Origin of the sequence: Spirilliplanes yamanashiensis (assembly GCF_016863475.1) — a bacterium.
Classification (GTDB): Bacteria; Actinomycetota; Actinomycetes; order Mycobacteriales; family Micromonosporaceae; genus Spirilliplanes; species Spirilliplanes yamanashiensis.
Window position 1 is genome coordinate 1 of the sequence record NZ_BOOY01000004.1, and the last position, 57671, is coordinate 57671.

45 protein-coding genes, 2 tRNA genes and 2 pseudogenes (1 of these 49 running past the window's edge) are annotated in these 57671 nt (G+C 74.6%); 31 read left to right on the forward strand and 18 right to left on the reverse strand.

What is annotated here, in order from left to right; all coding sequences use genetic code 11:
* Nucleotides 1–341: 341 nt before the first annotated feature.
* The 4 genes and pseudogenes from Sya03_RS31820 to gatB all read left to right on the forward strand — a co-directional run.
* Nucleotides 342–2195 (forward strand): annotated as a pseudogene (locus Sya03_RS31820) (putative bifunctional diguanylate cyclase/phosphodiesterase); the annotation flags it as partial.
* A gap of 1381 nt (nt 2196–3576) precedes the next feature.
* Nucleotides 3577–3879 carry an Asp-tRNA(Asn)/Glu-tRNA(Gln) amidotransferase subunit GatC gene (gatC, locus tag Sya03_RS03580; RefSeq protein WP_203936699.1) on the forward strand — a complete coding sequence of 101 codons (303 nt, stop codon included), beginning with the start codon at nt 3577–3579 and terminating at the stop codon, nt 3877–3879.
* A 2-nt stretch (nt 3880–3881) separates the two neighbouring features.
* Nucleotides 3882–5357, forward strand: a complete 1476-nt coding sequence (gatA, locus tag Sya03_RS03585; RefSeq protein ID WP_203936700.1) for an Asp-tRNA(Asn)/Glu-tRNA(Gln) amidotransferase subunit GatA — start codon at nt 3882–3884, stop codon at nt 5355–5357.
* A gap of 17 nt (nt 5358–5374) precedes the next feature.
* Entirely contained in the window at nt 5375–6868 is a 1494-nt protein-coding gene (gene gatB, locus Sya03_RS03590; RefSeq protein WP_203936701.1) for an Asp-tRNA(Asn)/Glu-tRNA(Gln) amidotransferase subunit GatB, read from the forward strand.
* A 360-nt stretch (nt 6869–7228) separates the two neighbouring features.
* Here the strand turns inward: gatB and Sya03_RS03595 are convergent, their stop codons facing one another.
* From Sya03_RS03595 to Sya03_RS03605, 3 genes are all read right to left on the reverse strand, one after another.
* Nucleotides 7229–9874, reverse strand: coding sequence for a putative bifunctional diguanylate cyclase/phosphodiesterase (locus tag Sya03_RS03595; RefSeq protein ID WP_239107090.1), 2646 nt, complete (start codon nt 9872–9874; stop codon nt 7229–7231).
* Nucleotides 9875–10016: 142 nt separating this feature from the next.
* Complete coding sequence (locus Sya03_RS03600; RefSeq protein WP_203936702.1) at nt 10017–10292, reverse strand: MoaD/ThiS family protein; 276 nt, start codon at nt 10290–10292, stop codon at nt 10017–10019.
* Nucleotides 10292–11377 (reverse strand): WD40/YVTN/BNR-like repeat-containing protein, encoded by a 1086-nt coding sequence (locus tag Sya03_RS03605; protein WP_203936703.1) that lies wholly within the window; start codon nt 11375–11377, stop codon nt 10292–10294. The genes Sya03_RS03600 and Sya03_RS03605 overlap by 1 nt, the downstream gene beginning before the upstream one ends.
* 116 nt (nt 11378–11493) lie before the next feature.
* On the opposite strand from Sya03_RS03605, the gene Sya03_RS03610 reads away from it, so the two are divergent.
* Entirely contained in the window at nt 11494–11901 is a 408-nt protein-coding gene (locus tag Sya03_RS03610; protein ID WP_203936704.1) for a PH domain-containing protein, read from the forward strand.
* Here Sya03_RS03610 and Sya03_RS03615 read toward each other — a convergent pair.
* A pseudogene (locus tag Sya03_RS03615) lies at nt 11895–12819 on the reverse strand (2-hydroxyacid dehydrogenase). The gene Sya03_RS03610 and the pseudogene Sya03_RS03615 sit on opposite strands and share 7 nt — an antisense overlap.
* Before the next feature lie 80 nt (nt 12820–12899).
* On the opposite strand from Sya03_RS03615, the gene Sya03_RS03620 reads away from it, so the two are divergent.
* Together Sya03_RS03620 and Sya03_RS03625 are read left to right on the forward strand one after the other, a co-directional pair.
* Entirely contained in the window at nt 12900–14030 is a 1131-nt protein-coding gene (locus Sya03_RS03620) for a PQQ-dependent sugar dehydrogenase (RefSeq protein ID WP_203936814.1), read from the forward strand.
* A gap of 44 nt (nt 14031–14074) precedes the next feature.
* The gene (locus Sya03_RS03625) at nt 14075–15715 is read left to right on the forward strand and encodes a metallophosphoesterase family protein (protein WP_203936705.1); all 1641 of its coding nucleotides are present in this window, start codon (nt 14075–14077) and stop codon (nt 15713–15715) included.
* A gap of 108 nt (nt 15716–15823) precedes the next feature.
* Here the strand turns inward: Sya03_RS03625 and ilvD are convergent, their stop codons facing one another.
* Nucleotides 15824–17671 (reverse strand): dihydroxy-acid dehydratase, encoded by a 1848-nt coding sequence (gene ilvD / locus Sya03_RS03630; RefSeq protein ID WP_203936706.1) that lies wholly within the window; start codon nt 17669–17671, stop codon nt 15824–15826.
* Nucleotides 17672–17795: 124 nt separating this feature from the next.
* Here ilvD and Sya03_RS03635 point away from each other — a divergent pair, with 124 nt between their 5' ends.
* From Sya03_RS03635 to mpgS, 5 genes are all read left to right on the forward strand, one after another.
* Nucleotides 17796–20204: a putative bifunctional diguanylate cyclase/phosphodiesterase gene (locus Sya03_RS03635; protein ID WP_370872119.1), complete on the forward strand. Its 2409-nt coding sequence runs from the start codon at nt 17796–17798 to the stop codon at nt 20202–20204.
* A gap of 222 nt (nt 20205–20426) precedes the next feature.
* Nucleotides 20427–22232, forward strand: a complete 1806-nt coding sequence (locus tag Sya03_RS03640) for an acetolactate synthase large subunit (protein WP_203936707.1) — start codon at nt 20427–20429, stop codon at nt 22230–22232.
* An 11-nt stretch (nt 22233–22243) separates the two neighbouring features.
* Nucleotides 22244–22759, forward strand: a complete 516-nt coding sequence (gene ilvN / locus Sya03_RS03645; protein WP_203936708.1) for an acetolactate synthase small subunit — start codon at nt 22244–22246, stop codon at nt 22757–22759.
* A 26-nt stretch (nt 22760–22785) separates the two neighbouring features.
* Entirely contained in the window at nt 22786–23799 is a 1014-nt protein-coding gene (gene ilvC / locus Sya03_RS03650) for a ketol-acid reductoisomerase (protein WP_203936709.1), read from the forward strand.
* Nucleotides 23800–23975: 176 nt separating this feature from the next.
* The gene (gene mpgS, locus Sya03_RS03655; protein WP_203936710.1) at nt 23976–25268 is read left to right on the forward strand and encodes a mannosyl-3-phosphoglycerate synthase; all 1293 of its coding nucleotides are present in this window, start codon (nt 23976–23978) and stop codon (nt 25266–25268) included.
* 7 nt (nt 25269–25275) lie between these two features.
* Here the strand turns inward: mpgS and Sya03_RS03660 are convergent, their stop codons facing one another.
* Nucleotides 25276–25854: a hypothetical protein gene (locus tag Sya03_RS03660; RefSeq protein ID WP_203936711.1), complete on the reverse strand. Its 579-nt coding sequence runs from the start codon at nt 25852–25854 to the stop codon at nt 25276–25278.
* A gap of 501 nt (nt 25855–26355) precedes the next feature.
* Between Sya03_RS03660 and serA the strand changes: the two genes are divergently transcribed.
* From serA to Sya03_RS03675, 3 genes are all read left to right on the forward strand, one after another.
* Nucleotides 26356–27954, forward strand: a complete 1599-nt coding sequence (serA, locus tag Sya03_RS03665) for a phosphoglycerate dehydrogenase (protein ID WP_203936712.1) — start codon at nt 26356–26358, stop codon at nt 27952–27954.
* A 299-nt stretch (nt 27955–28253) separates the two neighbouring features.
* Nucleotides 28254–29291, forward strand: coding sequence for a 3-isopropylmalate dehydrogenase (locus Sya03_RS03670; protein WP_203936713.1), 1038 nt, complete (start codon nt 28254–28256; stop codon nt 29289–29291).
* 131 nt (nt 29292–29422) lie between these two features.
* Nucleotides 29423–30517 (forward strand): branched-chain amino acid aminotransferase, encoded by a 1095-nt coding sequence (locus Sya03_RS03675; RefSeq protein ID WP_203936714.1) that lies wholly within the window; start codon nt 29423–29425, stop codon nt 30515–30517.
* Between the two features lie 153 nt (nt 30518–30670).
* Here the strand turns inward: Sya03_RS03675 and Sya03_RS03680 are convergent, their stop codons facing one another.
* From Sya03_RS03680 to Sya03_RS03690, 3 genes are read right to left on the reverse strand one after another with little or no spacing between them, the layout of a single operon-like run.
* Nucleotides 30671–31426, reverse strand: a complete 756-nt coding sequence (locus tag Sya03_RS03680; RefSeq protein ID WP_203936715.1) for a tyrosine-protein phosphatase — start codon at nt 31424–31426, stop codon at nt 30671–30673.
* A 21-nt stretch (nt 31427–31447) separates the two neighbouring features.
* The gene (locus Sya03_RS03685) at nt 31448–33184 is read right to left on the reverse strand and encodes a serine/threonine-protein kinase (RefSeq protein ID WP_203936716.1); all 1737 of its coding nucleotides are present in this window, start codon (nt 33182–33184) and stop codon (nt 31448–31450) included.
* Between the two features lie 30 nt (nt 33185–33214).
* The gene (locus Sya03_RS03690; RefSeq protein WP_203936717.1) at nt 33215–33385 is read right to left on the reverse strand and encodes a hypothetical protein; all 171 of its coding nucleotides are present in this window, start codon (nt 33383–33385) and stop codon (nt 33215–33217) included.
* Between the two features lie 212 nt (nt 33386–33597).
* On the opposite strand from Sya03_RS03690, the gene cimA reads away from it, so the two are divergent.
* Genes cimA through Sya03_RS03710 form a run of 4 tightly spaced genes read left to right on the forward strand, consistent with a single transcriptional unit; the run spans nt 33598 to nt 36912 of the window.
* On the forward strand, nt 33598–35220 hold the full coding sequence (cimA, locus tag Sya03_RS03695; RefSeq protein ID WP_203936718.1) for a citramalate synthase: 1623 nt from the start codon (nt 33598–33600) through the stop codon (nt 35218–35220).
* Nucleotides 35199–35819: a hypothetical protein gene (locus Sya03_RS03700; protein WP_203936719.1), complete on the forward strand. Its 621-nt coding sequence runs from the start codon at nt 35199–35201 to the stop codon at nt 35817–35819. The genes cimA and Sya03_RS03700 overlap by 22 nt, the downstream gene beginning before the upstream one ends.
* Nucleotides 35819–36106 carry a hypothetical protein gene (locus tag Sya03_RS03705; protein WP_203936720.1) on the forward strand — a complete coding sequence of 96 codons (288 nt, stop codon included), beginning with the start codon at nt 35819–35821 and terminating at the stop codon, nt 36104–36106. The genes Sya03_RS03700 and Sya03_RS03705 overlap by 1 nt, the downstream gene beginning before the upstream one ends.
* Entirely contained in the window at nt 36103–36912 is an 810-nt protein-coding gene (locus Sya03_RS03710) for a hypothetical protein (protein WP_203936721.1), read from the forward strand. Before Sya03_RS03705 ends, Sya03_RS03710 begins: the two co-directional genes overlap by 4 nt.
* Here the strand turns inward: Sya03_RS03710 and Sya03_RS03715 are convergent.
* The 4 genes from Sya03_RS03715 to Sya03_RS03730 form a co-directional block, all read right to left on the reverse strand.
* Entirely contained in the window at nt 36899–37876 is a 978-nt protein-coding gene (locus Sya03_RS03715) for an endonuclease/exonuclease/phosphatase family protein (protein WP_203936722.1), read from the reverse strand. The genes Sya03_RS03710 and Sya03_RS03715 overlap by 14 nt on opposite strands.
* 36 nt (nt 37877–37912) lie before the next feature.
* Complete coding sequence (locus Sya03_RS03720; RefSeq protein ID WP_239107091.1) at nt 37913–39394, reverse strand: hypothetical protein; 1482 nt, start codon at nt 39392–39394, stop codon at nt 37913–37915.
* A 163-nt stretch (nt 39395–39557) separates the two neighbouring features.
* The gene (locus tag Sya03_RS03725) at nt 39558–40898 is read right to left on the reverse strand and encodes a M16 family metallopeptidase (protein WP_203936723.1); all 1341 of its coding nucleotides are present in this window, start codon (nt 40896–40898) and stop codon (nt 39558–39560) included.
* Nucleotides 40895–42196, reverse strand: a complete 1302-nt coding sequence (locus Sya03_RS03730) for a M16 family metallopeptidase (RefSeq protein ID WP_203936817.1) — start codon at nt 42194–42196, stop codon at nt 40895–40897. Before Sya03_RS03730 ends, Sya03_RS03725 begins: the two co-directional genes overlap by 4 nt.
* Before the next feature lie 82 nt (nt 42197–42278).
* Here Sya03_RS03730 and Sya03_RS03735 point away from each other — a divergent pair, with 82 nt between their 5' ends.
* From Sya03_RS03735 to arfB, 7 genes are read left to right on the forward strand one after another with little or no spacing between them, the layout of a single operon-like run.
* The gene (locus Sya03_RS03735) at nt 42279–43328 is read left to right on the forward strand and encodes an AAA family ATPase (RefSeq protein ID WP_203936724.1); all 1050 of its coding nucleotides are present in this window, start codon (nt 42279–42281) and stop codon (nt 43326–43328) included.
* A complete protein-coding gene (locus Sya03_RS03740) occupies nt 43325–44302 on the forward strand; it encodes a DUF58 domain-containing protein (protein WP_203936725.1) in 978 nt (325 codons plus the stop codon). The genes Sya03_RS03735 and Sya03_RS03740 overlap by 4 nt, the downstream gene beginning before the upstream one ends.
* Nucleotides 44299–45273, forward strand: a complete 975-nt coding sequence (locus tag Sya03_RS03745) for a VWA domain-containing protein (protein ID WP_203936726.1) — start codon at nt 44299–44301, stop codon at nt 45271–45273. The genes Sya03_RS03740 and Sya03_RS03745 overlap by 4 nt, the downstream gene beginning before the upstream one ends.
* A gap of 16 nt (nt 45274–45289) precedes the next feature.
* The gene (locus tag Sya03_RS03750; protein ID WP_203936727.1) at nt 45290–46186 is read left to right on the forward strand and encodes a S1C family serine protease; all 897 of its coding nucleotides are present in this window, start codon (nt 45290–45292) and stop codon (nt 46184–46186) included.
* A gap of 9 nt (nt 46187–46195) precedes the next feature.
* Nucleotides 46196–46870 carry a response regulator gene (locus tag Sya03_RS03755; RefSeq protein ID WP_203936728.1) on the forward strand — a complete coding sequence of 225 codons (675 nt, stop codon included), beginning with the start codon at nt 46196–46198 and terminating at the stop codon, nt 46868–46870.
* The gene (locus Sya03_RS03760) at nt 46867–48072 is read left to right on the forward strand and encodes a sensor histidine kinase (RefSeq protein ID WP_203936729.1); all 1206 of its coding nucleotides are present in this window, start codon (nt 46867–46869) and stop codon (nt 48070–48072) included. Before Sya03_RS03755 ends, Sya03_RS03760 begins: the two co-directional genes overlap by 4 nt.
* 14 nt (nt 48073–48086) lie before the next feature.
* Nucleotides 48087–48509, forward strand: coding sequence for an alternative ribosome rescue aminoacyl-tRNA hydrolase ArfB (arfB, locus tag Sya03_RS03765; RefSeq protein WP_203936730.1), 423 nt, complete (start codon nt 48087–48089; stop codon nt 48507–48509).
* Here the strand turns inward: arfB and Sya03_RS03770 are convergent.
* A complete protein-coding gene (locus Sya03_RS03770; RefSeq protein WP_203936731.1) occupies nt 48506–50440 on the reverse strand; it encodes a S8 family serine peptidase in 1935 nt (644 codons plus the stop codon). The genes arfB and Sya03_RS03770 overlap by 4 nt on opposite strands.
* Before the next feature lie 135 nt (nt 50441–50575).
* Nucleotides 50576–51436, reverse strand: a complete 861-nt coding sequence (locus Sya03_RS03775) for a 3-methyladenine DNA glycosylase (protein WP_203936732.1) — start codon at nt 51434–51436, stop codon at nt 50576–50578.
* Nucleotides 51437–51474: 38 nt separating this feature from the next.
* Here Sya03_RS03775 and Sya03_RS03780 point away from each other — a divergent pair, with 38 nt between their 5' ends.
* Nucleotides 51475–52272, forward strand: a complete 798-nt coding sequence (locus Sya03_RS03780) for a fumarylacetoacetate hydrolase family protein (protein ID WP_203936733.1) — start codon at nt 51475–51477, stop codon at nt 52270–52272.
* On the opposite strand, the gene Sya03_RS03785 is transcribed toward Sya03_RS03780, so the two are convergent.
* On the reverse strand, nt 52259–53095 hold the full coding sequence (locus Sya03_RS03785; protein ID WP_203936734.1) for a TetR/AcrR family transcriptional regulator C-terminal domain-containing protein: 837 nt from the start codon (nt 53093–53095) through the stop codon (nt 52259–52261). The genes Sya03_RS03780 and Sya03_RS03785 overlap by 14 nt on opposite strands.
* A 33-nt stretch (nt 53096–53128) precedes the next feature.
* Between Sya03_RS03785 and Sya03_RS03790 the strand changes: the two genes are divergently transcribed.
* The 3 genes from Sya03_RS03790 to Sya03_RS03800 all read left to right on the forward strand — a co-directional run bounded on the left by Sya03_RS03790 (nt 53129) and on the right by Sya03_RS03800 (nt 54284).
* Nucleotides 53129–53938: an NAD(P)H-binding protein gene (locus tag Sya03_RS03790; protein ID WP_203936735.1), complete on the forward strand. Its 810-nt coding sequence runs from the start codon at nt 53129–53131 to the stop codon at nt 53936–53938.
* Nucleotides 53939–54029: 91 nt separating this feature from the next.
* Nucleotides 54030–54101 (forward strand) — tRNA-Gln (locus tag Sya03_RS03795).
* Nucleotides 54102–54211: 110 nt separating this feature from the next.
* Nucleotides 54212–54284 (forward strand) — tRNA-Glu (locus tag Sya03_RS03800).
* Between the two features lie 552 nt (nt 54285–54836).
* On the opposite strand, the gene Sya03_RS03805 is transcribed toward Sya03_RS03800, so the two are convergent.
* Together Sya03_RS03805 and Sya03_RS03810 are read right to left on the reverse strand one after the other, a co-directional pair.
* Entirely contained in the window at nt 54837–55496 is a 660-nt protein-coding gene (locus tag Sya03_RS03805; RefSeq protein ID WP_203936736.1) for a hypothetical protein, read from the reverse strand.
* 11 nt (nt 55497–55507) lie between these two features.
* Nucleotides 55508–56194, reverse strand: coding sequence for an IclR family transcriptional regulator (locus Sya03_RS03810; RefSeq protein ID WP_203936737.1), 687 nt, complete (start codon nt 56192–56194; stop codon nt 55508–55510).
* A 49-nt stretch (nt 56195–56243) separates the two neighbouring features.
* On the opposite strand from Sya03_RS03810, the gene leuC reads away from it, so the two are divergent.
* On the forward strand, nt 56244–57671 hold the 5' portion of the coding sequence (gene leuC / locus Sya03_RS03815; protein ID WP_203936738.1) for a 3-isopropylmalate dehydratase large subunit. Its footprint extends 27 nt past the window's final position; the window shows 1428 of its 1455 coding nt (coding positions 1–1428); its start codon is at nt 56244–56246; the stop codon falls past the right edge of the window.

Sequence of the window (57671 nt, forward strand, 5' to 3'; positions counted from 1 at the left end):
CGGGCTCATCGGCCTCGGGCTCATCGGCCTCGGGCTCATCGGCCTCGGGCTCATCGGCCTCGGGCTCATCGGCCTCGGGCTCATCGGCCTCGAGTTCGTCTGGCTCGGGTTCGTCTGGCTCGGGCTCGTCCGCATCGGGCTCGCGGGCCGGGCTGCCGGCCCGGCCGGCGCGTCAGCGGGCCCGCGACCGGGTCGACCCGGTCGACGCGCGGGAGCGCCGGGCCGCGCGCCGTCGCCGCCTCCGCGGCATCCTCCACTTCGGACTCGTCACCGCCCTGGTCGCCGCGGCCGTGCCGTGGTGGGCGGGCTGGCCCGTCAAGCTGCCTGCCGCGTTCTGGGTGATGGCCGCGCTCGCCGTCGCCGTCGACGCCCGCCCGCACCCGACCACCCGCCGCCGCGCCGGCTCGGTCGTGCTGCCGTCGGTGTGCTTCACGTTCGCCGTCGTGCTGGCGTGGGGATTCCTGCCCGCACTGGCCGTGCAGGCCGTCACGGTCGCGATCGCCGGCGCCCGCTCACCGCACCCGGCCCGGCGCACCACCCACCTCCTGCTCCAGTACGCCGCCGCCCTCGGCGCCGCGGCCGCCGTCGCCCAGGCGGGCGGGCTGCGCCTGCCGCTGGAGACGGTGCGCTGGACGGACGCGCTGCTCGTGCTCGCGGCGGCTGTGGCGTGGACCGTCACGCGCACCGCCATGGCGATGGTGCTCGCCCGGCTGGTCGCCGAGGTGCCGCGCGACCCCGCCGACGGCGGACGCGCGCGCGTCGAGCTGCCGACCACCGGCGCGATGCTGCTGCTCGGCGCCGTCCTGCCCGCGGTGGCGGCGGCGAGCGCGGCGCTCGTTCCCCTGGTGCTGGTGCCCCTGTTCGCCGTGGACCGGATGGCGCGCAGCACCCGCGACCACGCCCGTTCCGCCCGCACCGACGTGCTCACCGGCCTGCCGAACCGCCGCGCGCTGCTCGCCGCGAAGCACCGCCTGGCCCGGTCCCGCCGCGGCGCCCTGCTGCTGTTCGACCTGGACCGCTTCAAGGACGTCAACGACGCCCTCGGCCAGCCCGGCGGCGACCGCCTGCTCGCCGCGGTCGCGGACCGCCTCAGCGCGGCCGTCGCCCCGCACGACGTGGTGGCCCGCCTCGGCGGCGACGAGTTCGCCGTGCTCGCCACCCGCGTCGACGACGCCGCGGACGCCCGCCGCCTCGCCCTGCACCTCGCCTCCGTCCTGGACGAGCCGATCGTCGTCGACGGCCTCCCCGTCGACGTCAGCGCTGCCGTCGGCGTCGCCCTGCACCCGGCGCACGGCGACGACGTCGCGGCCCTGCTGCAGCACGCCGAGATCGCCATGTACGAGGCGAAGCACCGCGGCGAGCCCTGCGCCGTGTACGCCCCCGGCGCCGACGGCACCCCGCACCGGCTCGCCCTGCTCGCGGACCTGCGCGCGGCCCTGCAGGGCGACACCGGAGCCGGCACCGTCGCCCTCTGGTACCAGCCGCAGGTCGCCATCGCCACCGGCGAGGTCCTCGGCGTGGAGGCGCTGCTGCGCTGGCACCACCCCGTGCGCGGCATGGTCGACCCGGAGGAGATCCTCCGCGTCGCCGAGCCCACCGCCGTCATGCGTCTGCTCACCGCCAAGGTGCTGACGGACGCCGTGGCCCAGACGGCCCGGTGGCGCGCCGCCGGCCACCTCATCCGCGTGTCCGTCAACGTCAGCGTCCGCGACCTGCACACCGGCGACCTCGCCCGCCAGGTCGAGGACCTGCTCGACCGCCACGACATCCCGGCCGCCCTCCTGCAGATCGAGTTGACCGAGAGCGCCCTGCTGCCGGACGCCCGCCAGGTGCTGGCCACGATCCGCCGCCTGCACCAGCTCGGCGTCGCCATCTCCCTGGACGACTTCGGCACCGGCTGGTCCTCCCTGCAACACCTGCGCCGCCTCCCGCTCGCCGAGGTCAAGATCGACCGTTCCTTCGTCCTGGGCATGACCGCCAACGCCGAGGACGCCGCCATCGTCCGCTCCGTCGTGGAACTCGCCGCCGCCCTGAACCTGCGCGTCGTCGCCGAGGGCGTCGAGGACGAGCGCACGTGGCGCGCCCTGCACGCCGCCGGCTGCCACAGCGCCCAGGGCTGGTTCTACGCCCGCCCGATGCCGGCGGACGAGTTCGCGACCTGGCTCAGCCGCTACCGCCCCGTCGGCCCCACCCCGACCGCTGTGCCCGGCTCGGCCGCCAACGGCGAGGTGGGCACCGCGAAGGCCGGCGCCCCGCAGGCCGCGACGTCGGTGGGCACGGTGACACTGCCGCTGCCGGCGCGCCCGCCGGCCGTCGTGAACGACGACGCCGCGATTCCGACGGCCGGCGGGCGGAGCGCCCATGCCCTCGCGCCCGGCGACGCAGCAGCCGAGGACGTGGCCGCAGCCGGACCGGCCAAGCCCACACCGGCCAAGCCCGCACCCGCCAAGCCGGTGCAGGGCAAGCCCCCCGCTGTCCCCAGGCCCGCAGCGGGCCCGGTGATCGCCCGGCCGGTGACCTCGACCAGCTCCGGGCCCCAACCGTCAGGCCCAGCCGGCCCGGCGCCGCAGCCGGTCGCAGGTCCGGCCCAGCCGGTGGCCGCGACGACGGTGCCCGAGGCGCCCGACCCGATCGCCCCGCCGCCCGCGGCTCCGCAGCCGGTCACCCCGCCGATCCCGGCGCCGGTGGCGGTCCCGTCCCAGTCGGCTCCCGTGCCCGGCGAACCGACCGCGGCGCCGACCACAGGGATCCTGGACCCGGTAGCGACCGGCTCGCCGGAAGAGTCCGCCCAGCAGGCCGAGGCCGCCATGACGCCGGTGCCGCCGCAGGCCACGTCGCCGCTCGGCCCGTCGCCTGACGCTCCTGCACCGGTCCGGCAGGAGACGTCTGCCGGGGCGGGCAAGACGGCGGGCCGGCGGCCGACGGCCGTGGGCGTCGCCTCGGTGCCGCAGACCGGCCGGCCCGCCGGAAATCCGGGCACCGGGCTGATGGACGTCCCGCTGCCGGGGATGCCCGAGCCGGTCGCGCTGCCGCCGACCGTGCCCGTGCCGGGCCAGGGCGGATCGCAGCCGCCCGCCGCGAATCCCGCGGAGGCGCCCGCCGACGAGCCCGAGGCGCTCATGCTGCCGCCGTTCATGCCGCTCCCAACCTCCGCGAAGAAGCCATCCGCCACGGACCCGACCGCCGCTCCCGGCGGGTCCGCGGTGGACGCTACGGGCCCGAGAAAGGCCTGACCAGGACGCAGTTGCGGGAGGGCCCGACATCAAGGATGTCGGGCCCTCCCGCGTCTTCGAGCCGCGGAAGACCTTGGCCCGCGGGCCCGGGTCGGGCACCGTTGTCGTGGGCGCCGGAGATCCGGACGCGGCAACCAGCGTTCGAGCTACGGGGGCGGCCGACCGGGTGGGTGACCGCGGGCGGGGGACGGCCGGGGAGTCGGCGATCCGGCCGGGCCGGCGGGCAAATAGACTCGTCGGGTTCGCCCGGCGGGCATTCCGGCCGGGGCGGACGCCCGGCGCCGGGCGCACCGGCACGGACGCTGACGCGATTCGACGATTGAACGAGGACGAGGGGGCACCGATGGCCGCCATCTCCCGCGACGAGGTAGCGCACCTGGCGCGGCTGTCGCGGCTCGCCGTGACGGAGGACGAGCTGGACCGGTTCGCCGGTCAGCTGGACGTCATCCTGCAGGCGGTCGCCCGGGTGGGCGAGGCCGGTGCGGGCGACGACATCCCGCCGACGTCGCACTCGGTGCCGCTGACGAACGTGTTCCGCGACGACGTCGTGCAGCCGAGCCTGGCGCAGGCCGACGTGCTGGCCGGGGCGCCGGACGCCGCCGAGGGGCGCTTCCGCGTACCGCGGATCCTGGACGAGGAGGCCTGACCGTGACCGACGTGACCAGCCTGACCGCGGCGCAGATCGCGGGCCTCGTCGCGAGCGGCGAGGCGTCCGCCGCCGAGGTGACCCGCGCCCACCTGGACCGCATCGCGGCCGTGGACGACCGGGTGCACGCCTTCCTGCACGTCGACACCCAGGGCGCCGTGCAGGCCGCCGAGGCGGTCGACCGCCGGCGGGCCGCCGGTGAGGAGCTCGGACCGCTCGCGGGCGTGCCGATCGCCGTCAAGGACGTGCTGACCACGCGCGGGGTGCCGACCACCGCCGCGTCCAAGATCCTCGAGGGCTGGCGCCCGCCGTACGACTCGACGGTCGTCGAGCGGCTGCGCGCGGCCGGCACGGTGATGCTCGGCAAGACCAACATGGACGAGTTCGCGATGGGCTCCTCCACGGAGTACTCGGCGTACGGGCCGACGAACAACCCGTGGGACCTCGGGCGCATCCCGGGCGGCTCCGGCGGCGGCAGCGCGGCCGCGCTCGCCGCGTACGAGGCGCCGCTGGCGATCGGCACCGACACCGGCGGCTCCATCCGGCAGCCGGGCGCGGTGACGGGCACGGTGGGCGCGAAGCCGACGTACGGCGGCACGTCCCGCTACGGCCTGATCGCGTTCTCCTCGTCGCTGGACACCCCCGGCCCGTGCGCCCGCACGGTGGAGGACACGGCGCTGCTGCACAGCGTCATCGCCGGGCACGACCCGCGCGACTCGACGTCCATCCCGCAGCCCGTGCCGGACGTCGTCGCGGCGGCCCGGCTGGGCGCGACCGGCGACCTGACGGGCGTGAGGCTCGGCATCGTCTCGGAGTTCAACGGCGAGGGCGCCGAGCCGGGCGTGATGGCGGCGTTCCGCGAGTCGATCGAGGCCCTGACCAAGCTGGGCGCCGAGGTCGTCGAGGTGTCCTGCCCGAACTTCCAGTACGCGCTGCCGGCGTACTACCTGATCGCGCCGAGCGAGGCGTCGTCCAACCTGGCCCGCTTCGACGGTGTCCGGTACGGGCTGCGTGCCGGCGACGACGGGCAGCGCTCGCTCGAGGAGGTCATGTCGATGACCCGCGAGGCGGGCTTCGGCGCCGAGGTAAAGCGCCGCATCATCATCGGCACCTACGCGCTGTCCAGCGGCTACTACGACGCCTACTACGGCCAGGCGCAGAAGGTCCGCACGCTCATCACACGCGACTTCGAGTCGGCGTTCGAGCGGGTGGACGTGCTGGTGTCGCCGACGACGCCGTTCGTGGCGTTCCCGTTCGGGTCGCGCACCGCCGACCCGTACCAGATGTACCTGTCGGACCTCTACACGATCCCGACCAACCTGTACGGCGGCCCGGCCATCTCGGTGCCGTGCGGGCTGTCCGAGGGGCTGCCCGTCGGTTTCCAGATCATGGCCCCGACGATGGCCGACGACCGGATGTACCGGGTCGGCGCGGCCCTCGAGTCCGCGGTCGGCACGTTCACCCCGCCGGCCCTCTGAGCGCGCAGGAGCTTTCGATGACAACGTTCGCGCTGCCGTCCTACGACGAAGCGACCAGCCGCTACGAGCCGGTGATCGGCCTCGAGACGCACGTCGAGCTGGGCACGAACACGAAGATGTTCTGCGGCTGCCCGACGGAGTTCGGCGCCGAGCCGAACACGCAGGTCTGCCCGGTCTGCCTCGCGCTGCCCGGGGCGCTGCCGGTGGCCAACCGTGCCGCGATCGAGGCGACGATCCGCATCGGCCTCGCGCTCAACTGCTCGATCGCGGAGTGGTGCCGGTTCGCCCGGAAGAACTACTTCTACCCGGACATGCCGAAGAACTTCCAGACGAGCCAGTACGACGAGCCGCTGTGCGTCGACGGGTACGTGGACGTCGAGGTCGACGGCGAGACCGTGCGCATCGGCATCGAGCGGGTGCACCTCGAGGAGGACACCGGCAAGACGTTGCACGTCGGCGGCGCGACGGGCCGCATTCACGGCGCCACCGAGTCGCTCGTCGACTACAACCGGGCCGGCATCCCGCTCGTCGAGATCGTCACGAAGCCGGTCCCCGGCATCGGGGCGAAGGCGCCCGAGGTGGCCAAAGCGTACGTGGCCGAGCTGCGGGACATCCTGCGCTCGCTGAACGTCTCCGACGTGCGCATGGAGCAGGGTTCGCTGCGGTGCGACGTCAACACGTCGCTCAACCTGCCCGGCGCCGAGTGGGGCACCCGCACCGAGACGAAGAACGTCAACTCGCTGCGGTCGGTGGAGCGCGCCGTCCGGTCGGAGATCATCCGGCAGGCGGGCCTGCTCGACGCGGGCGGTTCGATCCTGCAGGAGACCCGGCACTTCCAGGAGGACACCGGCGACACCCGGCCGGGCCGCTCCAAGGAGACCGCGACGGACTACCGGTACTTCCCGGAGCCCGACCTGGTGCCGATGGCGCCCGACCCGGCGTGGGTCGCCGAGCTGAAGGCCGCGCTGCCGGAGCTGCCGCGGGTGAAGCGGGCGCGGCTGCGCGAGGAGTGGGGCGTGTCCGAGCTGGACATGCAGTCGATCGTGAACGCGGGCGCGGTGGAGCTGATCGAGCAGACCATCGCGGCCGGCGCGTCGGCGGCGGGCGCCCGCAAGTGGTGGCTCGGCGAGCTGGCCCGGCGGGCGAACGAGTCGGGGCAGGAGCTGTCCATGGTCGGCGCCACGCCGGCCCAGGTGGCGGAGCTGCAGGGGCTCGTCGACGCCGGCAAGATCAACGACAAGCTGGCGCGGTCGGTGCTCGAGGGCGTGCTGGCCGGCGAAGGTGACCCGGCGGCGGTCATGGCCGCCCGCGGCCTGGAGGTCGTCTCCGACACGGGCGCGCTCACCGCGGCCGTGGACGACGCGATCGCCGCCAACCCGGACATCGCCGCGAAGATCCGCGACGGCAAGGTGGCGGCGGCGGGCGCGCTGGTCGGCGCTGTCATGAAGGCCACGCGCGGGCAGGCGGACGCCAAGACGGTCCGCGACCTCATCCTCGAACGCCTGAGCTGAGCCGTCGATCCCGTGCCGTGGCCACCCGGCCACGGCACGGGATGCCCGCCCGGCGGGCGGGCGGAGTCGGGGCGGGCACCGGCGAGGCCGCAGCGGACGCCAGTCGCCGCTTTCATCACAGTGACGAGGTGGGTGGCCGGCGCGGAAAGGCTGCCGAGAGGCGAGCAGGTGCATCCACTTCCTCGCAGGACGCCGCCCACGTCCTCGCCCACTTCAGACCGCGGGCGGCCTGAGGCGCGCTCGACCGCGGCAGTTCCACGCCGCGTCTCGCTCGATCACCGGCACCGAGGGGCGTTCGCCGCTCAAAGGCTGCGTGGGCAACGAGCACCCCGGACCCCCGGATCGACGACCCGAGCGGCCTCAGTTGCTCGTCGTGCGGTGTTCCTCCAGGTAGGCCTCGACCCGTTCCGCCGGCGACGGCGGTGACAGCGCGAACCCCTGGCCGAACGGGCACCCCGCATCGCGGGCGCGGTCGACCTGCTCCTGCGTCTCCAGGCCCTCGGCCACGATCTCCAGGCCGAGCCGGCGGCCCAGGCTGACGACGACGTCGATGACGGCCTGGCCGCCCAGCGGGGTGGCCGGGCCGGTGCCGCGGGCCAGGGAGCGGTCGAGCTTCAGCATGTCGACGGGCAGGCGGCGCAGGTGGGCGAGGGACGCCTGGCCGGCGCCGAAGTCGTCGAGGGCGGCGCGGACGCCGAGGTTGCGCAGGGCGGCGAGGGCGGCGACGACGGCGGGGACGTCCTCGGCGACCCAGGTCTCGGCGACCTCCACGACGAGCTTCTCCGGGTTGATGCCGTGGGCGACCAGGGCGGCGCCGACGCGGGTGGGGAAGGCGGGGGCGAGGAGTTCGCGCGGGGCCACGTTGACGGACATCGACAGTTCGGGGTCGAGGACCTGCCAGCGGGCCAGCTGGCGGCAGGCGGCGTCGATGACCCACTCGCCGATGTCGCCGGCGACGCCGACGGAGGCGGCGATGGGGAGCAGTTCGGCGGGCATGATCGTGCCGAGGGTGGGGTGGCGCCAGCGCAGCAGGGCCTCGACGGCGACGGTGTGGCCGTCGCGCAGGCTCTGGACGGGCTGGTAGACGAGGTCGAGTTCGCCGCGGGAGGCGGCGCCGGTGATCTCGCGTTCGAGGTCCATGCGGCGGTTCAGCTGGGCCTCGAGGTCGGTGTCGTACCACTCGACGCGGTCGCGGCCGAGTTGTTCGGCGCGTTTGCGGGCGAGGTCGGCCTGGCGCAGGACGTCGTCGACGCCGGAGCCGGCGGAGACCTCGGCGAGGCCGACGCTGGCGTGCAGCGGGACGATCGTGCCGGGCATCATGTACGGCGCCGTGAGGTCGGTGATGATGCGGGTGCCGAGGGCGTAGGCGAGGACGGCGCCGTCGGCGGTGAGGACGGCGAACTCGTCGCCGCCGAGGCGGGCGGCCACGTCGTGTTCGCCCATGAGAGAGCGCAGGCGGCGGCCGACCTCGACGAGGACGGCGTCGCCGACCTGGCGGCCGCGGGCGTCGTTGATCTCGGCGACGCCGTGCAGGTCGATGACGAGCAGGGCGCCGGGGCGGCCGGGGGCGGCGCGGCGTTCCTCCAGGTCGCGCATGAGGGCGCGGCGGTTGGCCAGGCCGGTCAGCTGGTCGGTGTAGGACAGGGTGTGCAGGGCGCGTTCCAGGTGCTTGCGTTCGCCGACGTCGCGGACGTGCACGACGAGCGCCGCCACCTCGGGGACGCCGCGCTGGTCGCTGATGGTCGACTCGGTGTCGCGCCAGATGCCGAAGCCGTCGCACAGCCGGGCGGCGACCAGGGCGGGCGGGCCGGCGTGCTGGTGGCCGGCGAGGACGTCGTCGAGGACGGCGCGGACGTCGGCGGCGTCGTCGGGGTGGATGAGGTCGACGAAGGCGCGGCCGACCACGTCGGCGTCGGCGAGGCCGAACAGGCGGGCCGCGGCGGGGGACTGCCACTGGACGGTGAGCCGCTCGTCGATCACCAGGGTCAGGTCGGTGGCGCCGGCGACCAGCGAGCGGAAGTGGGCCTCCTGGCCGGCGAGCTTGCCCGCGTACCGGCGGATGTCCGCGACGGCGAGCAGCTCGCGCATCGTCAGGATGCTGACCATGGCGATGCCCAGCACGATGGACGTCGGGTCGAACTCGCCGACCGTGACCAGGTGGTAGATGGCGGCCAGCACGCCCACCGCGGCGGGCAGCGCGAGGAGCGGGTAGCCCGCCAGGTGCTTCTCGGTCTCCGGCTCCGGCGGGTACGCCGGCAGCGGTTCGAGCCGGGTGGCGCCGTCCACCGCCAGGCCCAGGCCGGCCACGATCGGCAGGGCCGCCAGCACGAGCGCGGGGCCGGTGACCTGGTGCGCGAGCAGCGTCGTCTGCACGTACAGGCCGAGGACGACGGCGACGGTGCCGGCGCCGCAGCGGATCGCGGCCCGGCGGTGCGCCGCGGCGCGCAGCACCGTCACGACGATGATCGCGACGCCCGCGGCGGCGCACAGCGCGGCAGCCAGGGCGGCGCGCGGGGTCTCGCCGAGCGGGGGTGCCAGCCACGCCGCGAAGCCCAGGCTGACGCCCAGGCCGAGCCCGTCGAAGCCGCGCCGCAGGCGCACGGCGATGCTGGTGGCGGCGCCCGGCAGCAGCACGGTGCCGATGCAGAACAGCAGGGCGGACACGCCGGTGCCGACGCACGCCAGCACGGGGCGGGTGGCGGCCGAGGCGGTCACGGTGGAGGCGAGGGTGGCGCCGGTGGCCAGCGCGCCCATGCCGATGAAGCCCGCGCCGCGGCAGGCGGTGAACGAGCTGTCCCGGTGGTGGATGGCCAGGGCGGTGCGGACCAGCACGCTCGTCGCCCACGCGGCGACCAGGCCGACGCCGACCGCGACGACGGCGATGCCGGGCAGCGGGCCTGCGGCGCCGATGACGAGCACCACGGCCCCGACCAGCGGCACACCGAGGTGCCCGGCACGCGAGGTGCGCAGCCACCGCAGGGTTCGTACCAGGAGCGACGTTGCCACTGCCGGCGATCCTTCGACATGGGGGATGGTCGGGATGGATCAGGTGTCACGGTCTCGGGAGTCGTCACACCCACATCGGGAAACGACCGTCCCCCGAAAAGGTTACGGAGGAGTAGTCCGTCGCACGAGTCGGGGGCGGCGGCTATCCTCCCGCGACCGACGGCAGCACCTGGACCTCGGCCGACGCGGCGACGGGGGTGTCGAGCCCGCCGGTGCGCCGGCAGTCCTCGCCGTCCACGTAGACGTTGACGTAGCGGCGCAGCGCCCCGGTCTCGTCGCGCAGCCGGCGTTCCAGCCGGGGCCACCGCGCGGCGACCTCGTCGAGGACGCCGCCCAGCGTGCCGCCGGCCTCGACGGGCAGCCGGGACTCGCCGCCCGTCTCAGCCCGCAGGGCGCCCGGGACCAGCACCGTCGCCATCAGATGGTCACCGCCCGGACGCACAGCACGTCGGGCAGGTGCTCGGCGACGGGCGCCCACGACTCGCCCTCGTCGGCGCTGGCCCACACCTCGCCGGACCGGGTGCCGAAGTAGACGCCCGCCGGGTCGGCGTCGTCGGCGCACATCGCGTCACGCAGCACCACCGGGTAGTACGGCTGCTCGGGCAGGCCCGCCGACTGCGGCGTCCAGTGCTCGCCGGCGTCGGTGGAGCGGAACACCCGGCACTTCAGGTCGACGGGGTGCCGCTCGCCGTCGGCGGTCAGCGGGAACCCCCAGATGACGCCGGGCCGGCGCGGGTGCGCCACGATCGGGAAGCCGAAGTCGCTGGGCAGGGTGCCGGCGATCGACTGCCACGTCTCGCCCGCGTCGTCGGAGCGGTAGACGCCGTGGTGGTTCTGCGCGTAGAGGCGGCGGGGGTCGGCGGCGTCGCGGGCCACCTTGTGCACGCACTGGCCGAACTCCGGCCACGGGTCGGGCAGGAAGTAGGCCTTGATGCCGGTGTTCGTGGGCCGCCAGGTGGCCCCGCCGTCCGCCGTCTGGTAGACCCCGCCGGTCGACATCGCGACGACGACGCGGGCCGGGTCCTGCGGGTCGGGCAGGACGGTGTGGATGGCCTGGCCGCCGTAGCCCTCGCCCCACTCGGGCCGGTGCGGGTGGTCCCACAGGCTGCGGACCAGCTCGTACGTGCGGCCGCCGTCGGCGGAGCGGAACAGCGCGGACGGCTGGGTGCCCGCCCACACCACGCCCGGCTCGGCGTCGGTCGCCGGGGCGATCTGCCAGACCCGCTGCACCGCGGCGCCGGCGTCGGCCGGGAACGCCAGCGGCGCCGAGTCGGGCTCCTGCCAGGTGGCGCCCAGGTCGTCGCTGACCGCGACGCTGGGGCCCCAGTGGGAGCTGTCGACGCCCGCCAGCAGCCGCGGGGCGCCGCCGCGGCGGTCGACCGCCACCGCGTACACCGCCTGCATCGCGAAGTGGGCCGGGCCGACCTGCCAGGATCGGCGGTCGTCCGCCGCCTGCGCCAGGAACAGCCCCTTCTGCGTACCGATCGCCAGCAGCACCGCCACCGCGCACCTCCCGTCGAGAGCCTCCGGGGAACCGGATCGGCGGACAGTATGACCCCCGTCACCGACAAAAGTGCCGCCCCCGGGGGCATCGGGGAGGCTGGTGGGAGAATGGGCGGGTGAGCCGCCCGTCGTACCTGCGTTTCCGCCAGCCCGGCGCGATCTTCGTCGCCGCCGCCCTCGCCACCGTCGGCGCGCTGCCGCTCGCCGGGCAGAGCTGGTACCTGGCGCCGGTGATCCTGGTGCCGCTGCTGGTCGCGGTGTGGGCGTGGCGGTCCGGCACCGACATCGGCCGGGACGCGCTGCGCGTGCGGGCGCTGTTCGGCCAGCGGCTGGTGCCGTGGAAGCAGGTCGCCGAGCTGGTGCCGGACGCCAAGAGCCGCGTCTCGGCGCACCTGACCGACGGCAACCTGCTGCGGCTGCCCGGCGTGTACGCCCGCGACCTGCCGGTCATCGTGGCCGCCGCGACCGGCACCCCGCTCGAGCGCCCCGCGGCCGCCGAGGCGGACGCCCCCGACGCTCAGTAGCCGTCGGCGACCTCGTTGGCCAACGGCTCGCCGGCCGCGTACCGCCGCAGTTGCTCCCCGGCGAGCCGGTAGCCGCGCGGCAGCAGCCCGCGGACCGCGCCCCCGACGTGCGGGGTGATCAGCACGTTCGGCAGGTTCCACAGCGGGTGGCCGGCGGGCAGCGGCTCCGGGTCGGTGACGTCGAGGGCGGCGGCCAGCCGCCCGGAGGCGGTCTCGGCCAGCAGCGCGGCCGTGTCGACGACCGGGCCGCGGGCCGCGTTGACCAGCAGCGCGCCGTCGGGCAGCGCGGCCAGGAACGCGGCGTCGACCAGGCCGCGGGTGGCGTCGGTGAGCGGCACCACGAGGATCACGACCTGGGCGGACGGCAGCAGCCCCGGCAGCTCGCCGACGCCGTGCACGCCCTCGGCGGGCCGCGCCGTGCGCGCCACCCGGGTCAGCTCGACGTCGAAGGGGGCCAGCTTCGCCGCGATCGCCGCCCCGATCGACCCGGCCCCCACCAGCAGCACCCGCTTGCCGGTCAGCTCGTCCGTCGGGGTCTGGTCGGTGATCCACTCGCCGCGCTGCTGGGCGCGCGCGCGAACGCGGGGAAGCGGCGCAGCGCGGCCAGCGTGGCGGTGAGCACCCACTCGCTGGTGGAGGCGTCGTGCACGCCGCGCCCGTCGCACAGGCGTACCCCCGCCGGGACCCGGCCCGCCCACGCGTCGGCGCCGGCGGACAGCAGCTGGACCACCCGCAGCCCGGGCATGCGGCCGAGCAGGTCGGCGCCGCGGCCGACCGTGCCGAACGGCGGCACCCAGAACTCGACGTCGGCCGGATCCGACGGCAGCGGGAGGGGCGCTCGCACACCTCGAGGGTCACGTCCCGCGGCAGCGGGCCGATCAGCTCGCGGCCGGGCTCGTGCGCGATCCACACCTTCACCCGCCCGACCCTAGCTGTCCACAGGCCCGGAACCACTCAGCTGCCGCGGCTACCCTGTCCGGGTGAGGGTGATCAGGGCGATGTGCGGGGCCGTGCTGGCGGGTGTGCTGGCGGTGGCGTCCGGCTGCGCGTTCGGTCCGCCCGACGCGCAGGAGACCGGCGGCACGCCGCCGCGGTTCCCCACCCCGTCGGCCCAGCCGGACTCCGGCGCCGAGCAGGAGGTCGTCGCCACCGTGCTGGCGAAGGGCCTGGCCACCCCGTGGGGCCTGGCGTTCCTGCCGAACGGCGCGGCCCTGGTCACCGAGCGCGACAGCGGCCGCATCCTGCAGCTCGGGCCCGAGTCCGACACCGAGGGGCTCAAGGTCACCGAGATCCAGAAGCTGACCGAGCCGGTGCCCGAGGGTGAGGGCGGCCTGATGGGCATCGCCGTCTCCCCGACGTACGAGACCGACAACACCGTCTTCGTCTACTACTCCACGGCCACCGACAACCGCGTCGCCAGCCTCGTGCTGAAGCAGAAGCCGAAGCCGATCCTCACCGGCATCCCGCACTCGGCGATCCACAACGGCGGCCGCATCGCGTTCGGCCCCGACGGCTTCCTCTACGTCGCCACCGGCGACGGCTCGCAGCGCGCCCTCGCCCAGGACCCGAAGAGCCTCGCCGGCAAGATCCTGCGCGTCACCACCGCCGGCAAGCCGGCGCCGGGCAACCCGGTGAGGAACTCCCCGGTCTGGTCCCTCGGCCACCGCAACGTGCAGGGCCTCGCCTGGGACGAGGCCGGCCGGCTCTACGCCTCCGAGTTCGGCCAGAACACGTTCGACGAGATGAACGTCGTCCAGCCCGGCAAGAACTACGGCTGGCCGCTGGTCGAGGGCACGGGCGCCGACCCGAAGTACGTCAACCCGCTGGTCACCTGGCCCACCGCCGACGCGTCGTGCTCCGGCGTCGCCGTGCTCGACGACCTCGTCGTCACCGCCTGCCTGCGCGGCGAGCGCCTCTGGGCGCTGCAGCTGACCGGCAACGGCACCCTGCTCGGCCAGCCGCAGCCGCTGCTGGTCGGCGAGTTCGGCCGGCTGCGCAGCATCGTCGCCGCCCCGGACGGCTCGCTCTGGGTGACCACCTCGAACAAGGACGGCCGCGGCGAGCCGAAGCCCGACGACGATCGGGTCATCCGGCTGGTGTTCTCCGGCGGCGGAGCCGGCGTCACCTGATCATCGTGTTTGGCGACCGGCGAGCTCGGGCAGGTGAGCGACAGATGAGCGACAACCGGACCGGGCTGCGTGCGCGCCTGTCGACACTGCTGCGGCACCGCTGGACCCGGCGCACCGGGGTCGCGCTCGCCGTGCTGACCGTCGCACTCAGCGGCGTCGTCGTCGGCGTGCTGCTCGGCGGCCGCACCACCGTCGACGTCGGCCCGTTCCGCGCCCAGCTCGCGGCCACGCCGGCGCTCGGCGGCGAGACCGAGATCAACATCCCGCCGCTGGGCTCGCTGCACCTCGACAGCCACGACGGGCCCGTCCACCTCCAGGTCCAGCTCGGCGAGCTCGACCAGGGCCGCACCGAGGCGCTCATCGACAACCCCGGCGGCATCGCCGCCGCCAGCCAGAGCGCCGTCGGCGACGTCCGCAGCGGCATCACCCGGCTCGCGCTGCGCTCCCTCGGCGCCGCCGTCGCCGGCGCGCTGCTGCTCGCCGTGCTCGTCTTCCGCCGCAACTGGGCGCGCATCGCCTGGTCCGGCGGCCTCGCCCTGGCCACCTCCGCCGGCACGCTCGGCGTCGCGGCCCTCACCGTCCGCGCCGACTCGATCGAGGAGCCACGGTACGAGGGCCTGCTGGTCAACGCCCCCGCCGTCGTCGGCGACGCCCGCAAGATCGCCGACAACTACGGCCGGTACGCCGACCAGCTCCAGGCGCTCGTCGGCAACGTCGGGCGCATCTACACCGCCGTGTCGACCCTGCCCGTGTACGAGCCCGCCCCCAACACCACCCGGGTCCTGCACATCTCCGACATGCACCTCAGCCCCACCGCCTGGCCGGTGCTGCAGACGGTCGTGAAGCAGTTCGGCATCAACGTCGTCATCGACACCGGCGACATCGTCGACTGGGGCAGCGCGGCCGAGGCGTCATACGTGGACGGGATCCGCCAGCTCGGCGTCCCGTACGTGTACGTCCGCGGCAACCACGACTCCATGGCGACCGCCGCCGCCGTCGACCGCCAGCCCGACACCACCGTCCTCGACGGCACCGTCGCCACCGTCAACGGCCTCACCATCGCCGGCATCGGCGACCCCCGCTTCACCCCCGACAAGACCAACGAGCCCGCCCCCGGCGGCGCCGCCGAGACCGACCCCGCATCATCGCCGGAGACCCGCAGCGGCGCCGCCCTCGCCGCCACCATCCGCGCCTCCGCCGAACCGGTTGACATCGCCCTCATCCACGACCCCGCCGCCGCCCAGGCCCTCGACGGCGTCGTGCCCGTCGTCCTCGCCGGCCACACCCACAAGCGCGAGGTGCGGATGCTCGACCCGCTGCCGGGCGCCACCGCGACCCGGCTCATGGTCCAGGGGTCCACCGGCGGCGCGGGTCTGCGCGGGCTGGAGGGCGAGCAGCCGCTGCCGCTGGCCATGTCGGTGCTGTACTTCGACGAGAACCAGGTGCTCAAGGCCTACGACGACATCCAGGTCGGCGGCACCGGGCAGGCGCAGGTCACCCTCGAACGCAAGGTGGTCGAGGACCCGGCCCGCGAGGCGTCGCCGACGACCCCGCTGACGACCCAGCCGTCGGCCCCGAACGGCTCGGCCTCTGGCGGCCCGGCCCCGGACGGCGCCCAGCCGGGCGGCTCGGCCCGCTCGTCGGCGGAGCCGGGCTCGGGCGCGGCGCCACGCCCGACCGGCTGAGGCCACACCCTCGCGCGACCCGGCACGCGCGGCCCCACCGGCACCAGCCGGCGACCGCCGGCCCGCCGGCGCCTCACGCGAGGCGCCGGGGGCCACTCCGAGAGAGCGCTACTCCGGCACCCGCCGGTACGCGCCGTCGCTCGCCGACGTCGCCATCGACGCGTACGCCCGCAGGGCCGCGGACACCGGCCGCTGGCGGTCCACCGGCGTGTACGGCTTCGGCCGGCGCTCCTCCTCGTGCCGGCGCTGGGCCAGCTCCTCGTCGCCGACGTTGAGGTGGATGCTGCGGCCCGGGATGTCGATGGTGATCTCGTCGCCGGTGCGGACCAGGGCGATCAGCCCGCCACCCGCCGCCTCGGGGGAGACGTGGCCGATGGACAGGCCGGAGGTGCCGCCGGAGAAGCGGCCGTCGGTGATGAGCGCGCACGCCTTGCCCAGGCCCCGGCCCTTGAGGAACGAGGTCGGGTAGAGCATCTCCTGCATGCCGGGGCCGCCGCGCGGGCCCTCGTACCGGATGACGACGACGTCGCCGGCGACGACCTGCTTGCCGAGGATGCCGGTGACGGCGTCGTCCTGGGACTCGAAGACGCGGGCGGGGCCGGTGAACTTCCAGACCTCCTCGGGCACGCCGGCGGTCTTCACGACGCAGCCGTCGGGGGCGAGGTTGCCGAAGAGGATGGCCAGGCCGCCGTCGGCGGTGTAGGCGTGCTCGACGGAGCGGATGCAGCCGGCGGCCGCGTCGGTGTCGAGGCTGGCCCAGCGGTTGGTTGTGGAGAACGGCTCGACGGTGCGCACCCCGCCGGGGGCGGCGTGGAACAGTTCGAGCGCCTCGGCGGACGGCGAGCCGCCCCGGATGTCCCACTCGGCGAGCCAGGAGTCCAGGTCGGGGGAGTGCACGGACCGCACGCCGCGCTTCAGCGCGCCGCCGCGGTCGAGCTCGCCGAGCAGGGCGGGGATGCCGCCGGCCCGGTGGACGTCCTCCATGTGGTACTTCGGGCTGTTCGGGGCGACCTTGGCCAGGCAGGGCACGCGGCGGCTGACGGCGTCGATGTCGACCACGCCGAAGTCGACGTCGGCCTCGCGGGCGGCGGCGAGCAGGTGCAGCACCGTGTTGGTGGAGCCGCCCATGGCCACGTCGAGGGCGACGGCGTTCTCGAACGCGTCGCGGGAGGCGATGGCGCGGGGCAGGACGGAGGTGTCGTCGCGCTCGTAGTACGCCCGGGCCAGGTCGACGACGAGGGCGCCGGCCCGCTCGAACAGCGCCTTGCGGGCGGCGTGGGTGGCCAGCGTCGAGCCGTTGCCGGGCAGGGACAGCCCGATGGCCTCGGTGAGGCAGTTCATGGAGTTGGCGGTGAACATGCCGGAGCAGGAGCCGCAGGTGGGGCAGGCGGACCGCTCGATGACGCCGAGCTGCTCGTCGGTGACGGCGTCGTTGGACGCGGCGACCATGGCGTCGACCAGGTCGAGCTTCTCGTGCACGACGCCCTCGATGGCGACCGTCTTGCCGGCCTCCATGGGGCCGCCGGAGACGAACACGGTGGGGATGTTGAGCCGCAGCGCGGCCAGCAGCATGCCCGGCGTGATCTTGTCGCAGTTCGAGATGCAGACCAGGGCGTCGGCGCAGTGCGCGTTGACCATGTACTCGACGGCGTCGGCGATGAGCTCGCGGCTGGGCAGCGAGTAGAGCATGCCGCCGTGGCCCATGGCGATGCCGTCGTCGACCGCGATCGTGTTGAACTCGCGTCCGATGCCGCCGGCCTCGAACACCGCATCCGCCACCAGAGCGCCCATGTTCCGCAGGTGGACGTGTCCGGGTACGAACTGGGTGAAGCTGTTGGCGATGGCGACGATCGGCTTGCCGAAGTCGTCGTCGGTCATGCCGGTGGCGCGCCACAGGGCGCGGGCGCCGGCCATGGTGCGGCCATGGGTGGAGGTACGCGAGCGCAGCTCAGGCATCCCACCAGTGTGGCACCGTCAGGGGCGGTACCGCCCGCGCAGCCCCGGACCCGGTCCAGAAGACGGGACGGTTGCACGATCGTCCGACTCCCCGAAAGGGTGATCGGTACGGCAGAGTGTGACCGTGCACTCTCCGTCCGGTGTGGAGTGGGCCGCCCTGGCGAGCCTGCTCGTCGCGGTGCCCGCCGTCGCGTTGCTCGCCTTCTCCGGCCGGCGGCACACGGGAGCGGCCCGGCGGGCGCATCTGATCCTGGCCGCGGGCGGCGCCGTGGTCGTCGGGGCGGCCCTGGCGGGCCTGCTCAGCGCGGTGCTGGCGCACTCGGCCGCGCCGGGCGACCGGCTGCACGACAACGCGCTGGGCTCGGCCGTCGCGGTGGCGATGGCGCTGGGCACGGCCACCCTGTTCGCGGGCACGCTGCTGCTGCCGGGCGCGTCGGAGACGACGGCGGCGGCGCTGCGGCACCTGCTCGACGGCCTGGTCATCGCGGCCGCGGCCTGGTTCGTGGGCTGGGTGCTGGTGGTGGGGCCGACCCGGCTGCTGGGCGACCGCACCCCGTACGGCTGCCTGCCCCTGCTGCTGCCGCTCGGGGTGGCGGTGGTGGCGGGCGGGCTGACCACCGTGCTGACCATGCGCGCGCACCGGCCGCGGCACATCACGGTGCAGGTGGGGGCCGGGGTGACGCTGGTGGCGGTCGCGGCGACGGCGCTGGCGGGCGGCATCTGCCAGGCGTGGACCGTGGCGATCCTGCTCAGCGCGGTCCTGCTGCCGATCGGCCTGACCGCGGTGGCGGCGGCGGTGCGCGACGCGGACCGCCCGGTGGCGGCGACCAGCGACGTGACCCGGCGCGGCACCGGCTACGCGTTCGTGCCGATGATCGCGATGGTGGTCGCGGCCGGCTACCACGTGTCGGCGGGCGGCCAGTTCCAGGGCATGGGGGTGGCCGCCGCCTGCGTCGAGGGCCTGGTGCTGGTGGCCCGGCAGTACCTGGCGCTGGGCGACGTGCGCCGGTACGCCGACCGGCTGCGCGAGCGGGAGGCGCACTTCCGCGAGCTGGCGCACACCGACCCGCTGACCGGGCTGGCGAACCGGCGCGGCCTGCTGCGGGCGCTGCGCGAGCAGGACGCCGGCGACGGCCCGCGCGCCCTGGTCGCCACCGACCTGGACGGCTTCAAGAACGTCAACGACACCCGCGGCCACGACGTCGGCGACGAGGTGCTCGCCGAGGTGGGCCGCCGGCTGCGCGGCAACCTGCGGCCGGACGGCGTGGCGGCGCGGCTGGGCGGCGACGAGTTCGCGGTGCTCATCCCGGCGGGGGCCGACCAGGCGAGGGCGGCCGCGGCGACGCTGCTGGAGCTGCTGTCGCGGCCGTACGAGCTGAGCACCGGCACGGTCTTCCTCTCGGCAAGCATCGGCGTGGCGGCCGAGGAGGAGCGCGGCGACGCCACCGCCCTGATGCGCGACGCCGACCTGGCGCTGCGCGCGGCGAAGCAGCGCGGCAAGAACCGGGTGGAGCCCTACGACGCCCGCTACGACTCCTCGCTGCGCCGCCGCAGCATCCTGGAGCACGAGCTGCGCGGCGCGATCGGGCGCGACGAGTTCCGGCTGGTGTTCCAGCCGGTGGTGACGGTGCCGACGATGCGCCCGGTGGGCGGCGAGGCGCTGCTGCGCTGGCGGCACCCGGAGCTGGGCGCGGTGCGCCCGGACGAGTTCATCCCGGTGGCGGAGGAGAGCGGCCAGATCTGCGAGATCGGCGCCTGGGTGCTGGACCAGGCGTGCCGGCAGCTCGCGGGCTGGCTGGCGGCGGGCCACGACGTGTGGGTGTCGGTGAACGTGTCGCCGCGCGAGCTGCACAACGCCGACTACGCGGAGCGCGTCGCCGAGGTGCTGCGCCGGCACGAGGTCCCGCCGCAGCGCATCGTGCTGGAGGTGACGGAGCACGCGGTCGCCACCGACCTGGCGGAGCTGATCCGGCGGCTGACCGCCCTGCGCGAGACGGGCGTGCGGATCGCCCTGGACGACTTCGGCGCGGGCTACTCGTCGCTGGGGCAGCTGCGCAACCTGCCCGTCGACATCCTGAAGATCGACCACGCGCTGGTGGCGGAGCCGGAGTCGCGCACGGGCACCGCGGCGCCCCTGGTCGACGTGGTGGTGCGCCTCGGGCACCGGCTGGGCCTGGAGGTGATCGCCGAGGGCATCGGCACGCCGGGGCAGCGCGCGGTGGTGGAGGAGGCCGGCTGCCGGCTGGGCCAGGGCTCGCTGTTCGGGTGGGGCGTGCCGCCGGAGCACTTCGAGGCGCAGCTGCGCACCGCGTCGTCGTCGGCGGCGCGGCTGGTGCCGGTGCCGCCGCGGCAGCGCCCGGCCGTTCCCGCGGGGCGCACGGCGCGCAGCCAGTTCGTCATGATCGCGCCCGGGGTGCGCCAGCTCAGGGCCCTGCTGCCGACCGATCCGGGCTTCGTCGACGAGGCCGGCGACGAGCCGCCGGCTCAGGATGTGAGATCAGTTGACTCGCCGGATGAGATGCGTCAGGCTTAGCCGCATGTCGCACCACCACTCGTCGTCGAACCAGGCTGTTCACGTCGCCCCCTCGACCCGAGTACTTCTCTAGAGCGCGCTCACTCCCCGCGTGGGAGGGAGCGCGCTAGGCCCCGTGCATCCGCACGAGGGCCGTTTTTATTGGGCAGCGACAGCCGGCCGCGCAGGCCGCAGCAGCAGAATCAGCAGCATGAGCACCACCGACCCGAAGGCTGAATCGTCATGACGAGACCCACGCCAGAGACCATCGCCCACCGCGCGACCCCTGCCGCCGCGCCGGCCGTAGCGGCTCCCGTCACCGTGTCGGGCGCGGCCTCGCTCGTGAAGTCGCTCGAGGCGCTCGGTGTCGAGGTCGCGTTCGGCATCCCCGGCGGTGCGATCCTGCCGGCGTACGACCCGCTGTTCGACTCGAAGGTCCGGCACATCCTGGTCCGCCACGAGCAGGGCGCCGGCCACGCCGCCACCGGCTACGCGCAGGCCACCGGCCGGGTCGGCGTCTGCATCGCCACCTCGGGTCCGGGCGCCACGAACCTGGTGACGCCCATCGCGGACGCGTACATGGACTCGGTGCCGATCGTCGCGATCACCGGCCAGGTCCCGCGGCCGTCGATCGGCACGGACGCCTTCCAGGAGGCGGACATCCAGGGCATCACGCTGCCGATCACCAAGCACAACTTCCTGGTCCAGACGCCGGAGGAGATCCCGCAGATCCTGGCGCAGGCGTTCCACCTGGCGTCGACGGGCCGCCCCGGCCCGGTCCTGGTCGACATCCCGAAGGACGTGCTGCAGGCGCAGACGACGTTCACCTGGCCGCCGACGCTGGACATGCCCGGCTACCGGCCGACGCTGCACCCGCACGGCAAGCAGATCCGCGAAGCGGCCCGGCTGATCGCCGGCGCGAAGCGGCCCGTGCTGTACGTCGGCGGCGGCGTCCTCAAGGCGCACGCCACCGAGAGCCTGCTGCGGCTGGCCGAGCTGACCGGCATCCCGGTCGTCACCACGCTGATGGCGCGCGGCGCGTTCCCCGACTCCCACGAGCAGCACCTGGGCATGCCCGGCATGCACGGCTCGGTCCCGGCGGTGTACGCGCTGCAGAAGTCCGACCTGCTCATCGCCCTGGGCGCCCGGTTCGACGACCGGGTCACCGGCAACCTCGACTCGTTCGCCCCGGGCGCCGCGGTCGTGCACGCCGACATCGACCCGGCCGAGATCGGCAAGAACCGGCACGCGGACGTCCCGATCGTCGGCGACGCGAAGCACGTCATCGACGAGCTGATCACCGCGGTCGGCACGCCGCCCGGCAAGGGCGCGTACACGGCCTGGTGGGCGACCCTTGACGACCTGCGCGAGCGCTACCCGCTGGGCTACGAGGAGCCGACCGACGGCACCCTGGCGCCGCAGTACGTGATCGAGCGGATCGGGCAGATCGTCGGCCCGGACGCCATCTACGCGGCGGGCGTCGGCCAGCACCAGATGTGGGCGTCGCAGTTCATCTCGTACGAGAAGCCGGGCACCTGGCTCAACTCGGGCGGCGCGGGCACGATGGGCTACGCCGTGCCCGCCGCGATGGGCGCCAAGGTCGGCTGCCCCGACACGGTGGTGTGGGCGATCGACGGCGACGGCTGCTTCCAGATGACCAACCAGGAGCTGGCGACCTGCGCGCTGGAGGGCATCCCGGTCAAGATCGCCGTCATCAACAACGGCAACCTCGGCATGGTCCGGCAGTGGCAGACCCTGTTCTACGACGGCCGCTACTCCAACACCGAGCTGGGCACCCACAAGCACCGCATCCCGGACTTCGTGAAGCTGGCCGAGGCGCTCGGCTGCGTGGGCCTGCGCTGCGAGAACAAGGCCGACGTCGACAAGACCATCGAGGCGGCGATGGCGATCAACGACGCGCCCGTCGTCATCGACTTCGTCGTCGGCAAGGACGCCATGGTGTGGCCGATGGTGCCCGCCGGCACCAGCAACGACGCAATCCTGTTCGCCCGGGACGTGCGCCCGGACTTCGGCGACGACGACCTGTAGGGATGACACCGATGACGAAGCACACGCTGTCCGTGCTCGTGGAGAACAAGCCGGGCGTGCTGGCCCGGGTGTCCGGGCTGTTCTCCCGCCGCGGGTTCAACATCGACTCGCTGGCCGTGGGGGAGACCGAGAACCCCGAGGTCTCCCGCATCACCATCGTGGTGAACGCGGAGAGCTCGCCGCTGGAGCAGGTGACCAAGCAGCTCAACAAGCTGGTCAACGTCCTGAAGATCGTCGAGCTGGACCCGGTGCAGTCCGTGCAGCGCGAGCTGCTGCTCGTGAAGGTGCGCGCCGACCGCACCGTGCGCAGCCAGGTGATCGAGACGGTCGACCTCTTCCGCGCCCGGGTGATCGATGTCGCACCGGACACCCTCACCATCGAGGCCACCGGCACGGCCGACAAGCTGGACGCGCTCCTGCGCGACCTGGAGCCGTTCGGCATCAAGGAGATGGTGCAGTCCGGCCTGGTCGCCATCGGCCGCGGCTCCCGTTCCATCACGACCGGTCCCGCGCTGCGCGCGGCCTGATTCCACAGCAATCGAAAGGGAAGTTCATGCCAGCTGAGGTCTTCTACGACGACGACGCGGACCTGTCGATCATCCAGGGCCGCAAGGTCGCCGTCATCGGGTACGGCAGCCAGGGCCACGCCCACTCGCTGTCGCTGCGCGACTCGGGCGTCGAGGTGGTCATCGGCCTGAAGGAGGGCTCGAAGAGCCGCGCGAAGGCCGAGGAGCAGGGCCTGCAGGTGATGACGCCCGCCGAGGCGTCCGCCTGGGCCGACGTGATCATGGTGCTGGCGCCCGACACCGCGCAGCGCACCATCTACGCCGAGTCGATCGCCCCGAACCTCTCCGCCGGCAAGGCGCTGTTCTTCGGCCACGGCCTGAACATCCGCTTCGAGCTCATCAAGCCCCCGGCCGACGTGGACGTGGCGATGGTGGCGCCGAAGGGCCCGGGCCACCTGGTCCGCCGCCAGTACGTCGACGGCAAGGGCGTCCCGGCGCTCGTCGCCGTCGAGCAGGACGCCTCGGGCAACGCGCTCGCGCTCGCCCTGTCGTACGCGAAGGCGATCGGCGGCACCCGCGCCGGCGTCATCAAGACGACGTTCAAGGAGGAGACGGAGACCGACCTGTTCGGCGAGCAGGCGGTGCTGTGCGGCGGCGCGTCGGCGCTGGTGCAGACCGGCTTCGAGGTGCTCACCGAGGCGGGCTACGCCCCGGAGATCGCCTACTTCGAGTGCCTGCACGAGCTGAAGCTGATCGTCGACCTGATGTACGAGGGCGGCATCCAGCGGATGCGCTACTCCATCTCCGACACCGCCGAGTTCGGCGACTACACCCGCGGCCCGCGCGTGGTGAACGCGCAGACCAAGGCGGAGATGCAGAAGATCCTCGCCGAGATCCAGTCGGGTGAGTTCACCCGCGAGCTGATCGCCGACGACGAGGCGGGCGGCCCCGCCCTGGCGAAGTACCGCCAGCAGGGCGCCGAGCACCCGATCGAGGTCACCGGCAAGAAGCTGCGCGACATGATGAGCTGGGTGGACCGGCCGATCACCGAGACCGCCTGATTCCGCACCGCCGACGCCGGGCCCGCACCGCGGGCCCGGCGTTTTGCGTAAGCGGGCGGCTACCGGAAACCGTTTCGTCACCCGCCATTCACACCGGCACCGGGCGTCGGCAATTCGTTGCGCTCCCGCCGCTGAACGGGCGAGGCGCATTTGGCCCGGGCGGGTAATCTCGCCGCATGCGACTGGCTGATTCCTTCCGGAGCGAGCGGTTCGGCGCGGTCCGGATTCACGAGCTGCAGCGGGTGATCGAGCTGGACTCCGGCGCGCTGCCCGACACGGGCGCGTCCGGTCAGTCGTCCGGCAGCCGCGTCGTCTCCGCCAATGCCATCCGGGCGATCGAATCGGAAATGGTCGTCGTCGTCCCGTGCATGAATGAGACACGAAGCGTCATCGAGGGTGTGCTCTCCGGAATTCCGCACGACTGTCTCATCGTGCTCGTTTCCAACAGCGATCGGCGGCCCGTCGACCGTTTCGAGATCGAAGTGCAGACGGTGGAACAGTTCTGCCGGCTGACCGGGCGGCCCGCGATCACCGTGCACCAGAAGGACCCGGGCGTCGCGGCCGCGTTCAAGGCCGCCGGCCTGCCGGAGCTCATCGGCGACGACGGCCTGGTGCGCAACGGCAAGGGCGAGGCCATGCTCATCGGCATGGCGCTGGCGGCGCTGTCCGGCCGGTCGTACGTCGGCTACGTCGACGCGGACAACTACGTGCCCGGCGCGGTCCACGAGTACTGCAAGGCGTACGCGGCGGGCCTGCACCTGGCCGGCAGCCCGTACTCGATGGTGCGCATCTCCTGGCACTCCAAGCCGAAGCTGCGCGACGGCCGGCTGTTCTTCAGCCGCCGCGGCCGCAGCAGCGAGGTGACCAACGCGTTCCTCAACCGCGCCGTCGCCGAGTACTCGGGCTTCGGCACCGAGGTCATCGCCACCGGCAACGCGGGTGAGCACGCGCTCAGCCTGGAGCTGGGCCTGCGGCTGCGGCTGGCGGGCGGGTTCGCCGTCGAGCCGTACGAGTACATCGACCTGTTCGAGCAGTTCGGCGGGGTGCTGGAGAGCGCCCACCCGGACGTGGTGGCGTCTTCGGTGCCGGTGCTGCAGATCGAGACCCGCAACCCGCACTTCCACGACAACAAGGGCGACGAGCACGTGCAGGGCATGCGCATGCAGGCGCTGAACGTGCTCTACCACTCGCCGGTGACCCTGCCGGCCGTGCGCGCGGCGATCCTGGAGTTCATGGTCGCCCAGGGGGCGCTCGAACCGGGCCAGGAGCCGCCCCGCGAGCGGGTCTACCCGCCGGTGGGCTCGCTGGCGTTCGACCTGCTCTACGACGCCCTCGACGCCGAGGCCACCTCGTTCCGCCGCATCGGCTGGGCCCCGGCAGCCCCGGTGCCGGCGCGCTGGCCCGGCCTGGGCTCGGCGATCCCGGTGTCGCCGGCCCCGGCGCGCGAGCCGGTCGCCGCGGCCGACTGACCGGGGCTCACGCGTACGGCGGGTACTGCCCCGGCGGCGGGGCCGGCTGCGCCAGGTGCGGCGGGGCTGGCTGCGCCAGGTGGGGCGGCGCCGGGTGCCCGGGGAAGCGCGCCGCCCACAGGTGGATCGGGCCGTGCCAGGCGGCGAGGTCGCGGGCTCGCTCCTGCTCCAGCGCCGCCCACGCGCCGTCGGCCAGCGCCAGCGCGAGGCGGCGCCGGGCGCGGTAGCGGGTGGCCGCGCCGCTGAACGGCAGCACCGCCACGATGAGCCCGGGCACCGTCTCGACGACCCCGAGCACGACCAGCACCCCGCCGTCGCGTTCCGTGAGGCCGACGAGCGTGGCGAGCAGCCCCAGCCCGGCGAGCAGGCCGCCCGCCACGACGGCGCCGACGTGCGAGCCGTTGTGCGCGAACGCCCAGGCGGCCACCGCGAGCAGGGCCGCGCAGAGCGCGATCAGCAGCAGGACGCCGCCCATGAGCAGCAGGTCGGCCGGCTCGCGGCCGGTGAGCGAGGCGGTGCTGAGCAGGACCGCGAACATCGCGACGAAGCTCAGCGACGCGAACCCGAGCAGGGCGACGACGGTCATGACGTCGAACGGCACGTGCGCGGGACCGGCGGGCGCGGGCCCCTGCGGCGGCGGCGGACCGGGCGGCGGCGGACCGGGCTGCGCCTGCCACTGACCCGGCGGCGGGCCGGAGGGCGGCCCCGGCGGCGGGCCGGACGGCGGCCCCGGCGGCGGGCCCGGCCACGGTGAGGGCTGGGTGACGGACGGTCCTGGCGCGGGCGGCCCGGACGCGGGCGGTGGCGTGGGTTGCGGCGGACCGGCGTTCGACATGCGCAGCACCCTAGTGATCCGGCCCGGTTCCGGCCGCCCCGCGCACAACGGCACGGTTACGCCGAGGTTGCGAACCTGTGAGGGCACTCACGCCGCATCGAGGGTCCGGGCCCCGCGGCGTGCGCCTACGATCGCAGCCAAGCCCGACGGCGGGATCCGCAGGGCGCACGAGCGGCACACCCGGCCCGGCCCACCCGCTGTCCGCCGGGGATTCGCCGCTGCCCCCCATCGCACCCGGACCAACGAGGACTGATGACTCCCGTCGTACTGATCGCCGAAGAACTCGCCCCGGCCGCCCTCGACGTACTCGCGCACGACTTCGACGTGCGGCACGTCGACGGCACCGACCGGCCCGCCCTGCTCGCGGCCCTGGCCGACGCGGACGCCGTGATCGTCCGCAGCGCCACGAAGATCGACGCGGAGGCCGTCGCGGCCGCGCCGCGGCTCAAGGTGGTCGCCCGCGCCGGCGTCGGCCTGGACAACGTCGAGGTGCCCGCCGCCACGGCGCGCGGCGTCATGGTCGTCAACGCGCCGACGTCGAACATCGTGTCCGCCGCCGAGCAGGCCGTCGCGCTGCTGCTCGCCGTCGCGCGCAACACCGCCAGCGCCAGCGCGGCGCTGAAGAACGGCGAGTGGAAGCGCTCGAAGTACACCGGCGTCGAAGTGCAGGGCAAGACCGTCGGCGTCGTCGGCCTCGGCCGCATCGGCGTGCTGTTCGCCCAGCGCATGGCGGCGTTCGGCACCCGGCTGATCGCGTACGACCCGTACATCCAGCCGGCCCGCGCCGCCCAGCTCGGGGTGCGCCTCGTGGGCCTCGACGAGCTGCTGCGCGAGAGCGACTTCATCTCGATCCACCTGCCGAAGACGCCGGAGACGGTCGGCCTGATCGGCGAGAAGGAGCTGTCGATCGTCAAGCCGGGCGTGCGCATCGTGAACGCGGCGCGCGGCGGCCTCATCGACGAGCAGGCCCTGGCCGACGCGATCGCCGAGGGCCGCGTCGGCGGCGCCGGCATCGACGTGTACGGCAAGGAGCCGTGCACCTCGTCGCCGCTGTTCGCGTTCGACAACGTGGTCGCCACCCCGCACCTGGGCGCGTCGACGAACGAGGCGCAGGACAAGGCCGGCCTGGCCGTCGCCAAGAGCGTGAAGCTGGCGCTGCAGGGCGAGTTCGTGCCGGACGCCGTGAACGTGCAGGCCGGCGGCGTCGTCGACGAGGACGTCCGCCCGCTGCTGCCGCTGGCGGAGAAGCTGGGCAGGGTGTTCACGGCGGTGGCCGGGCAGGTCGCGGCGAGCATCTCGGTCGAGGTGAGCGGCGCGATCGCCAGCCACGACGTGGCGGTGCTGAAGCTGGCCGCGACGAAGGGCCTGTTCGCCTCGGTGGTCGAGGAGCAGGTCACGTACGTCAACGCGCCGCACCTGGCGGCGGACCGGGGCGTCGAGGTCACCCTGACGACCGACGAGGCCGTGGTCGACCACGCGAACCTGGTGACGGTTCGGGGCGCGCTGCCCGACGGCCGCACCGTCAGCGTGGCGGGCACGGTGGTGATCACGGGCACCCGCGAGGTCGTGCGGCTGACCGAGGTGGACGGCTACCCGCTGGAGCTGGCGGCCGAGGGCATCCTGCTGTTCTTCCGCTACGCCGACAAGCCGGGCGTCGTGGGCACGATCGGCACGTTCCTGGGCGAGGCCGGTCTGAACATCGCGGCGATGCAGGTGGCGCGGCAGGAGGCCGGTGGCCAGGCGCTGATGACGCTGACCGTCGACGAGGCGGTGGACGCGGAGCTGCTGACGAACGCGGCGGCCGCGATCGGCGCCACGGCGGCCAGCGCGGCGGACCTGCGCGACGAGTAAAGGCGGACACGCCTGATTTGCGTCTTGCGCGGCATCGGTCCCCGTCGCTAGCGTTGTGCCCGCCGCTTCCGGTGGCGCCGGCGGGTCTTCGGGTGACCCTGCGGGCGCGGCCGGGCGGCGCACCCCCGAGTACGCGTGCTGCGCGTACCCGACGTGGCGGCCCCCGTTCCTCCTTGCCGGGAGGGGCGGGGGCCGCTCCATATGGTGGGACCCGCGTACCGGCTGCCGGGACGTTGCCCTAACCTCGACTAAGGTTCCGACCCAAGGACGGGGCCGGGGCGTGGGTCGAGGGAGTTGAGTTGACGGTGGCGCGGATCGCGGTGGTGGCCGGCGACGGCATCGGGACCGAGGTGACCGCGCAGGCGCGCAAGGTCATCGACGCCGTGCTCCCGGGCGTCGAGGCGACCGAGTACGACCTCGGCGCGACCCTCTACAACCGCACCGGCGAGGTCCTGCCCGACTCCGTCCGCGACGAGCTGGCCGGCCACGACGCCATCCTGCTCGGCGCCATCGGCGACCCCAGCGTCCCGCCGGGCGTCCTCGAGCGCGGCCTGCTGCTCAAGCTCCGCTTCGACTTCGACCAGTACGTCAACCTGCGCCCCAGCAAGCTCTGGCCGGGCACCACCAGCCCGCTGGCCGGGGTCAAGCCGGGCGAGATCGACATGGTCGTCGTCCGCGAGGGCACCGAGGGCCTGTACGTCGGCGCCGGCGGCGTCCTGCACCGCGACACGCCCGCCGAGATCGCCACCGAGGAGAGCCTGAACACCCGGCACGGCGTCGAGCGGGTCGTCCGCGACGCGTTCGCCCGGGCCCAGCGCCGCGACCGGCAGCACCTCACCCTCGTGCACAAGACCAACGTGCTGACGCACGCGGGCGGCCTGTGGGCGCGCACCTTCGCCGCCGTCGCAGCCGAGTTCCCCGACGTCACCACGGAGTACCAGCACATCGACGCGGCCGCCATGTTCATGGTGAGCAACCCGCAGCGCTACGACGTCGTGGTGACCGACAACCTGTTCGGCGACATCCTCACCGACATCGCCGCGGCCGTCACCGGCGGCATCGGCATGGCCGCCAGCGGCTCGGTCAACCCGGAGCGCGCGTACCCGTCGACGTTCGAGCCGGTGCACGGCTCCGCGCCCGACATCGCGGGCAAGGGCATCGCCGACCCGGCCGCCGCCATCCTGTCCGGCGCGCTGCTGCTCGAGCACCTGGGCCACCTCGACGAGGCCCGCCGAGTATCCGAGGCGGTCGCGGCCGAGGTCGCGTCCCGCACGCCGGGCGCGCCCCTGCGCACCGCCGAGGTGGGCGACCGCGTCGCCGCCGCCGCGGCCGCCTGACGCAGCTCCTCGTACGTTCCCCCTGCCCCGAGGCCCGCACGACGGTGCCCGGTCGTTGCCGCGTGCGCGACTTTAACGACCGTTCGGGGTACCTTCTCAGCGTTGAACCTTGACTATTGGAGGTCAGGCACATGAGCGGTGGTGACACCCTCGATTTCGAGATCCGCCGGAACCCTCAGCCGGTATCCGACGCGGAACGCACCGCGCTGCTGGCCAACCCGGGCTTCGGTCGCATCTTCACCGACCACATGGTCACGATCCGCTACGCCGAGGGCAAGGGCTGGTACGACGCCCGCGTCGAGGCCCGCGGCCCCATCCCGATGGACCCCGCCGCCGCCGTCCTGCACTACGCGCAGGAGATCTTCGAGGGCCTGAAGGCGTACCAGACGGACGACGGCGTGACGATGTTCCGGCCCGAGGCGAACGCCGCCCGGTTCACCGCGTCGGCGCAGCGGATGGCCATGCCGGCGCTGCCGGAGGACCTGTTCCTCGGCTCGCTGCACCAGCTGATCGAGATCGACCGCTCGTGGATCCCGCAGGGCGAGGGCGCCAGCCTCTACCTGCGCCCGTTCCAGTTCGCCACCGAGGTGTTCCTCGGCGTGCGGCCGGCCACCGAATACCTGTACTGCGCGATCGCGTCGCCCGTCGGCTCGTACTTCACCGGCGGCGTCAAGCCGGTGTCGGTGTGGGCGTCGCAGGAGTACACCCGGGCGGCGCCCGGCGGCACCGGCGCGGCCAAGTGCGGCGGCAACTACGCCGCGTCGCTCATCGCCCAGGGTGAGGCGGCGGCGCACGGCTGCGACCAGGCGCTGTTCCTCGACGCGGTGGAGCGCACCTACGTCGACGAGCTCAGCGGCATGAACGTGTTCTTCGTCTACGACGACGGCACGCTCGTCACGCCGCCGCTGACAGGCGCCATCCTGCCGGGCATCACCCGCGACTCGGTGATGACGCTGGCCCGGCGCGCCGGCCACACGGTGCAGGAGCGCCCGGTCAGCCTCACCGAGTGGCAGGAGGGCGCCGTCAGCGGGCGCATCCGCGAGGCGTTCGCCTGCGGCACCGCCGCGGTCATCACGCCGATCGGCGTGGTGAAGTCGCCCGACGGCGAGTTCACCGTGGCCGACGGCGGCTCCGGCGAGGTCACGATGCGGCTGCGCCAGGAGCTGGTCGACATCCAGCGCGGGCGCGCCGCCGACGACTTCGGCTGGGTGCACCGGGTCCTCTAGGCCCGGCGAACCCCCACCCGCAGCAGCGCGTCCAGGGCGGCGTCCGTCGCCGGTGGCTGCGGGGCCGGCAGCACCGCTGCCCGGACCCGGCGCACCGGCGGCGGCGCCCGCCAGGCCCGCACAACCAGGTTGTGTCCGGCCGTGGCGCCGGGCTCACCGCCGCGCTGCCGGCTCCCCGTCGGCGGTGAGCAGGTGGCTGCGCAGCGCCGCGACCTGCTCCTCGGTGACGCCGATGTCGCGCACGTACCCCTCGACCGAGCCGTGCTTGGTGCGCAGGTCGTCGAGGAACAGCTGCATCGCGTCGGCCGGGCACTCGAAGTAGCGGGGCGTGACCGGCGTCGGGTCGGCCTTCGCCAGGTGCTCGGTGAGGGCGGTCATGGCGGCCGTGCTCAGCGCGTAGTCCTCGGCGATGACGTCGTCGGCGACGCCGACCAGCGCCAGCGTCAGCGCGCACACCACCCCGGTGCGGTCCTTGCCGGCCATGCAGTGCACCACGGCGGGCGCGCGGTCCGGGTCGGCCAGCAGGCTCAGCGTGGTGGCGAGGCCGTCGGCGCCCTCCTCGGCGAAGTTGAGGTAGCGGTCGGCCAGCCAGCGCGGGTGGTGGGTGTCCTCCGGGTAGTCGACCCGGCCCCAGTCGAGGTGCCGGATCGGGGTGTGCCGGTAGTCGAGGCCGGCGGCCTCGGGCACCCGGCCGAACTTCGTCACCTCGAACGTGCGGCGCAGGTCGATGACCGTCTTCACGCCCAGCTCGGCCCAGGCGGCGGCGTCGGCGTCGGCGATGCCGTGCAGGGAGTCGGAGCGGAAGACGCGGCGCCAGCGGGTGGTGCGGCCGTCGAGGCCGGGGTAGCCGCCGAGGTCGCGGAAGTTGAACAGGGCGTCGAACGCGATCGTGCGCGAAGGGTTCTCCACGCCGCCAACCCTACGAGGCGCCTAGGACAGGGCCCGGACGTCGAGGTCGGTGAACCGCACCTGCGCGGTCTCGTCGTAGCCGCGGGGCGCGGTGAGGCCGAGGCGCAGTGTGCCGGTGGCGGGGTGCAGCGCGTCCATGGGCGAGTCGGCGAGCACGACGCCGTCCCGGCTGATCGAGACGTTGCCGCCGCCCGGCGCCAGGTAGAACCGCATGCGGGCGGAGCCGCCCGGCTCGATCTCCTGCGGGAACTTCACCTCGAGCGCGCCGAGCGGGCTCCGGTCCTGCGCCGAGCGGACGGTGACGCCGGTGGCGCACACGTCGGCGCGGTAGCCGCTGCCGTCGCGGGCGTCGAACCACAGGACGCCGCACGTGCCGGGCGAGAGCAGCGCGACGTCGACGGTGACGTCGTGGCTGCCGGCCACCGCGATCGCGGGACCGTCGCACCGGTGCTCGCCCGCGGTCTTGCGGCTGATCACCAGGCCCTCGTCGAAGGCGCAGATCGCGCCGCCGTCGCGGCTGATCGACTCCTTCCACGCCCCGGCCGTGCGCAGCGGCTCGGACGCGACGGGCGAGCTGCTGACCACCGGCTCCGTGGGCTCCTCGCCGGCGGCGATGAGCGCGCCGATCGTCAGCGTCAGCAGGCCGCTGGCCAGGAACCACAGCGCGCCGACCGCGACCACGATGCCGGTCAGGCAGATGCCGGCGATCTGCCAGCCGCTCATCGAGCGCCGGGGCGGCCGGGGTGGCGGAAAGGGCGGCCCCGGCGGGCGGCCCGGCGGGGACGGCGGCCGGGAAGCCACGACGGTGGCCGCTCCGCCGGTGGGGGTGCCGGTGGGCGCGGCCCCCGGCCAGGGCCGGTCGCCGGTGTCCGGCGCCGCGTGCCGGGCCGCGCTGGTGGCCGCCCGGCGCAGCGCGGGCCGCCGGGCGAGGTCCGCCTGGCCGCCGGCGAGCAGCAGGTCGAGCAGCTCGCGGGCGTGCGGCCGGTCGGCCGGGTTCTTGGCCAGGGTGAGCGCCACCAGGTCGCGCAGGTGCGGCGGCAGGCCGTCGAGCACCGGCGGCTGGCTGACGATGCGCATCGCGGTCGCCGGGGCCGAGTCGGCCTGGAACGGGGTGCGGCCCGTGCCCGCGTACGTGACGACGGCGCCCCACGCGAACACGTCCGCGGCGGGGGTGACGGCCCGGCCCGAGGCGGTGTCGTCGAACCGCTCCGGCGCCATGTACGCCACCGTGCCCAGCATCTGCCCGGTGCGGGTGTGCTGGCTGGTCGGCTCGAACGCGCGCGCGATGCCGAAGTCGATGACCTTGGGGTTGCCCGGCGGCAGCAGCACGTTGCGCGGCTTGAGGTCGCGGTGGATGACCCCGGCGCCGTGGATGGCGGTCAGCGCCGTCGCCACCCCGATCGCCACGCCGTGCAGGGTGCCCGCCGACAGCGGCCCGCGCCGCTCCACCACCTCGGCCAGCGAGGGGCCGTCGACGTACTCGACCACCAGGTAGGGCGGGTCGGCCTCCGGGTCGGCGTCGAGCACCTCGGCGGTGCAGAACGGTGGCACCTGGCGGGCGCGCTCGACCTCGCTGCGGAAGCGGGCGCGGAACTCGTCCTCCACGGCGAACTCGGAGCGGACCACCTTGACGGCGACGTCCTGGCCGCCGGGGGAGCGGCCCAGGTAGACCGTGCCCATGCCACCCGCGCCGAGCCGGGCGGTGAGCTCGTACGGGCCGATCCGGCGCGGGTCGCGCGGCAGCAGGTTCTCCGGCATCCCCCCGCCTCTCCATCGAACCCGGAGAATCTACCCCGGTTGATCCGCCTGGTCACCGTCCGCCTGCGAATCTTCGCCCTCGCGACGATAGCTGCGGGGGTCGAACGCGCCACCCGGCTGTTCCGCCACGAATTCGCCCTGGGCGTCGGGCACGGTCGTCCCCTCGGCGCGGTCCGGGTCGTTCTGCAGTGGTTCTGTCATGGGACCGCACGTACCCCCGGCCGGGTGACCCGAATCCGTCCCGCATCGTGGAAGGCCGGCGCCCGGGGCGGCCCGGAGTGGCAAGCTACGTCCCGTGACCCACCTCGTGCTGATTATTCGCACGTAGCGCGCCGGCCGCCCCTTCGAGGCCGACGCGCAGACCTCCCGCATCCGCGGGGGGTCTTTTTGTTGTGAGGAAGGAACCTCCCGCCATGAGCTACCAGGTGTTCGACACGAGCCTGCGCGACGGTGCCCAGCGCGAGGGCATCAGCTACTCGGTCGTCGACAAGCTCGCCATCGCCCGCCTCCTGGACGAGTTCGGCGTGGGCTTCATCGAGGGCGGCTGGCCGGGCGCCATGCCGAAGGACACCGAGTTCTTCCGCCGCGCGAAGACCGAGCTGGACCTCAAGCACGCCGTGCTGGTCGCGTTCGGCTCCACCCGCAAGGCCGGCGTCGACGTGGCGGACGACCAGCAGGTCAAGGCGCTGCTCGACGCGGAGACCCCGGTCGTGTGCCTGGTCGCCAAGTCCGACATCCGGCACGTCGAGCGGGCTTTGCGCACCACCGGCGACGAGAACCTGGCCATGGTCCGCGACACCGTCGCCTTCCTCGTCTCGCACGGCCGCCGGGTGTTCGTCGACTGCGAGCACTTCTTCGACGGCTACCGCCACGACCCCGACTACACCGCCTCCGTGGTGCACGCCGCGTTCGCCGGCGGCGCCGAGCGGGTCGTCATGTGCGACACCAACGGCGGCATGCTGCCGTCCCAGATCACCCGGGCCATCGGCGAGCTGACCGAGCGCCTCGGCGTGCCCGCCGACCAGCTCGGCATCCACTGCCAGAACGACACCTCCTGCGCGGTGGCGAACACCGTCGCCGCCGTCGAGGCCGGGGTCCGGCACTTCCAGTGCACCGCCAACGGCTACGGCGAGCGCCCCGGCAACGCCGACCTGTTCGCCGTCGTCGCCAACCTCCAGCTCAAGCTCGGGCTGCCCGTCCTACCGGACGGCTGCCTGGAGAAGGCGGTGCGCGTCTCGCACGCCATCGCCGAGATCGCGAACCTCACCCCCGACACCCACCAGGCGTACGTCGGGGCCGCCGCCTTCGCCCACAAGGCGGGGCTGCACGCGAGCGCGATCAAGGTCGACCCGCTGCTCTACAACCACGTGGACCCGGCGGTCGTCGGCAACGACATGCGCATCCTGGTGACCGAGATGGCCGGCCGCGCCAGCATCGAGCTGAAGAGCCGCGAGCTGGGCATCGAGCTGTCCGGTCACCAGGACGCCTTGTCGAAGGTCACCCAGCAGGTGAAGGACCTGGAGGCGGTCGGCTGGTCGTTCGAGGCCGCCGACGCGTCGTTCGAGCTGCTCGTGCGCGACCACGTGCCCGGCGCCGCGTACGACCGGCCGTTCGAGCTGGAGTCGTACCGGGTGCTGGTCGAGCACCGCGCCGACGGCACGGTCGTGTCCGAGGCCACCGTCAAGATGCGGGTCCGCGGCGAGCGGGTCATCACCACCGCCGAGGGCAACGGCCCGGTCAACGCCATCGACGAGGCGCTGCGCACCGGCCTCACCGCGCACTACCCGGAGCTGGCGAACTTCGAGCTCGCCGACTACAAGGTGCGCATCCTGGAGGGCTCGCACGGCACCAACGCGGTCACCCGGGTGCTGGTCGAGACGAGCGACAAGCAGCGCGACTGGACCACCGTCGGCGTCCACGACAACGTGGTCGAGGCCAGCTGGCATGCCCTGGTCGACGCACTCACCTACGGACTCGCCCACACGACGCCCGCATCTGCGCCACGATCGGGATCATGGGGGAATTCATCGCAGTGACCGCGGTGCGCAGCACCGACGCGGCCTTCGTGGCGGACACCATCGTCCGCCACGCCCGGGACAACGGGGTCGAGGCCGAGCCGACGGACGCGCACGGCGACGACCTGGTCGCCGTGCACCCGCCGGAGAACGGCTGGACGGTCGTCGCCTGGCCGATGCCGGTCGTCGCGGCGAGCCTGGGCGGCTGGCTCTCCCGGGAGCTGGGCGCCCAGGTCAGCGCGATCGACGTGTACGACGGCGACTACTGGCAGCACGTGGCCTTCTACAAGGGCGAGGTCCGCGACCGGTTCAGCTCGGTGCCGGACCACTTCGCCACCGACGCGGCCACGGCGGAGCGCCTGCGCCGCGAGTGGGCCGGCGACGTGTCGGTGCTGGTCGACTTCTTCGACCGCCCGAAGTCGGCGATCGCCCCGTACCTGGTCCGCGCCGCCGAGGTCTCCGGCCCGGCGTTCCCGGGCGACGAGTTCGACCTCGACGACGTGTGGGTCTTCGTCGACTTCTGGCGCAAGCTGGGCATCACGTACCCGGACCCGGGAGCGCCCCTGCGCCACCTGCGCCTGGACGCCGAGGCGCTGCCCCAGGACGACCCCGCCCGCTGATGCGCCTCGCCCGGGCCGCGGCCCTCGGCTGCGCGGCGCTGTGGGCCGGCGGCGTGGCGCTGGGCGTCACGCTGCTGCCGTACGCCGCGCTGTGCACCCTGCTGGCGCTGTTCGCGGCGGCCGCCGCCGGCGGGGCGCCGGGGGAGGTGGTCGAGGTGCTCGCCACCTACTCGTGGATCCACGAGCCCGCCCAGCCGCAGCCGTCGGTTCCGGCCGCCGGTGTGCTGCTGCTGGTGGCGGGCCTCGTGGCGCTGCTGCCCGACGGTCGGGAGAATGCCCTCCCATGATCCGCTACGCCCGCGCCGCCGCCCTGGCCTGCGCCGCCCTCTGGGTGGCCGGTGCCGTGCTGGACGTGCCGCTGCTGCCGTATCCGGGGACGTGGACGATGGCGGCCCTGCTGGCCGTCGCCGTCCTCGGCGGGGCGGCGCGTGCGCTGGTCGTGGCGTTCGGGGCGCTCACGCTGTACGCGTGGGTGCTGGACCTGCGGGGTGCGTACCCGTTCGACGTCACGCTCGACGGGTCGGCGGTCGCGGAGGCGTGGTTGCTGGGGGTGGCCGCGGCGGCGGCGGGGTACGCGATCGCGGGTGGGGCCGGCCGGCCGTGGTCGCGGCGGCGGGCGGTGGGCGCCGCGGTGGTGTGGGTGGTGGGCGCGGGGCTGTTCGCGTGGTCGCTGGCCGCCGCGCTGACCGACGTGGCCGGGGAGCCGGCGTCGGCCGTGGTGGTCGCCGGGCCGGGTGCGGCGGCGCTCGTGCTGGCGGGGGCCGTGCTGGTGGCGTGGGCCGGCCGGCGGGGTGGCCGGGCGGCGGCGGCGGTGCCGCTGCTGGTGGCCGTCGCGGCGGGGGCGTGGTGGCTGGCCGAGGCGGCGGCGTTCGAGTTCGCCTACACGGCGTACGACACGCAGCCGCTCCGGGCCGACGAGATGTCCTCCGCCTACGCCGGCTCGCTGGACATCGCGGTGGAGTCGCCGTGGCCGTTCGGCGGCTGGGGCGGCGCGGCGGACTGGGGGCCCGCGCTTCCGGCGCTGGACACCCTCGTGTTCCTGGTCGGGCTGGTGGGGCTGCTGGTGGCCGACGACCGGGTCAGGGAAGCGTGACGGTCGCGACGATCGCCCGGTGGTCGCTGCCGGTCTGGTCGTGCACGGACAGCTCGTCGACGCGGATGCGCTCGTCGACCAGCACGTGGTCGATGGTGACCGGCGGGATCGGGTCGCCGTCGTACGGGCCCCACGTGCCGATCAGGCCCCTGCCCACCGCGTCGGCGGCGTCGCGGTAGCCGCTGTCGAGCAGCCGGCGCAGCGGGGCGTGGTCGAGGGTGGCGTTGAAGTCGCCGAGCAGGATGCGCAGCGGGCCGCCCGGGGTGGCGCGCGGCTGGGCCTCCAGGTCGCCGCGCCAGTCGTCGACGACGTGCACCGCCCACGGGGCGAGCGGGTGGGCCGACTCGACGAGGACCGGGGCGGCGCCGGGCAGGGCGACGGTGGCGTACGACTGGCCGAAGCCGCCCGCGTTGCGGCGGAAGCCGGGGTCGGTCAGCGGGTGGCGTGACCACAGGGCGGAGCCGGTGGTGCCGACCTCGCCGTTGGACTGCCGGTGCGGCAGGTCGGTGCCCAGGCCGGCGGCCAGCAGGGCGGCCTCGCCCTCGGGGGTGTACTCCTGCAGGGCCAGCACGTCGACCCGGCGCTCGCGGACGAGCCGGGTCAGCTGGGCCGGGTCGGCGCCGCCGAACAGCATGTTGGCGGTCATGACGGTGAGCCGGGCGCCGCGGGCGGCGGGCTGGTTGTCCGGGATCGCGCGCGGCAGGACGGCGCCCACGAGGGCGACGGCGGCCACGACGGCGAACGCGGCGGGCAGCCAGCGCCGCCGGATGAGCGCGGTCAGCGCGAGCGGCACCGACCACGCCGCCACGTACGGGGTGAACGCGAACAGCTGCACGAGCGGGCCGATCTCCCAGCCGCCGAGCCGGATCACCGCCCACGCCAGCCCCGGCAGCACCAGCAGCCACCAGAGCGCGGTCCGGCCCCGCCGACGGGTGCTCGGCGGGGCCGGTGCGGTGATCGTCATGGGTCCGACGGTATCCGCCGGACGCCACGAACCGGGTTAGGCGTACGGGTTGAAGTCCAGGGCCGCCATGATGAACCAGGACGTGGCGCCGACGTGCTGGCGCTGGAAGTAGCCGAACGCGAAGCCGGTGTCGAACGCGCTGGTCGCGGCCACGATGCCCGCCTTCTTCGGCAGGACGGTGCCCGTCCAGGTGCCGCCCTCGCCCGGGTTCGACAGCTTGCCGCCGTCGGGGTCGTCGGTGAGGCCGACGGTCTGCCCGCCGCCCACCTTCTCCTGGGCGATGACGGTCTCGCGCAGCAGCCGCTTGGCCAGCGCCCGGTCGCCCTTCTCGCCGCGGAACAGCAGCGCGAGCGCGGTGTGGCCGTTGCCCTCCAGCCAGACGGCCTCGCGGACGTTGGGCCGGGTGCTGCCGGACACGTTGCCGGTGAGCACCTTCGACTGGCTGGCGTAGGCGACGCCGGAGACGTGCACGCCGGCGGGCAGCTGGGTGTTAGGCACGTTCGGGCCGTCGGTGGACCACAGCTCGTCGGTCACGTAGTCGACGCCGGCGTTGTAGCGCTTCTCGCGCAGCGACAGCAGGCCCCAGGTCTGCACGTCCGACGGGATGTTGCCCTTGTTGATGAGGTTCGGGTCCTCACCGGGCAGGCCGCCGATCGTGCCGGTCCAGAAGAAGCCCTCCTTGCGGTTCCACATGGAGCGCACGAACTCGCCGGCGACGGCCGCGCGGGCCTTCCAGCGCCGGTCGCGGGTGTGCTTGAACAGCAGGTTGAACAGGGCGTACACGTCGATGTTGTGCTCCGAGGAGACCCACTTCTGCGGGGTCTCGCCGTCGGCCTGGATGCCGCCGTGGTAGCCGCCGTAGCGGTACGGGCTCTCCTTGTCGGTGATCCACAGGCCGATCGTGACGGCCGCGTCCAGGTACTTCGCTGCCCGGGTGCGGTCGTAGAGCTGCACGAACGCCAGCGCCACCCACGCCATGTCGCCGGTGGCCGAGCCGCTGAAGCCGAACGGCCACAGGAACGCCGCCTTGCCGTCCTCGCGCTCCAGGCCGGGGAAGAACGCGCCGCCGCCGTAGAACTGCATCGGGCCGGCCGCGTACGCCTGGCGCACCCGCCCGTCGGTGTACTTCTCGTCGTTGGCCTGGGCGAACAGCAGCGCGTCGCCGATCAGCCGGGCGCGGCGCACGTTCTCGCGGGTCGGGTTGGCCAGGTAGGCGCAGATGGCGAGGGCGTTGTCGTAGACGAACGCCGTCGTCATCAACTCGCCCTCGTTGTTGTAGCTCTGCAGCAGGCGCGGCGTGCGGCCCTCGAAGTACGCGTCCTGCACGGTGTCGAGGTACTTGTAGGCGCGGTTGACGGGCTTGAGGAACGACCGGTCGACCAGGCCGCGCGGGGCGTTGATCTGCGCGGCGGCGGCGGGCGACTCGAGGCCGAGGGAACCGGCGGCGGCCGCGGCGGCGGCGACGGCGGGCAGAGCCAGGACCTGGCGGCGGCCGAGGTTCAGGGACGAAGCGGGCATCAAAGGTCTCCTGCGGAGGGTGAGAGAGCGCTCTCTCGGGAAGCGCCGTGGCCCATTGAAACGTGATCGACATCTCTGGGCAACCCCCGAACCGCCGAAGGCGGGCCATCGGCACATTCGCATGCCCTGAAGGCCCGCCTTTGCGGCGGTTCCTCTGTGCGATTTACAGCTTCGCGTCCACGACCTCGCCGACGTTCGCCGCCACCAGCTCGTCGCGCAGCACCGCGGCGTCGCCCTCGACGACCACCGTCAGCCCGTCCGGGTGCAGGTGCGTCCGCGCCGCCGCCGACACCTCCTCGACGGTCGCGCCGAGCAGCCGCTCGCGCAGCGTCGCGTGGTAGTCGTCCGGCAGGCCGTGCAGCACCAGCGTCGCCAGGGCGCCCGCGATCGCGCCCGGGGTCTGCATCTCCACCGACAGCTGCCCGGCGCGCCAGGTGCGGGCCACCGCCAGCTCGTCCTCCGTCACGCCGGTGGCCCGGGTGCGGGAGATCTCGCCGACCGTGTCCGCCAGCGCCGGGGCCGTCACCGCGGTCTGCACGGCCGCGCTCACCGAGAACCGGCCGAACCGGCGGGAGAACCCGAAGTCGCCCCGGATGCCGTACGTGTAGCCGCGCACCTCGCGGATCAGGTGGTTGAGCCGGGACGTGAACGCCCCGCCCAGCACCGTCGCCGCCAGCGACATCGGCACGTAGTCCGGGTGCGCCCGGTGCGGGGCCCGGTGGCCCAGCCGCAGCGTCGACTGCACCGAGCCGGGCCGGTCGACGAGCAGCACCCGGCGGGCGTCGCGCACCGGCACGTCCAGCGGCTCGTCCACCGGCAGGTCGTCGCCGGAGGTGCCCGCGAACGCGGCCGCGGCCAGCGCGTCCAGGTCCAGCACGTCCAGGTCGCCCGCCACCAGCAGGGTGCCCGGCCGCAGGAACCAGTCGGCGTGGAACGCGGCCACGTCGTCGGCCGTCACCGCCGCCGTGGACGCCGGGTCGCCGTGCAGCGGCCGGCCGTACCGGCCGTCGAACAGGTCCGCGCGCAGCGCCGCGTCCGCCCGCGGGCCGGGCTGCGCCCAGTCCATCTTGAGCGCGGTCACCTCGTCGTCGCGGACGCGGCTCACCTCCGCCGGGTCCAGCAGCGGGGTGCGGGCCGCCTCGGCCATCAGCTCGACCGCCGCCGGCAGCACCCCGACGGGCACGCCCACCGCCAGCCGGAACGCGTCCCAGTCGACCGATGTGGACAGCTCCGCGCCGAGCCCCTCCAGTGCCAGCGCGTACGCCGTCGCGTCGCGCTTCGTCGTGCCCTCCTCCAGCGCCTTCGCCAGCACCGACGCGGCGCCCTCGCGGCCCGCCGGCTCCCGGGCGGCGCCCGCGTCCAGCAGCAGCGACGCCGAGGCGAGCATCTGGCCCGGCAGGTGCGCGGCGACGACGCGGCCGCCCGCGACCGTGCGGCGCACGATGTCCGGGAAGCGGTACGGCCGGGCCGCGCCCGACCCCGGGCGTTCGGCGATCAGGGTCACGCGGTCTCCTCGGTCTGCTCGGGCAGGTAGGTCAGGGTCACCCGGGACTCGGGCGTGAACAGCTCCGCGGCGGCCTGCGTCACGTCGGCCGCCGTCACCGCCAGCCAGCCGCCCAGCCGCTCGCCGGCCCGGGCCGGGTCGCCGAACTGGGTCGCGTACCGGCCGAGGGTGTCGGCGCGGCCGCCCACCGTGGACAGCCCGCGCCACCACGACGTGGTCAGCAGCGCCTTCGCGCGGTCCAGCTCGGCCTCGGTCACCGGCTCGTCGACCAGGCTGTCGAGCACCTCGCCCAGGCCCGCCTCCAGGTCCTCGACGGCCACGCCGTCCTTCACCGTGGCGGTGACGATGACGGGCGCCGGGGCGTGCGCCAGGTCCACGCCGTACGCGCCGATGTAGTCCGGCTGCGCGATCCGCTTGCCGTCCGCGAGCCGCTGGTACAGCCGGCTGCCGCGGCCGCTGCCGAGCACCGTCGCCAGCACCGTGGCGGCGTCGTAGCCGGGCGTGCCGAACGGGTGCGTGCGGTGCGACAGGTAGATGCGCGCCGCCGGCACCGCCCCGACCACCGTCTCGCGGGCCGGCTCGGTGAGCCCGCCGGCGAGCGTGCCGTCCGGGGCCGGCGGGATGTCCGGCTTGGCGGGCAGGGACCCGAAGTACTTCTGCGCCAGCCCGAACACCGTCTCGGCGTCGGTGTCGCCGACGACGGTCAGCACCGCGTTGTTCGGCGCGTAGTACAGGGTGTGGAACGCCTGGAACGTCGCCAGGTCGGCCGCGTTCAGGTCCTCCATCGAGCCGATCGTGGCGTGGTGGTACGGGTGCCCCGGCGGGTACAGCAGCGGCAGCAGGCGCAGCCACGCGTCGCCGTACGGCACGTTCTCGTACCGCTGCCGGCGCTCGTTCTTCACCACCTCGCGCTGGTTGTCCAGCGTCTCCTGGGTCAAGGCGGGCACCAGGCCGCCCATCCGGTCGGCCTCCAGCCACAGCGCCAGCTCGAGGTGCTCCGACGGCATCGTCTCGAAGTAATTGGTGCGGTCCGGGTTCGTCGTCGCGTTCAGCGAGCCGCCCGAGCCCTGCACCAGCTTCATGTGCTCGGTCTTCGCCACGTGCACCGAGCCCTCGAACATCAGGTGCTCGAAGAGGTGCGCGAAGCCGGTCTGGCCGGCGGGCTCGTGCCGGGAGCCCACGTCGTACCACAGGTTCACGCACACGACCGGCGCGGTGCGGTCGGAGCTGACGACGACCCGCAGGCCGTTGTCCAGCCGTGCGGTTTCGATCGGCCACGGATAACCCGTGGTGGCCACAGACGGTGACGGCACACAACCTCCTCGACGTACGGACCCCCAGCATTCCAGCTTCGGTCAGCTTTCGGTCACCGGTGGTGCCATGGTCCCCATGCTGACGACAGAACCCGTGCTGGAGGCGGCCTCCGCGGCCCGCATGCTCGAGCAGACGCTGTTCGAGGTCAAGAAGGTCATCGTCGGGCAGGACCGGCTCGTCGAGCGGCTCATGACCGCGCTGCTCGCCCAGGGCCACTGCCTCCTGGAGGGCGTGCCCGGCGTCGCGAAGACGCTGGCCGCCGAGACCCTGGCGACCGCCGTGGGCGGCCGCTTCCACCGCATCCAGTTCACGCCCGACCTGGTGCCGTCCGACATCCTCGGCACCCGCATCTACCGGGCCTCCCAGGAGAGCTTCGACGTGGAGCTCGGGCCGGTGATGGCCAACCTGGTCCTCGCCGACGAGATCAACCGCGCGCCCGCCAAGGTGCAGTCCGCGCTGCTGGAGGTCATGGCCGAGCGGCACGTCTCCATCGGCGGGCGCACCTACCCCGTGCCGGAGCCGTTCCTCGTGCTGGCCACCCAGAACCCGATCGAGAGCGAGGGCGTCTACCAGCTGCCCGAGGCGCAGCGCGACCGGTTCCTCATGAAGGTCGTCGTGGACTACCCGACCGACGAGGAGGAGCTGGGCATCCTCTACCGGATGGGCACCGGCCGGCCCGCCGCCCGCCCCGTGCTCGACACCGCGCGGCTGATGAGGCTGCAGGCCATGGCGCGCGAGGTGTTCGTCCACCACGCCCTCGCCGAGTACGTGGTCCGGCTCGTGCTCGCCACCCGCGACCCGAACCGGTTCGGGCTTTCCGAGGTCGCGCAGCACCTCGCGTACGGGGCCAGCCCTCGCGCCACCCTCGGCCTGGTCGCCGCCGGCCGGGCCCTCGCCCTGCTGCGCGGCCGCGACTACGTGCTGCCCACCGACATCCTGGAGCTGGCCCCGGACGTGCTCGCGCACCGCCTGGTGCTCAGCTTCGACGCCGTCGCCGACGGGCTCACCCCCGACGACCTGGTGCGCCGCGTCGTCGAGGCCGTCCCGCTGCCGCGCATCGCCCCGGCGCAGGGCGGCCCCGGCCTCGGCGGCCCCGCCGAACAGGTCGCGGCATGAGCGGCGGCGCCACCGTCACCGAGCTGCTGCCGCAGCGGCGGCTGCGCCGGCTGGAGCTGCAGATCACCCGGCGGCTCGACGGGCTCCTGCACGGCCAGCACCTCGGGCTGCTGCCCGGCGTCGGCTCCGAGCCCGCGGGCAGCCGCGAGTACCGGGCCGGCGAGGACGAGGTGCGGCGCATGGACTGGGCCGTCACCGCCCGCACCGCCGTGCCGCACGTCCGGCAGCTCGACGCCGACCGCGAGCTCGCCACCTGGGTGCTCGTGGACGCGACGCCCAGCATGGACTTCGGCACCGGCGAGCTGGAGAAGCGGGAGCTGGCCGTGGCGGGGGTCGCCGCGGTCGGGTTCCTCACCGCGGGCGCCGGCAACCGGCTCGGGGCGTACCTGCTCGGCGGCGACGGCATCACCCGGTTCCCGGCCCGCACCGGCCGCACCCACCTGCTCGGGCTGCTGCGGGCGCTGCTGGCCGTGCCGCGCGGCATCCCGGCCGCCCAGCCGGTGCCGCTCGCCGCGGCGGTCGACAACCTGCACCGGGCCACCCCCCGGCGCGGCCTGGTCGTGGTCGTCAGCGACTTCCTCGACGGGCTGCCCGACGACGGCCTCGGCCCGGGCGCGCCCGACTGGGAGAAGCCGCTGCGCCGGCTCGCCGCCCGGCACCAGGTGCTCGCCGTGCACGTCACCGACCCGCGCGAGCGGGAGCTGCCCGACGTCGGGCTCATCACGCTGGTCGACCCGGAGACGGGCGCCCGCCGCGAGGTCGGCACGGCCAGCCGCCGGCTGCGCGAGCGGTACGCCGCCGCGGCCGCCGAGCAGCAGCGGGCCGTCGCCGCCGCGCTGCGCCGCACCGGCGCCGCCCACCTGACGCTGTCGACCGACCGGGACTGGGTCGCCGACATCGTGCGCCACGTCCACACCCAGCGCCGGCTCGCCGCCGGCGCCCGCCACCGACCCATCGGGGGAGGCACTCCGTGACGTTCGAGGCCCCGGCCCGGCTGTGGCTGCTCGCCGCCGTCGCCGCACTGGTGATCGCGTACCTGCTGCTGCAGCGCCGCCGCAGCGCGTACGCGGTCCGGTTCACCAATCTCAAGCTGCTCGACCGGGTCGCGCCGAAGCGCCCGGCCTGGCGGCGGCACGTGCCCGCCGGCCTGTTCGTCGCGATGCTGGCGCTGCTGGTGGTCGGCTTCGCCCGCCCGCAGGACGACGTGCGGGTGCCGCGCGAGCGGGCCACCGTCATCGTCGCCGTCGACGTGTCCAACTCGATGCTCGCCGACGACGTGGCGCCCGACCGGCTCACCGCCGCGAAGGCGGCCGCGCACGAGTTCGTCGGCGGGCTGCCCGAGCAGTTCAACGTCGGGCTGGTCGGGTTCGCGGGCGCCGCCAACGTGGTCGTCGCCCCGGTCACCGACCGGCCGGCCGTGGCCGCCGCCATCGACCGGCTGGCCCAGGGCGAGGGCCCGCAGGGCACCGCCATCGGCGAGGCCATCGCCACCTCCCTCGACGCCGTCCGCAACCTCGACGCGCAGGCCGCCGAGGACCCGCCGCCCGCCCGGGTGGTGCTGCTGTCCGACGGCGCGAACACGGCCGGGCGGGACCCGGCGACGGCGTCCGCGCTCGCCGCGCAGCTCGGCGTCCCCGTCGACGCGATCTCGTTCGGCACCGCCGACGGCGTCATCGGCGGGCGGGGCGCGTCCGGCACCGCCGTCGCCGGCCAGCGCGTGCCCGTCGACGGCGAGACGCTGCAGGCCGTGGCGCAGGCCACCGGCGGCGGCTACTTCGAGGCCGGCACCAGCGAGCAGCTGCGCGACGTGTACGCCGACATCGGCAGCTCCGTCGGCCACGAGACGCGCGTGCAGGACGTGTCGGCCCGGTTCATCGGCGCCGGCCTGGTGCTCGCCCTGCTCGCCGCCCTCGCGTCCATGTTCTGGTTCGCCCGGCTTCCCTGACCCGACTGGAGTGACCATGACCGCACCGACGCAGACGGGCCTGGGCGGCGCGCCCCGCGGTCCGGAGTTCTACTCGCCCGGCCTCGACGAGCGGCCGCCCGGCGGCGCCGTGCCCCCGGGCGGCGGGGCACACACGGCCCGCACCGGCGGCCGGGGACCGCTGATCGCGGCGGCCGGCCTGGTCGTCGCGCTGTCCGCCGGCGCGGGCGGCGCGGCCGGCTGGTGGGCCGGCGGGGACGGCGACACCGCCACCGCCGCGGCGCCCGCCGCCCCCGGCGCCGCCACCGGACCGGCCGCCCCCACCGGCGCGGTGCCCGGCGACCTCGTCGGCGCGGCCGCCCGGGCGCTGCCGGGCGTCGTGTCCGTCCAGGTGCGCGGCGCGGGCGGCGGCGGCACCGGCTCCGGCTTCGCCTACGACGCCCGGGGCCACGTCATCACCAACAACCACGTCGTCGACTCCGGCGGCGCCGTCAGCGTCGTCGGCTCCGACGGCCGCCGCCGCACCGCCGAGGTCGTCGGCCGCGACGCCCGCAGCGACATCGCCGTCCTGCGCGTCACCGGCGCCGGCTACCCGCCGCTCGCGCTCGCCGACCCCGCGAGCGTGCGGGTGGGCGAGCCGGTGCTGGCGGTCGGCTCGCCGCTGGGGCTGTCCGGCACCGTCACCGCCGGCATCGTCAGCGCCACCGACCGCCCCGTGCGCCTCGGCGGGACGGCCGGGCGCACCGCGGTGCAGACCGACGCGTCCATCAACCCCGGCAACTCCGGCGGCCCGCTCGTCAACGCCCGCGGCGAGGTGATCGGCGTCAACACCGCCATCGCCACGCTGGAGGGCGGCGGCAGCATCGGCATCGGGTTCGCGGTGCCGATCGAGGAGGCGTCGCAGGTGGCGGCGCGCATCATCGCGGAAGGCTAGCGTCGGCGTATGCGACTGCTCGTGGTGGAGGACGAGGAGGACCTGGCCGGCGCGTTGCGCGTCGGCCTGGTCCGCGCCGGGTACGCGGTCGACGTCGCGCCCGGCGCCGCCGAGGCGGAGGAACTGCTGACCGTCAACGCGTACGACCTCATGCTGCTCGACGTCAACCTGCCCGACGGCGACGGGTTCACGCTGTGCCGGGCCCTGCGCGACGGCGCCATCGACGCGCCCGGCGACGTGCGGGTGCTGATGCTGACCGCCCGCGGCGGCCTCACCGACCGGGTCCGCGGGCTCGACGAGGGCGCCGACGACTACCTCGTGAAGCCGTTCGCGCTGGAGGAGCTGCTCGCCCGGATCCGGGCGCTGCTGCGCCGCGACACCGGCGGCGGCTCCGCCGTCCTCACCGTCGGCGACCTGTCGCTCGACGCCGCCCGGCACGAGGCGTCGCTGGCCGGCCGCCCGCTGCCGCTGACCCGCAAGGAGTTCGGGGTGCTCGAGTACCTGATGACCCGGCCCGGGCACGTGGTGCCCGCCGAGGAGCTGCTCGAGCACGTGTGGGACGCCAACGCCGACCCGTTCACCCAGACCGTCCGGGTCACCGTGGGCACGCTGCGGCGCAAGCTCGGCGGCGCCCGGATCGAGACGGTCGTGGGACGCGGCTACCGGCTGAGGAGCGCGTCGTGAGCGTCGTGCGCAGCATCCGGTTCCGGCTCACCGTCCTGTACTCGACGCTGCTGTTCGCGCTGGCCGCCACCGGGCTGGCCGTCACGTACGTCGCCGTCGAGCGGGCCACCGACCCTAAGCCGCTGACCGAGAGCTACCAGGCGTATCTGGTGAAGCAGAAGGCCGACGGCCGGGTCGTGCCGGTCGGGGAGGCGATGGAGGTGGCGGCGGTGTCCGCCATCGAGGACGAGGTGAACCTGCGGCTGCTCGGCACCGTGCGGACGTACTCGTTCGTCGCGCTCGGCGTGCTGTTCCTCGCCAGCCTCGGCATCGGCTGGATCCTGGCCGGGCGGGCGCTGCGGCCGGTGGGCCGGATCGCCCGCACCGCCCGCGAGATCCAGGCCACCGACCTGTCCCGGCGCATCCGCCTGGACGGCCCGCAGGACGAGCTGCGCGACCTCGCCGACACCATCGACTCGATGCTGGACCGGCTCGACGACGCGTTCCGGGCGCAGCGCCAGCTCATCGACGACGCGTCGCACGAGCTGCGCAGCCCGCTGGCCATCATCCGCACCAACCTGGACGCCTCGCTGACCGTCGCGTCCGCCCCGGCCGACGAGCGGGAGCGGGCCGTCGCCGTGGTCGACCGGGCCACCACCCGCATGTCGCGGCTCGTCGAGGACCTGCTCGCCACGGCCCGCCGGGACGCGGGCGCGCTCGCCGACACCGACGTCGACCTCGCCGCCGCCGCGCTGGAGGCCGGCGAGGAGTTCGCCGCCGTCGCCGCCGAGCGCGGCCTCGCCATCCGGTACGCGGTCACCGACGACCTGCACCTCATCGGCGACCCGGACGCCCTGCGCCGCGCCGCCGTGAACCTGCTGTCCAACGCCGTCCGCCTCGCCCCGGCGGGCAGCACCGTCACGATCGGCGCCGGCCGCGACGGCGGCTGGCTGTGGCTGGCCGTCGCCGACGAGGGCCCCGGCATCGCCCCGGGCGACCTGCCGCGCGTCTTCGACCGGTTCTGGCGCACCGCCGACGCCGCGGGCGCCTCGCGCGACCGCCGCACCGGGCTGGGCCTGGCCATCGTCCGGCAGATCGTGGAGTCGCACGGCGGGCACGCGGTCGCGTTCTCCGCCCTCGGCGCGGGCAGCACGTTCGTGCTGTGGCTGCCGTCCGCCGAGCGCACCGACGACGCCCCGCCCCCCACGACGGCGCCGCTGTAGGCGATATTGGGGGCGTGAACGGCGACCTGCGCGTGACGGACCGGCTGGAGATCCCGGCCGGCGAGCTGGCGTGGCGGTTCTCCCGGGCGAGCGGCCCCGGCGGGCAGGGCGTCAACACCACGGACTCGCGGGTCGAGCTGTCCTGGGACCTGGGCGCCTCGGAGGTGCTGCCGCCGCCGCTGCGCGAGCGCGCGCTGGAGCGCCTCGGCGGCCGGCTGGTCGGCGGGGTGCTGACCGTGGTGGCGGCGGAGCACCGGTCGCAGCTGCGCAACCGGGAGGCCGCCGCCGCCCGGCTCGCCGCGCTCGTCGCGCAGGCCGTCGCCGCGCCGCCGAAGAAGCGGCGCCCCACCCGCCCCTCGAAGGGCTCGGTGGAGCGCCGCATCGCCGCGAAGAAGCGCCGCGGCGCCATCAAGAAGAACCGGCGCGGCGAGGACTAGCGGCGCACGGTCGCGCTGGTCGCGCCCGTCACCCCCGCCGTGCCGCCCACGATGAGGCGGTACGACCCCGCGCGCAGGCCGGTCATCTTCCGGGCCGGCACCGCGGCGTACTCGGCCACGGTGGTCCACCGGCCGCGCTCCAGCCGTTCCAGGCGGGCGGCCTGCCCGGCCGCGCCGGCGATGGTCGCGGTCAGGGCGCGCGGGCCGGTGCGGCGCAGGTTCGCCCCGGCCCGCACGGTGTAGGTGACGATCCGCGACGCCGCCGCCCGGTTGGTGGCGGTGGCGGCCACCCGCACCTGCACCCGGAACGTCCGGGTGGCGGCGCGGGTGTGCGCGACGGTGCCGCGGGCGGTGGTGGTCGCGGCAGTGCAGGCGAACGGGTCGCTGCCCTCGGCCACGCAGACCGACACGGGGGCGCCGGCCCACAGCGTGCGCCCGGCGCCGACGGTGAACACGGTGCCGACGGTGCTGCCGTAGGGCACGGTCCGCGAGGCGGCCAGGGTGCCGACGAACGGCGAGGCCAGGACGGGCGCGCTCGTGGTGGGCGCGACGGTCGGCGCGGCGGTGGTCGGAGCGGTGGTCGGAGCGGTGGTCGGGGGAGTGGTCGTCGGAGCCGTGGTCGGGGCGGCGGTGGTCAGGGTGGGGGACGGGGTCGCGAGGACCGCGTCCAGGGCCTCGACCGGCCGGATGCGCCCGTGCCCGTAGTCGTCGTCCCGGCCGGCCGCGCCCAGGTCGAGCGCCGTGCTCTCCATCGCCTGCTGCACCTGGTCCGGGGTGAGCCCCGGCCGGGCGGCCTTGAGCAGCGCGGCCAGCGCGGCGACGTGCGGCGCGGCCATCGACGTGCCGCTCTTCCAGCCGTAGGAGCCCTTGGCGACCGGCACCGTGCTGAGGATCGAGCCGCCCGGCGCGGCGATGTCGACGTAGGAGCCGGCGTTCGAGAAGGACGAGTACGCGTCCCCCGAGTCGGTGGAGGCGACGCCGACGACGCCGGGGTCGGCCGCCGGGTAGTTCGTCGGGCTGCCGCTCGACCGCGAGTTGCCGGCCGACGCCACGACCGTGACGCCCTTGCCGCGGGCGTACGCGATCGCCTGCGTCACCGCGCTCGTCTGCCCCGAGCTGCCCAGCGACATGTTGACGACGTGGGCGCCGCGGTCGGCGGCGAACACGATGCCGGCGGCGACGTCGGACATCCAGCCGGAGCCGGTGGCGCCGAGGACGCGGACGGGCAGGATCTGCGCGCCGGGCGCGAGGGCGGAGACGCCGAGGCCGTTGTCGGTGACGGCGGCGATGGTCCCGGCGACGTGGGTGCCGTGCCCGTGCGGGTCGATGCGGCCGTCGCCGCCGTCGTCGACGAGGTCGGTGCCGGCGAGCAGGTTGCCCGCCAGGTCCGGATGCGTGCCGTCCACCCCGGAGTCGAGAACGGCGACGGTCACGCCGGCGCCCGTGGCGCGGGTCCACGCGTCGGTGACGGCCAGCTTCGCGAAGTCCCACTGCGACGCCCGGTACGGGTCGGCGTCGCCGACCGCGGTGACCGGCGCGTCCAGCTCGACACCGACGGCGCCCGGCGCTGCCTGCCCGGCGCGGATCAGCGCCGCCGCGGTGCGCGGGTCGGTCGCCGTCCGGGCCGTCACGACGGGCCGCCCGGACGCGTCGCGCACGGTCGTGACGACGCGCACCGGCCGCCGCCCATCGATGCGCTCCGGCAGCAGCGCGGCGGGTTCGGCGTCCAGGTTGACCGTGGGGGTGGGCGCGGCCGCCGGCGGAACCGTCGCGGCCCGAACGGCCGTCGCCGGGCCCGCAGTGGGGCCGGCAGTGGGGCCCGCCGCCGGGGCGCCGCCCGTCGTGGTGCCGACCGCCGTCACGCCGGCCGCGGAGGCCACCGCGAGCGCGCCGAACGCCCAGCGCCGGAGGTTGCGTGCTGCTGCTGCCATGTCGCCCTGCCCATCGCGTCCGCGCCGGGGGAGGGCTGCTGGACGCCGTCGGTGATCGAACCTTCACCGAGGGTCACGTGGCTGGGGTGCGGCCGGGTACCCGCCCGGTTGCGGGCCGGTTGCCGTGCGGCCGGCTCAGCGCACGGCGAGCGTCGTCACCGCGTCCAGCAGCCGCTGCCGGAGCGGGGCGGCCCGCTCGGCGAACGCGCGCTGGTGCGCCGCGTACTCGGCGCGGCCCTCCGGCGTCTCCACCCGCACGGGCGGATGGCCCAGCGCCGCAAGGTCGTACGGCGACGCCCGCATGTCCAGCGTGCGGATCTCGCGGGCCAGCTCGAAGCAGTCCGCCACCAGCTCCGAGCCGACGACGGGCGCGAGCTTGTACGCCCACTTGTAGAGGTCCATGTTGGCGTGCAGGCAGCCGGGCTGCTCGTTGTCGTGCTGGGTCTCGCGGGTGGGGGCGAGCAGGTTGAGCGGCCGGGCGGGCGCGGTGAAGAACCGGTAGGCGTCGAAGTGGCTGCACCGTACCCGGGTGGTCTCGACGACCTCGGCGGTCGCGGCGGGCGACAGGCGCAGCGGCCAGGCGTTGTGCCGCACCTCGGCCGGGGTCTGCCGGTAGACCATGGCCCACTCGTGCATGCCGAAGCAGCCGAAGTGGGCGCTGCGCGCGGCGGTGCGGGCGAGCAGCTCGCGGATCCAGGGGGCGTTGGCCCGGGCGAGCGCCGCGGCGGTGTCGAGGGTGGCGCCGCCGCCGGCGGCCACGTAGTCGCGGCCGAGCTCGGCCGGGTCGGCGCCGCGCAGCAGCACGCCGGCGCCGGGGTGCCAGCGGCGCAGCTGGGCGGGCCGGTGCGAGTAGTAGGTGAAGAGGAAGTCCTCGACGGGGTGCTTCTCCCCGGTGCGCCGCCGGGCCAGGTGCGGCGTGAGCCAGTCGTCGACCCGGCGCTCGTGCGCGGCGCGGCGCGCGCGCCACTGCGGCTCGTCGAGGGGTACGGGGCTCACGGCACCATGCTAGTGAGAGGCTCGGATAGGTTGTCCGGGTGCGCTTCGTTCGATTCGTCCACCCCGGCGGGGTCTCCTTCGGTGTCGTCGCGGGCGACCCGGTCGTCGGCGGCCTGACCGTCGCCGAGATCACCGGCCTGCCCTTCGACAACATCCAGCTCACCGGCCAGCGCTGGGCGCTCGCCGACGTGCGGCTGCTGGCCCCCATCTTCTCCAGCAAGGTCGTCTGCGTCGGCCGCAACTACGCCGACCACGCGGCCGAGCACGGCGCGGAGATCCCCGCCGAGCCGCTCATCTTCATGAAGCCGTCCACGTCGGTCATCGGCCCTCGCGACGCGATCCGGCTGCCTCCGCAGTCGCAGCACGTCGAGCACGAGGCCGAGCTCGCCGTGGTCATCGGCGCGGGCGGCGCCCGCCGCCTCGACCGCGCCGGCGCCGCTAAGGCCATCTTCGGCTACACCTGCGGCAACGACGTCACGGCCCGCGACCTGCAGAAGAGCGACGGCCAGTGGACGCGGGCCAAGGGCTTCGACTCGTTCTGCCCGCTCGGCCCGTGGATCGAGACCGACCTCGACGTCTCCGACCTCGAGGTGCGGTGCGAGGTGGGCCAGGACCCGCAGAACCTCGAGGTACGCCAGCTCGGCCGCACCAGCCAGATGGTGTTCGACGTGCCCACACTCGTGTCGTACGTGTCGCACGTGATGACGCTGCTGCCCGGCGACGTCATCCTCACCGGCACCCCGGCCGGCGTCAGCCCGATCGTCAGCGGCGACACCGTGTCGGTGCAGATCGAGGGCATCGGCGAGCTGACCAACACCGTCGTCACGCTGGACTGACCCCGGCGTCGCGCTCGACGCCGGCGTCGCGCTCGATGCCGGTGCCGGCGTCGCGCTCGGTGCCGGCGTCGCGCTCGATGCCGTCCAGGAGCAGGCGCAGGCCGTAGGCGTGCGCCTGCTCCTGCTGCTCGTCCGGGCCGCGGTCGAAGCCGCCCGCGTTCCACAGCGCCGTCATCGCCGGGTGCCGCTCGACGTCGAACCAGTCCTCCCACAGCAGCCCGCGCTGTGTCCACCACCGGTCGGTCGACAGCCCGGTGGTGCGCCGCAGCTCCGCGTTCTCCGCCTCCAGCCGCGCCGCCGCCCGCACGAACGCCGACACCGCCGTGGCCGCCGTGTCCACCCGGTGCAGCGGCAGCCCCAGCCCGGCCACCGTGGACAGCACGTACTCGCGCTCGGCCAGCATCCCCGGCCCGATCGGCGGGCGCACCGTCGTCACCCGGCACAGCCACGGGTGCCGCCGGTACAGGGCGCGGGTGCGCTCGGCGTACAGCTCCACCCGCGCCCGCCAGCCGGCCGGCCGCTCGTCGCCGGGGCCGGGCAACCGCAGCTCGCCGAGCACCTCGTCGACCATGAGGTCGATCAGCTCCGCCCGCGACGGCACGTACGTGTACAGCGTCATGGTCCCGACGCCGAGCGCCTTCGCCACCCGCGCCATCGACGTCGCGGCCAGCCCCTCCGCGCCCGCGAGCCCGACGGCGGCCGCCACCACCGCGTCGACGCTGAGCCGGGGCCGCCGCCCGGCCCCGCTGCGCTCCGGCGCGGACCGTCGCCACAGCAGGGGCAGGATGCGGTCCGGGTCGGTCCGCCCGCTGTACTCGGTCACTCCGCGCCTCCCATTTCCGTATACCCTACGAGAATGACCGTCCTCGTCACCGGCGCCACCGGCAGTGTCGGCCGCCTCGTCGTCGACGCCCTGCTCGCCGCCGGCGCCACGGACGTCCGCGCCCTCACCACCGACCCCGCCCGGGCCGCCCTCCCGCCCACCGTCGAGATCGCCCACGGCTCCGTGGCCCGGCCGTCCACCCTGCCCGCCGCCCTCGACGGCGTCGACCGCATGTACCTCGCCCCGTACCCCCGCACCGTCCACCGGGTCGCCCGCCTCGCCCGCGACGCCGGCGTGCGGCACATCGTGGACCTGGCCGGCCCCAAGGACGGCCACTGGGGCGAGGTCGAGATCGGCGTCGAGGCCGCCGGCACCGGCTGGACCCACCTCGAAGCCGGTGAGTTCATGGCCAACGCCGACCTGTGGGCCCCGCAGATCCGCGCCGGCGACACCGTCCGCGACGGCTACGGCGCCGCCGCCAACGCCCCCATCGCCATGGAGGACATCGCCGCCGCGGCCGCCACCGTCCTGCTCGACCCCACCGGCCACGACCACCGCGCGTACGACCTCACCGGCCCCGCCGCGATCACCCGCGAGGAGAAGGTCCACCAGATCGGCGCCGCCCTCGGCCGCACCCTGACCTTCGTCGACCTGCCCCACGACGAGTTCGTGGCCCAACTCACCCCGGTCATGGGCGACTACGCCGCCTGGTACGCCGACGGCATCCGCCTCCTCGCCGCCCACCCCCAGGCGCCGACCCCCGACCTCGCCACCCTCCTCGACCGCCCCGCCACCACCTTCGCCGCGTGGGCCGCCGCCAACACCGCCCTCTTCCAGGCATGACGGACCTGGCCGAAACGCAAGCGGTAACCCGATTTGGCGGGCACCATGGGCTCAGGTAGAGTTCTGCACCGGCACAGGAAAGCCGTGCCGATGGGGTATGGGGTAATTGGCAGCCCGACTGATTCTGGTTCAGTTAGTCTAGGTTCGAGTCCTGGTACCCCAGCGCAAGCCTGACCCGCAAGGGCGGCGGTGCTGGACTTCTGATAGAGTTCCGCAGCGTCCGACCGGAAACGGGACGGGCAGGCAGGTAAAGCAGTGGAACACAGAAGTCCTGGCCCCGTCGTCTAGCGGCCTAGGACGCCGCCCTCTCAAGGCGGTAGCGAGGGTTCGAATCCCTTCGGGGCTACAGCGGCAGCAGCCCGCCACACCGGATCGGTGCGGCGGGCTTCTTCGTGTCTGCGGCCGCCCGGTCCTTTCGCGGCGGCGGACCACGGTGGGGTCAGCGGCGGGCTCGCGGTTCGGGAGTTCGTCGTGGGCACCTCCACCGCCGGTCCCGCCTTGGCCTTCATTCGTGAGCAACCACCACCCCCTCCGCGGGGTGGCCGTCACGGTGGCCACCTCGGGGATCCCGCTCTGTCCGTGGCTCAGCCTTCGTCGTGGGCGGGTTCGCCACCCATCGGTCCGAGGATCGGCCCTCGGCTCGGGGCGGGTTCGGTCTTGTCGGGCACGGTGCCCGTCGACCGTCGGTCGTGGTGCGATCGCCGGCCGGGAGGCCGGCTTCGCCGAGCCCCAGGCCGGCTTCGCCGAGCCCCAGGCCGGCTTCGCCGAGCCCCAGGCCGGCTTCGCGAGCCCCAGGCCGGCATCTGAGCGGAGGTGGCCGACTCGGGGAGCGTGAGGAGGTGGCCGGCGCGGAGGCCGCCAAGGGCACCCCTCCCCGCGCCGCCGCCGGCGCCGCCGGTCAGAGCCAGGCCGCGATGTGGTCCGCCACCGTCTCCGGCGCCATGAGTACGTGCAGGTGGCCCGCGTCCGGGATCGTCACCACCGGCCACCCCAGCTCGCCCGCCGTGGCCCGCTCGTCCGCGTAGGCGTCGCCGAAGGCGAGGTACGCGCCGCGTACCCCCGACGCCCAGCCGGCGGGCACGTCGACCGTGCCCTCGACGTAGGACAGCGGGACGCGCGGTTCCGCCGCCCGGAGGGTCGCGAGTGCCGCCGGGGACGGGAACAGCGGGGCGATGTCCGCGGCGTCCCACCACGTCGTCCACGGCGGCAGGAGGCCGTCGGGGGTGGCGAGGCCGCGCAGGTGGGCGAGGAAGGTGGGCGGGGCGACCGGGGCGGGCCCGGCGCCGGGTGGGAGAAGGGCGTCGACGAAGATCGCCGCCGCCACCCGGTGGGTGGTGCAGAGGCCGGGGACGTACAGGCCGGCGTTGCTGTGCGGCACCAGGGTGAGGGGCTCGGTGGCGGGCAGGGCGGCGGTGAGGCCGGCCGCCAGGGTCGCCGGGGCGGCCGGGGTGGGCAGGGTCGGGACGGTCACCCGGTGGCCGCGGGCGCGCAGGGCGGCGGCCACCGGTTCCCACGCCGCGGGCGGCAGGAACGGGCTCGGCAGCAGGGCGACGAGCACGACCGGGCCGGTTACAGCCCGCTGAGGCGCTGGCCCGCCCGGACCACGGCCATGGCGTGGCGGTCGCCGGGGCGCCGGCCGATGCGTTCTATCGGGCCGGAGATGCTGATGCTGGCGATGACGCGGCCGGTGCGGTCGCGGATGGGGGCCGAGACGCTCGCCACACCGGGTTCGCGTTCGGCGACGCTCTGGGCCCAGCCGCGGCGGCGGACCTCGGCCAGGGTGCGGCCGGTGAACTTGCAGCGGGGCAGCAGGGGCATGACGGCCTCGGGCGGTTCCCAGGCGAGCAGGATCTGGGCGGCGGAGCCGGCGGTCATCGGCAGGACGGAGCCGACGGGGACGGTGTCGCGCAGGCCGCTGGCGCGTTCGGCGGCGGCGACGCAGATCCGCTCGTCGGCGCGGCGGAGGTAGAGTTGGGCGCTCTCGCCGGTGGCGTCGCGCAGCGCGGCGAGCAGTGGCTCGGCGGCGGTTAACAGCACGTCGGGGGCCGCGTTCGCCAGTTCGCCGAGCCGCGGGCCCGGGCGCCAGCGGCCCTGGGTGTCGCGGACCAGCATCCGGTGGATCTCCAACGCCTGGGCCAGCCGGTGCGCGGTCGCCCGCGGCAGCTTGGTCCGGTCGACGAGTTCGGCCAGGCTGGCGCCGTCGACACAGGCGGCCAGGATGACCACCGCCTTGTCGAGAACGCCGACACCGCTCATACTGTGTCCCACAAGCCGAAACTTACCTCCCAGAATTTAGGATGTCCAGATGGTGGGAGTCACTCCGAAGCCGAGGACCTTGGCCGAGAAGGTCTGGGACGACCACGTCGTGCGGTCCGCCGAGGGGGAGCCCGATCTGCTCTTCATCGACCTGCACCTGCTGCACGAGGTGACCAGCCCGCAGGCCTTCGACGGGCTGCGCCTCGCCGGCCGCCAGGTGCGCCGCACCGACCTGACCCTCGCGACCGAGGACCACAACACGCCGACCGGCTACAGCGACCCGGCGTTCAACACCAAGCGCGGCGAGCTGTTCACGATCGCCGACACGACGTCGCGCACCCAGATCGAGACGCTGCGCAAGAACTGCGCCGAGTTCGGTGTGCGGATCCACCCGCTCGGCCACGAGCAGCAGGGCATCGTGCACGTCATCGGCCCGCAGCTCGGCCTGACCCAGCCCGGCATGACGATCGTCTGCGGCGACTCGCACACCGCCACGCACGGCGCGTTCGGCGCGCTCGCGTTCGGCATCGGCACCAGCGAGGTCGAGCACGTGCTCGCCACCCAGACGCTGCCGCAGGGCAAGCCGAAGACGATGGCCGTCACGGTCACCGGCGAGCTGCGCCCCGGCGTCACCGCCAAGGACCTCATCCTCGCGCTCATCACCCAGGTCGGCACCGGCGGCGGCAACGGCCACATCGTCGAGTACCGCGGCGAGGCCATCCGCAAGCTCTCCATGGAGGGCCGGATGACCATCTGCAACATGAGCATCGAGTGGGGCGCCAAGGCCGGCATGATCGCGCCGGACGAGACCACCTTCGCGTACCTGAAGGACAAGCCGCACGCGCCGCAGGGCGCGGACTGGGACGCCGCCGTCGCCTACTGGCGCGGCCTGGCCACCGACGACGGCGCCGAGTACGACACCGAGGTGATCCTGGACGCGTCGGCGATCAGCCCGTTCATCACCTGGGGCACCAACCCGGGCCAGGGCGCCGCCCTCGACGGCGTCGTGCCGGACCCGGAGGAGTTCGTCGAGGAGACCGAGCGCGGCGCCGCCCGCCGCGCCCTGGAGTACATGGGCCTGGAGGCCGGCACGCCGTTCAAGGACGTGCCCGTCGACGTCGTCTTCGTGGGCTCCTGCACCAACGGCCGCCTGGAGGACCTGCGCGCGGCCGCCGACGTGCTGCGCGGCCACCGGGTGCACGAGAACGTGCGCATGATGATCGTGCCGGGCTCGTACAAGGTGCGCGAGGCCGCCGAGGCCGAGGGGCTCGACAAGGTCTTCACCGACGCGGGCGCCGAGTGGCGGTTCGCCGGCTGCAGCATGTGCCTGGGCATGAACCCGGACACGCTCAGCCCGGGCCAGCGCGCCGCCTCGACCTCCAACCGCAACTTCGAGGGCCGGCAGGGCCGCGGTGGGCGCACCCACCTGGTCTCGCCCCAGGTCGCCGCCGCCACCGCCGTGGTCGGCAAGCTGGCC

Bases quoted from the DNA above. Each gene is read 5' to 3' on its own strand.
- gatC (WP_203936699.1), top strand. From the start codon at position 3,577: ATGGCCGCCATCTCCCGCGACGAGGTAGCGCACCTGGCGCGGCTGTCG.
- gatB (WP_203936701.1), top strand. From the start codon at position 5,375: ATGACAACGTTCGCGCTGCCGTCCTACGACGAAGCGACCAGCCGCTAC.
- Sya03_RS03600 (WP_203936702.1), bottom strand. From the start codon at position 10,292: ATGGCGACGGTGCTGGTCCCGGGCGCCCTGCGGGCTGAGACGGGCGGC.
- Sya03_RS03620 (WP_203936814.1), top strand. From the start codon at position 12,900: ATGTGCGGGGCCGTGCTGGCGGGTGTGCTGGCGGTGGCGTCCGGCTGC.
- Sya03_RS03625 (WP_203936705.1), top strand. From the start codon at position 14,075: ATGAGCGACAACCGGACCGGGCTGCGTGCGCGCCTGTCGACACTGCTG.
- ilvD (WP_203936706.1), bottom strand. From the start codon at position 17,671: ATGCCTGAGCTGCGCTCGCGTACCTCCACCCATGGCCGCACCATGGCC.
- Sya03_RS03640 (WP_203936707.1), top strand. From the start codon at position 20,427: ATGACGAGACCCACGCCAGAGACCATCGCCCACCGCGCGACCCCTGCC.
- ilvN (WP_203936708.1), top strand. From the start codon at position 22,244: ATGACGAAGCACACGCTGTCCGTGCTCGTGGAGAACAAGCCGGGCGTG.
- ilvC (WP_203936709.1), top strand. From the start codon at position 22,786: ATGCCAGCTGAGGTCTTCTACGACGACGACGCGGACCTGTCGATCATC.
- mpgS (WP_203936710.1), top strand. From the start codon at position 23,976: ATGCGACTGGCTGATTCCTTCCGGAGCGAGCGGTTCGGCGCGGTCCGG.
- Sya03_RS03660 (WP_203936711.1), bottom strand. From the start codon at position 25,854: ATGACCGTCGTCGCCCTGCTCGGGTTCGCGTCGCTGAGCTTCGTCGCG.
- serA (WP_203936712.1), top strand. From the start codon at position 26,356: ATGACTCCCGTCGTACTGATCGCCGAAGAACTCGCCCCGGCCGCCCTC.
- Sya03_RS03675 (WP_203936714.1), top strand. From the start codon at position 29,423: ATGAGCGGTGGTGACACCCTCGATTTCGAGATCCGCCGGAACCCTCAG.
- Sya03_RS03685 (WP_203936716.1), bottom strand. From the start codon at position 33,184: ATGCCGGAGAACCTGCTGCCGCGCGACCCGCGCCGGATCGGCCCGTAC.
- Sya03_RS03690 (WP_203936717.1), bottom strand. From the start codon at position 33,385: ATGACAGAACCACTGCAGAACGACCCGGACCGCGCCGAGGGGACGACC.
- cimA (WP_203936718.1), top strand. From the start codon at position 33,598: ATGAGCTACCAGGTGTTCGACACGAGCCTGCGCGACGGTGCCCAGCGC.
- Sya03_RS03700 (WP_203936719.1), top strand. From the start codon at position 35,199: ATGGGGGAATTCATCGCAGTGACCGCGGTGCGCAGCACCGACGCGGCC.
- Sya03_RS03705 (WP_203936720.1), top strand. From the start codon at position 35,819: ATGCGCCTCGCCCGGGCCGCGGCCCTCGGCTGCGCGGCGCTGTGGGCC.
- Sya03_RS03710 (WP_203936721.1), top strand. From the start codon at position 36,103: ATGATCCGCTACGCCCGCGCCGCCGCCCTGGCCTGCGCCGCCCTCTGG.
- Sya03_RS03715 (WP_203936722.1), bottom strand. From the start codon at position 37,876: ATGACGATCACCGCACCGGCCCCGCCGAGCACCCGTCGGCGGGGCCGG.
- Sya03_RS03720 (WP_239107091.1), bottom strand. From the start codon at position 39,394: ATGCCCGCTTCGTCCCTGAACCTCGGCCGCCGCCAGGTCCTGGCTCTG.
- Sya03_RS03735 (WP_203936724.1), top strand. From the start codon at position 42,279: ATGGTCCCCATGCTGACGACAGAACCCGTGCTGGAGGCGGCCTCCGCG.
- Sya03_RS03740 (WP_203936725.1), top strand. From the start codon at position 43,325: ATGAGCGGCGGCGCCACCGTCACCGAGCTGCTGCCGCAGCGGCGGCTG.
- Sya03_RS03750 (WP_203936727.1), top strand. From the start codon at position 45,290: ATGACCGCACCGACGCAGACGGGCCTGGGCGGCGCGCCCCGCGGTCCG.
- Sya03_RS03755 (WP_203936728.1), top strand. From the start codon at position 46,196: ATGCGACTGCTCGTGGTGGAGGACGAGGAGGACCTGGCCGGCGCGTTG.
- Sya03_RS03770 (WP_203936731.1), bottom strand. From the start codon at position 50,440: ATGGCAGCAGCAGCACGCAACCTCCGGCGCTGGGCGTTCGGCGCGCTC.
- Sya03_RS03790 (WP_203936735.1), top strand. From the start codon at position 53,129: ATGACCGTCCTCGTCACCGGCGCCACCGGCAGTGTCGGCCGCCTCGTC.
- Sya03_RS03810 (WP_203936737.1), bottom strand. From the start codon at position 56,194: ATGAGCGGTGTCGGCGTTCTCGACAAGGCGGTGGTCATCCTGGCCGCC.